The following is a 57,671-nucleotide window of genomic DNA, read 5'->3' as shown; positions in this document are numbered from 1 at the left end:
CCGCTACATGCAAGTACTGTCACCCGAGCTGTGCCGCAAACTCGACGGCAAGGCCATCAACATTCACCACTCCTTGCTCCCCGGTTTTAAAGGCGCCAAGCCGTATCACCAGGCCTACGAGAAAGGCGTGAAACTGGTGGGCGCCACCGCGCACTACATCAATAACGACCTGGACGAAGGCCCGATCATCGCCCAGGGCGTGGAGGTGGTTGACCACAGTCACTACCCCGAAGACTTGATCGCCAAGGGCCGCGACATCGAAGCCCAGACCCTGGCGCGGGGTGTTGGGTATCACATTGAACGGCGCGTTTTTTTGAATGGGGGGAGGACGGTGGTGTTGTAGCTCCAGCCTATGTTTCGCGAATAGTACTGATCGTGGTGCTGGCAGTCGCAGCGGAGTTTGGCGCTCGTGATGTCCGCACAAAATCGGGCGGGGGAGGTGGAATAAAGTCGGGAGGCGGCGACGATGACTTTGATTGGGGGCGGCTGCTCGGAGCGGGCGGCGCAGGTGGAATGAAGACGGGCGGCGACGCAGATCTCGAACGGCTGCGACTGGCCAGAACGCTTGATTCGGGGGCAGGAACGGGAGCCGGTTGTGTCGGTAATCCTCGCCCCCATGGATCATGATTGACCCCTGGTGTGCCTGGATGCGGTGTTAGCGGCGCGGGTGGCACTGGCCGTTGGTTAAACAGCGCAATTGGCGCATTGATCGCCCTCGGCCTCCTTCTTCGAACCACATCAAGGGTGATGACGTGGATCTTTAACGGCCTAAGTGTGAGATGCCCATCAGGATCAACATGATTGATCGGGTCCCCTTTGCAATAGGCGTACGCATTAGTGCCACCTTTGCCAAACGGGCTCCAACTGTCCGGGCTGTTGAAGCGCATCAATACCGGATTGAATGCCCGATACCCCAGGCCCAGTAAATAGTGCCCGGTGATGGTGTCGACTCGTTCGCCATTAAATCCCAGCACACTCTGTTGATTCATCGGTATGGGCCGATGCCCGTACGCGGAGTAGGGATAGGACTGTAGCCCGTCGGTATTGAGGCTCAACAGAACGCAAGAATGCTGGTCAGTCATCAGCAGTGTCGAGGGCGTGTCATCACCCCGCTTGAACTGGGCCAATGGTTGACTCGGTGACTCAAAAAAACAGCGGTGAGCCGGCCCTTCTAGCTCGGTGGCGATCCGTTGACGATTATAAAAGCGACGCCGCCCATCGACCCCGGACAGTCTGTCCAGTGGGTCGTAGTGATAGACCATTGATAGCGCTGCAACGCAAGGTTTCATGTTTAAGACCCCCTTCTAGGATCTGTGCCGAAGTAACGGTCCCAGTAGGGTAGTTGTGCATCCGGTAAATTAACCCCCCGGCCTTCATTCGCCAATCGAATAGAAATAATGCGGTGTCTGATTTGGTGCAGGCTTTGAACGTGCCTAATGCCCTGTAGCAGGGCTCTAAAATCCTGGCTGTCATCAGGCCCTAAGCTGCCAACCGGTGACACATTGAATAATTTAATACCCAAGTCATTGGGAGTGGACGCTGATGTTTCCCTACCCGTTGATATCAACCCTTGCTGAGCCTTGTGCATTTCTCTTGAAATAGCTTTGTTGTTTCTATTCAAACGAGCACGCTGTTCGATCAGGGTGCGCTCACTAAGACGTTTAAACGTCAGGTCAGCGTCTTGGGCATCGGTTTTGTAATGCCTTACGAGAGGCGCGTACTGTTGGGTTTGTTTATTTTGAATGGCGATCAAACGGTTTGTTTTTATTTCAGGAGGCGCCATGACGTTTATGCTGCGAAGAAAGCGCTTTATCCAATGCCCCGACGGGTCTGAGTTGTTAATTGGATCAGTGCAGTAGGCATACATGTTTATGCCTCCTTTTCCAAAGGGGCTCCAACTGTCCGGGCTATTAAAGCGCATTAATACCGGATTAAACGCCCGGTAACCTTGGCCCAATAAATAATGCCCTGTTATTGGCTCTGGTCGTTCGCCGTTAAACCCCCAACCTGTGAGCGCGGTGCCAATGGCGTGATAACCAAATGGCAAGTAAGCCCTCGTCTGCTGATGCCCCTCTGGGCTGACGCCATTGAGCACCGAGGCATGCTGATCGGTTGCCAGCAAGGTGGTGCCACGAGCAGCACCCTGTTGTTGCACTGCCAAGGGGTGTGAGTGCGTTTCAAAAAAACGGCTTTGCAGAGTGCCTTCAATTTCAGTGGCGATGCGGGTGTTGTTGTAAAAACGTTGAAGGCCGTTGCTGTCGGCCAGGCGATCCAAGGGGTCGTATTGGTAGACGCTGGTGTTGGGGTTGAATCGTGTGCTCATGCTGACCTCATGAAGGCTCACTAATGGGAAGCATGAGTCAGTATCAAAGTGCCGGTACGTTTTGCCTAGCTAGCAGATCTGTTAGGTAACGAGGTCGTGTACGACGTATTTGCCTATGCCGATGTCGCACAGTGGTGCTTTGACGGCAGCAGCAAGCTCTAAGCTGCAAGCGACACGTTAAAACTGCTTCACCTCCAACAACAAGGGTGAATACGATGGCTGACAATCGCGGTGTGGTGTACCTGGGCAATGGCCAGGTTGAAGTGCAGAACATTCCTTTTCCCAAGATGCAAAACCCTCAAGGCAAGCCGATCCATCACGGGGTGATCCTGCGGGTGGTGTCGACCAATATTTGTGGGTCTGACCAGCATATGGTGCGCGGTCGCACCACGGCGCAAGTGGGGCTGGTGCTGGGCCACGAGATCACCGGCGAGGTGATCGAAGCCGGGCGTGACGTTGAGCATTTGAAAGTCGGCGATCTGGTGTCGGTGCCGTTCAACGTGGCGTGCGGGCGTTGCCGCAGTTGCAAAGAGCAAAACACCGGCGTGTGCCTGACCGTCAACCCGGCCCGTCCCGGCGGTGCGTATGGCTATGTGGACATGGGCGATTGGGTCGGCGGCCAGGCGGAATATGTATTGGTGCCGTATGCCGATTTCAACCTGCTTAAACTGCCAAACCGCGACGCCGCCATGGAGAAAATCCGCGACCTGACCTGCCTCTCCGACATCCTGCCCACCGGCTACCACGGCGCGGTCACGGCGGGCGTTGGCCCCGGCAGCACGGTGTACATTGCCGGTGCTGGCCCGGTGGGCCTGGCCGCGGCGGCGTCAGCGCGCTTGCTGGGCGCGGCGGTGGTGATTGTCGGTGACGTCAACCCGATCCGTCTGGCGCATGCCAAGGCGCAGGGCTTTGAGATTGCCGACCTGTCCAAGGACACCCCGCTGCATGAGCAAATTGCCGAGTTGCTGGGCGAGCCGGAAGTCGACTGCGCGGTCGATGCCGTGGGCTTTGAAGCCCGTGGCCACGGCCATGACGGCGTCAAGCACGAAGCCCCGGCCACGGTGCTTAACTCACTGATGGGCGTGGTGCGGGTGGCGGGCAAAATCGGCATTCCGGGCTTGTACGTCACCGAAGACCCGGGCGCTGTCGATGCGGCCGCCAAAATGGGCAGCCTGAGCATCCGCTTTGGTCTGGGCTGGGCTAAATCCCACACCTTCCACACCGGGCAAACCCCGGTCATGAAATACAACCGCCAACTGATGCAGGCGATCATGTGGGACCGCATCAAGATTGCCGACATTGTGGGTGTTGAGGTCATCAGCCTCAATGACGCACCGCGTGGGTATGGCGAGTTTGATGCGGGCGTGCCGAAGAAGTTTGTGATTGATCCGCATACGTTGTTTAGCTGATCCTTAATTTGCTGTGAGGAAGCACTTACCTGTTCAGATAAGTGCTTTCTCGAACAAGCTAAGTTTTAGCGATTTTATTAAAGGTGCATTAATGGGGGGCGATGGGCAGAGCTTACTTCAACGTCTACCGCTTATTACATGTCTACGAAGAAAATCTCTGTTTCTCCTTATAGTGTCTGGAGAGAGTCTCTGTATTGGTTCAAATGAATCATTTGATTGATGTGCAATTGTTTGAACAGGTGTTGCGTTGCTATTTTTCGGGCGGTGTATATTCTGGCTTTCCCAGTAGCTGGGAGGTCGGTTTTTTTTGGCTTTGCCCGGTGTTGTTATAGGCGCTATTGTTATACCTGTATTGTCGTAAGCAGGAGCGGTTTTTCGGTAGGGTGGTGGAGATAAGTATTCTGTACTTGTAATGTTTCGTGTTCTAAAATTTCCGGCTGAATAAGGTGGCGGGGCAATGTCGCTGGCGACTTGGAGTCCGTGGGTAGTCGATATAGTCTCAGTCGCGGGAGTATATTTTTTAAGTACGTCAGCACTCACTTTTGTAACAAGTTTTTTTTTAGAAGATACACGTGAAGTAAATATGTTTTTTAAACCCTTCCATATATTGGGGAAATGACCTGTCGGGTCAACCTTGTTCAACGGGTCATTATCGCAATACGCATAAGCATTAATCCCTCCCTCCCCAAACGGGCTCCAACTGTCAGGGCTGTTAAAACGCATCAATACCGGATTAAACGACCGATACCCCTGGCCCAATAAATAATGCCCCGTCAGCGGTTCTGGTCGTTCGCCGTTAAACCCTGCGCCATTGAGTGAGGTGCCAATGGGGTGATGGCCAAAGGGCGAGTAAGCCTGCGCGTGCAGGGTACCCTCAGGGCTAACGCCATTGAGTACAGAGGTTTGCTGATCGGTCGCCAATAAGGTGGTGCCGGGCAAGCTGCCATGCTGCTGCAATGCGAGGGGTTGGGAGTCGGTCTCAAAAAACCGGCTTTTACGTTCGCCCTCAACCTCAGTGGCGATGCGGGTGTCGTTGTAAAAACGTTGAATGCTGTTGCTGGCTGCCAGCCGGTCCAATGGATCGTAGAGGTAGGTGCTGGCGACGGTTTTGCGCTGTTTGCTCATGGTGAACTCCCGGGAAAAGCGCGGACGAAGGGTTAGCTTCCCCCCTGGAGTCATGGGCTGTATAGCTAGCAGAACTGCTAGGTCGTAAGCGTTTAGACCTGCAAGCGCTGGCCCAGTACGTCGAGCAGGTCACAGCCGTCGCGCAGCAAAATGGCGCAAGGCTGGGTGAGGTATTTGAGGTCTACGCCGTCGGCGGCGCTCAGGTCTAAACGGTTGAGGCTTTCGAACAGTTGGGTCACGGCCAGAATGCGCGCCGCCGCATTGGCATGCAGCACGTCAGGCGGGCTTTGGCGGTCAATCAGCAAGCTGGGGATCAGGCAGTCTATTGCGGTCAGCGGGATGTATTGGTTCATAAAGTGCACTCTGGTGTGTTGAATATCGCTGCCACCTATTCGTCGCCAAACGAATAGGTGGCAGCTGCACGCAGGTTGGCGAACCGGAAACACACCACCCGGCAGACCCGAAGGTCTCCCGCGCACAGCTGCCATAACACAGCCTTGCGGGTGCAAAAAAGCCTGCAAAAAAAAACAGGATTTTTCGCATGGTGGTTTACAGGTCGCCAAACCCGGTCGCCATTGGGACGACCGGCGGACTATAAGCCCCCGACTCCAACCCGTGCAAACCTAAAACCTTGTAGGAGCGAGCTTGCTCGCGATCTTTTGAGGGTTAAAAGACAGCCAGCACAACCACTGCCGCCGCCACCACACAGGCGATAGCGACAAGGTTCAGCCCGCTCAACAACGGTCGCTTGGCCGCCACTTGAGGTTCAATGCGCGCCACAATCGCTTGCCACACACGATCGGGCACCGGGTCCTGGCCCACGCAGCCGTTCCATGCCCCGGCGCAGCCAGACTTTGACCGAACCCAGTGGCGCGACCAATTGCTCGGCTAATTCTTTGGCGCTGCATGCCATCCAGTTGCTCAAGGCAAGGCGGCTGTTGCAGGCTGCCCTGTTGTTGCAATGCTAGTGAGGTAAGGCGTTAATGCATTAATGGCTAAGCCGTATTTCTTATTTTAGAGCCATAGGTGACGGGGTTATATTCAGTGTTTAGAAAAGAGGGTAGATATTTTGACAGGCCTCGATTTTTATCAATTGAAAAGATGGTGTCATATTTAGAAGTTTGGCCATTTTTTAGTGGGGGCAATATTTTATCTGGGTCGACTGCTGTGACAGTGCCTATGTACGATTTTACAGGGCGGCCCGCTTCGGCTGACAGGTGTGCTGCGAATGAATTAGCATTGCCGTTTCCAGAGAAGCACATGATTGTACGTAGGCTGGAATAATCGTCCATTGAATAGCCGTTATTTACCGCAAGGGTGTGAAGGGATGAGGCATCAATAGCCTGATGATCATTGAAAAACATCCGGGTGTTTTGGGTGGAGTTGTCGCCGTGGCCAATAAAGTTAAGTCTTCTTTGTTTATGATAGGTGTCTTCGAACGTGACAATTCCTTCAGAAAGTCGTGTAACGTTTTTAGCTTTTTTAACTGCGCTGCCTTTAAATTTTGACACGGTCCTTATGTAGATACGCGAAAAAAAGTTAAGCAGAGCAGACGTGTAATGGCCTGAAGGATCGACCTGATTGACAGGGTCGCCAGTACAATACGCATACGCGTTAATCCCCCCCTCCCCAAACGGGCTCCAACTGTCCGGGCTATTAAAGCGCATCAATACCGGATTAAACGCCCGATACCCTTGGCCCAATAAATAATGCCCGGTCACAGGCTCTGGTCGTTCGCCGTTAAACCCTGCGCCATTGAGTGAGGTGCCGATGGGGTGATGGCCAAAGGGCGAGTAAGCCTGCGCGTGCAGGGCGCCCTCAGGGCTAACGCCATTGAGCACAGAGGTTTGCTGATCGGTCGCCAATAAGGTGGTGCCGGGCAGGCTGCCATGCTGCTGCAACGCGAGGGGGTGGGAGTCGGTCTCAAAAAACCGGCTTTTACGTTCGCCCTCGATCTCAGTGGCGATGCGGGTGTCGTTGTAAAAACGTTGAATGCTGTTGCTGGCGGCCAGCCGGTCCAATGGATCGTACAGGTAGGTGCTGGCGACGATTTTGCGCTGTTTGCTCATGCTGAACTCCCGGGAAAAGCGCGGACGAAGGTTGAGCTTCTCCCTGGAGTTTCACGCTGTATAGCTAGCAGAACTGCTAGGTCGTGAGCGTTTAGACCTGCAAGCGCTGGCCCAGTACGTCGAGCAGGTCACAGCCGTCGCGCAGCAAAATGGCGCAAGGCTGGGTGAGGTGTTTGAGGTCTACGCCATCGGCAGCGCTCAGGTCTAAACGGTTGATGCTTTCGAACAGTTGGGCACGGCCAGAATGCGCGCCGCCGCATTGGCATGCAGCACGTCAGGCGGGCTTTGGCGGTCAATCAGCAAGCTGGGGATGAGGCAGTCTATTGCGGTCAGCGGGATGTATTGATTCATGGCTTAGTCTCGTTGAAGTAAATGAGACTGCCGCCTACCTGTCGCCAAACAAATAGGTGGCAACTGCACGCGGGTTGGCGAACCGGCAACGAGACACCCGGCAGACCCGAAGATCTCCCGCGCACAGCTGCCATAGAGCAACTCTGCGGGTACGGATCATCCTGCAAAAAAACAGACGTTCCGCACTCATTGATCGGGTCGCCAAACCCGGCCGCCATTGGGACGACCGGCGGACTATAAGCCCCCGACTCCAACCCGTGCAAACCTAAAACCTTGTAGGAGCGAGCTTGCTCGCGATCTTTTGAGGGTTAAAAGACAGCCAGCACAACCACTGCCGCCGCCACCACACAGGCGATAGCGACAAGGTTCAGCCCGCTCAACAACGGTCGCTTGGCCGCCACTTGAGGTTCAATGCGCGCCACAATCGCTTGCCACACACGGTCGGGCACCGGGTCCTGGCCCACGGAGTCGGTCAGGCGGGCGAGGCTGGTTTGCCAGGCGGCGAGTTCTTCGCGCAACCCGGCGTCATCGACCAGCAGTTGTTCAAAGCGTTTGCTGGCGGCAGGCGGCATCAACCCGATGGCGTAATCGCCTGCCAGGGCACGGCGCAGGGTGGGGGTTTGATAATTCATGCTTCAAGGCCTCCACGCAGCCGTTCCATGCCCCGGCGCAGCCAGACTTTGACCGAACCCAGTGGCGCGGCCAATTGCTCGGCTAACTCTTTGGCGCTGCGGCCCTGAAAATAGGCAGTGGTAATGGTTTGACGCTGCATGCCATCGAGTTGCTCAAGGCAAGGCGGCTGTTGCAGGGCGCCCTCGGGCAGCTCGCGGTGCATGCGCAATTGCTCGATGGCCTGGTCGTGGGTGATGGCGATCATCCAGGCCACAGGGGCTGATAAATGGGGGTCGTATTGCGCGGCGTTTTGCCAGATGCGCACGAAGCTTTCTTGCACCACTTCTTCGGCCAGATCACGCTGGCTGATGCACTGCAAAGCCACGTTTTGCAGACGCGGGGCGACGCTACGATACAACGTTTCAAAGGCTCGGCGGTTGCCCAATGCACATTGGGCCAACAGCTTTTTGAGGTACTCGGCGTCGGAGATTAAGATGACCGTTATCCCATATATCAGGGGATGGCAATGTGCCATTCACGTGGAAAGATTAGTCCAAAATTCGTGGCTGTTCCATGCATTGGCCGATCATTTTTTTCTGATGTGCCGACTTGATTTTTGGCGGTTTTATCATCCTGTCTTGATAAGTGCCGGCCCGCTGTAGAGCGATGCCCGCGTCGTTCCTGTTTTGAATTAAGATTGCGCCCTGTTTGCTGAATGCTGGCTGTAGGGAACATCCGCAGCGGTGTTGAGTCTGAGTATTAGTTTTGCTGCTCCTTGGCGGGCAGCTTTTTGGTTGAAGAGGTCGATGCGATGAAAAAGTTGAGCGCAGTAGCACTGGCAACATTGATGAGCGTAGCGGTAACCCCGGTGTTTGCAGCAGGGTTTGACCTGGGCGCGGCAACCCAGCTCTTGGGCCAGGTACAAGGCGGCAACAGCGCCAGCTCTGACAAGTCGGTGCAGGCCTTGCAACTGCTGACCAAAGCCCAGCAGATGGGCGTCAAGCCAGAGCAAGCGGCGGGTGGCGTGGGGGCGATGTTGAGCCTGGCAAAAAACCAGCTGACAGCCAATGATTACGCAGCTCTGACCCAGCAAGTGCCGGGCATTAACAAGGTCACCGGCGCCGGTGCCCTGACTCAACTGAGTCAGTTCAGCGCGAAAAACCCGCAGCTTCAGGCCCTGGTGGGCCAGATCAACCCGGTGAGCAATGATGCCAAAGTGGCGGTCAGCAACGTGACCAACCAATCGCAATTGAACAGCGCGTTCCAGGCGCTGGGCATGAAAAGCAGCATGGTCCAGGAATTCGCCCCTGTGATCACTCAGTACCTGGGCCAGCAGGGGGTTGCCAGCCCGCTGCTGACCACCCTGGGTACGCTGTGGGGCATCTAAGGATTAGCCGCGCTCAGCGCGCAATGTGCTGATGCGCTGGTCTTTTTTGATCCAGAGCTGGTTGACCCAGCTCTGGATCTGCTCGCGAAACACCGGATCGTTCTCGTAATCACCCTGGCACAGGGCCGGATCCAGTTCGCGGGTCTGGATATCAACAATCACTTTGGGCACTTGCCCACTGATCAACGCCCAAAACCCCGGAATTTTTGCCTGTGGATACACCACGGTGACGTCGAGCACGGCGTCCAGCTGTGGGCCCATTGCCGCCAGTACAAACGCCACGCCACCCGCCTTGGGTTTGAGCAGGTAGGTGTAGGGCGATTGTTGCTGGGCGCGTTTGGCCGGGGTAAAGCGGGTGCCTTCCAGGTAGTTGACGACCGTTACCGGCTGGCGCTTGAACAGCTCGCAGGCGGCTTGGGTGATCTTGAGGTCCTGGCCCTTTAACTCAGGGTGTTTGGCCAAAAAGGCTTTGGAATAGCGCTTCATGAAGGGGTAGTCGAGCGCCCACCAGGCCAGGCCCAGAAACGGCACCCAGATCAGTTCTTTTTTAAGGAAGAACTTGAAGAACGGCGTGCGGCGGTTCAAGCCTTGCATCAACGCCGGGATATCGACCCACGATTGGTGGTTGCTGATCACCAGGTACGAGGTGGTGCGGCTGAGGTTGTCGGCGCCGCGAATGTCCCAGCGGGTGGGCAGGCACAGGGCGAAAATGCGTTTGTCGATCTCGGACCAGGTTTCGGCGATCCACATCACGGCCCACGAGTTGTAATCGCGCAGCCGGCCCGGTGAAATCAGCTTGAGCAGCGCGAACAGCATGAGCGGGCCGAACAGAATGAGGGTGTTGCACAGCAACAGCAATGTGACCAAACAGCCGGTGAGCAGGCGGCGCATAAGTAACTCTTGAACATTTAAGGACCCGCCATGATAAGCAGCGTGTTGCAGAACGCCAAATCAGAGTGCTAACAAATGTTTCGAGCGCTATAGGCTATTTTCCTCTGTGGGAGCGGGCTTGCTCGCGATAGCATCATCACGTTGCTTCAGGCGGACCGGGTTGCCTGAATCGCGAGCAAGCCCGCTCCCACATGAACCAATGGTAAATAAAGGGTCTAACCCGCACCCCTAAAAGGAAATGACCGCCATGAAGTCTGTTTTAGCCTTGCTGTCTGTATTGGCGTTGCCGGTGATGGCCGCCGAACCGACCCTGTACGGGCGTTATGAGTACATCAAGCTGCCGGAAATCGGTGAGACGCTGAAGGCCAAGATGGACACTGGCGCCTTGACGGCGTCGCTGTCGGCCAAAAACATTCAGACCTTCACCCGTGACGGTGAAGAGTGGGTGCGTTTCCAACTGGCCACCCCGGACGCGGGCAGCAAGGTGTATGAGCACAAAGTGTCACGCATCAGCAAAATCAAAAACCGCGCCGACGAAGACGAAGACAAAGATGAAGTCAACGTGGCCAAGCGCCCGGTGGTGGATCTGGAGATGTGCCTGGGCAATGTCAAACGCACCGTAGAGGTGAACCTCACCGACCGCAGCAACTTCAACTACCCGCTGTTGATCGGGGCCAAAGCGCTGCGTGAGTTCGGCGCGGCGGTGAACCCGGCGCGACGCTATACGGCGGATCAGCCTGGGTGTTAACGGGGTTGATACTCCCGCACGTGTGATGAGCGCGCGCGGGAGTACTGTGAGTGGTGGTATTAATAAAGGTTAGCGAGCGCTTCGAATATTTAAAATGGCATTTACGTGAGTCCTGATGTCGTAGGCCAATTCTAGGGCGTAATCATTGTCGCTAGGTGTGGGGATTTTCTGGTTGAAAGGTCTGTTGTAAGAGCTACCTGTCGCGTCAACGAATTTTTTGTATGCATCGTCCAGCGCTGTTGGGTCTATCGAGTTACCCGTTCTTAACACACTAAGGTCTGATCTGAGCTGACGGTCTGCTACTCGAACACGCTGCTGTTTAATAATTGATTCGTCGATTGTTGTTGCGATTTTTTTCATCGTTTTTGCATTGAGGTCCGGGTGCGTGATTTGAAGTTCCTTGATCACCTTGTTTATCCCGAAATCCCGTGTTTTTGAGCGTTCACCGAGAATTGTTTTCAGCTTAAGGGTTTCATTTTTTGAGGTAACTTTGACAAAAATGCCCTTATCAATTGTTGTTGAATAGTTGCGTCCAAATTGATTGCCTATGCCTTTAAACAACGACCGCCAAAAGTGCCCTGTGGGGTCGGTTCTATTCACCGGGTCGCCTGCGCAATACGCATACGCATTAATCCCCCCGTCACCAAACGGGCTCCAACTGTCCGGGCTATTGAAGCGCATCAAGACCGGATTGAATGCCCGATAACCATTACCCAATAAATAGTGTCCGGTTGTTTTGTCGTCGCGTTCACCATTAAATCCCAGTACCCGTTGTTCATCGGCGGGGCTATAACCGGCTGCGGTGTAGGCGACGGGGGTGTGTTGTTCGCCCGTGAGTGTGGCCAGGGTTGAGCGTTTGTCGTCGTGGGCGATCAAGGCGGTTTCAACACCGCGGGGGGTGGTGGTCAGTTGCGCTAACACTGCGTTGTCGGTTTCAAACACGCGATACGCCGTATTACCTTTAATTTCGGTGGCCACCCGGTCGTTGTTGTAAAACACCTGTGTTTTGTCACCCTCTGAGCCACCACTTTTTACATGGCGGTCCAGCGGGTCATAGGCGTACTGGTGCAGCAGCACTTTCTTTTTTGCAGACATGGTCTTAACCCTTTATCACTTCCTCTATGAAGCCATTAGAGATAGCGGGTTAAAACCGTGAGCGGTACTGACAGAACGGCTAGGTTTGTGTGCCGTTGGTCGCCAAGCCATTGGGTAGCGCACGGGTCAGCGCTTGAGCAGCCCGCGCACGCTGATCCACACCGGGATGCCCAGGCCGATCCAGCTCAGGGCGTCCCATGCGCCTTCGCCCAGCAGGGCCGCGAACAAGCCTGTGGCGCTGACCAGGCCAACCGCCAGTGGCACGCTAAAGACTTTCCAGAAGTTGGACTGGCGCGGTTTCATCGGGTGCTCTCCTTGCGGGCCTTGCGCCGTACCCACCACAAGTACAGGCCGCTGCCGAGCACAATAATGGTCAGCAGATCGAGGGCCGCCCAGAGTATTTTCATTGGCATGCCGCCGTAGTCACCAAAGTGCAGGGGCTGGGACATGCCCATGGCGTTCATGTACCAGGGGCGGTCGCCGACGGCGGTGACGTCCAGCGTACTGGCGTCGATCAACACCGGTGTCAGCAGGTGCGAGGTGAGGTGGGTGCTGCCTTTCATAAAGACGGCGTAGTGGTGTTCGCTGGAGAAGCGCGTGCCGGGGAAGGCGATAAAGTCCGGTTGCATGCCGGGTGCGGCCTGGTGGGCGATCTCCAGCAGGTGAGTGGCCGGGGCGTGCCGGGTGAGGGGCGGGGCATTGCGGTAGGGTTCAACCATGGCGCTGAGGCTGTCGTTGCGCCAGGCGTCGATGATCAGGTCGGCGCACGCGCTGATCACCCCGGTCACGCCCACCACCAAGGCCCAGGTCAGAGTCACCACGCCGATCAGGTTGTGCAGGTCGAGCCAGCGCAGGCGGCGGGATTTGTCGGTGCGCACGCTGGCAAATTCATTGCGCCGCATAAACGGCAGGTACAGCACGGTGCCGGAGATGATCGCCAGTACAAACAGGGTGCCCATAAAGGCCAGCAGCAGCTTGCCGGGCAGGCCCGCGAACATGTCTACGTGCAGGCGCAGCATGACCATCATGAAGCCGCCATTGGCTGATGGCACTTCAATGGGCTGGCCGGTGCGGGTGTCGAGCATAAAGGTGTGGGACGAGTTGGGCTCGGTGCCAGCGGTGGCGGCCATGATGGCGTAGACCGCGTTGGGCTCGTCTTCTTCCCAGCCGAAATACTGCATGACCTCGCCGGGCCGATGCGCCTCGGCGGCCTGCACCAGTTGCTGCAAATCGAGCTGTGGCGTGCCTTCGGGCAGTGCCTGGACTTGCGGCGTATTGCCCAGCAGGTGATCGATTTCATGGCTGAAAATCAACGGCAAACCGGTGAGTGCCAGCATCAGCAAAAAGGCGGTGCAGATCAGGCTGGTCCAGGTGTGGATAAAGGACCAGCGGCGAATGGTTTTGCTTTTCATGAAGGTCCCAAATGTAAAAACACCCTTGTCCCTGTAGGAGCGAGCTTGCCTCGCGATCTTTTAAAAGCTCGCGCCTACAGAAGCCGGTTTAGCGGGTTACCACTTGTAGTCAACACTGGCCATGATGTTGCGGCGGTCACCGTAGTAGCAGTAGAAACCGTCGCACGTTGACAGGTATTGCTTGTCGAAAACGTTATTGGCATTGACCGACACGGTGGCGCCTTTAAGGGCTTTGCTGACCTTGCCGAGGTCGTAATGCACGGCCGCGTCATACACGGTGTAGGCGTCTGTATGACCGTAAGCGGCGTCAGCCACGTAGCCTTTGCTGCCAATGGCGATATTGTCGGTTTCGCCGATGTAACGCGCCCCGAAACCAATGCCGAAGCCTTCCAGTGCGCCTTTGTGCCAGGTGTAGTCAGCCCAGATGGAGGCCTGATGCTCGGGTGTCAGCGGCAGCGGGCGGTTTTTGTCCAGCGGGTCTGAAACTTTGGTCATTTTGGTGTTGGCGTAGGTGTAGGCGGCGGTCAGTTTGAGGTTGTCGTTGACGTTGCCCACGGCCTCCAGTTCCAGGCCTCGCACGTTGGCTTCACCCAAGGGGCGGCTCACGCCAAGGGTGTCGCTGAGCACGATGTTTTTGCGGGTCAGGTCATACACGGCGGCAGTGAAGAGCATCTCGCTGCCCGGTGGCTGGTATTTAAGGCCCAATTCGTATTGCTTGCCTGTACCGGGCTTGAACGCTTTGCCGCCAAAGCCCCCCGGTTCGGCCTGGAACGACTCGGCATAGGACACGTAAGGGGTGAACCCGGAGTCGAACACGTAGCTCAGCGCCGCATTGCCGGTAAAGGCGCTGTCGTCGCGTTTGTCGCGGGCATCGTTCTGGTTGTAGAAGGTGGTGTCGGTGTGCAGCCAGTCTTGACGCCCGCCCAGGGTCAGACGCCAGTTATCCAGCGCCATCTGGTCTTGCAGGTACAGGCCGGTGTCGCGGGTTTTCTGGTTGTAATCGTTGTAGGCGGTGTAGTTGACGTGGCTGAAGTCTTGCCCGTAGATCGGGTTGTTGATGTTACTGACCGGGGCAACGCCGTATTGCCATTTGTAGCTGGTATCGACGCGCTGATGATCAAGGCCGATCAGCAGCGTGTGCTTGAGCGCGCCGGTGGTGAAGTCGGCTTGCAGGTTGTTGTCTACGGCGAACTGGCTGATGTCTTCGTCCACGATGTTGGCCCCGCGCTGGACGGTGCCGTCATCGGCCACCGAACCAAAGTAACCGCCGGCGGTGATGCTCTGAAAGGACAAGTCACTTTTGGTGTAACGCAGGTTTTGGCGGAACTGCCACACATCGTTCAGGCGATGTTCAAAGGCATAGCCGAGCGCGTAGTAAGTTTTGTCGTAGAACTCCCAGTCCGGATCACCGAGGTTCTTGTGGGGCTTGACCTTGCCTGCCGGGGTGGACACCAGCGTGCCCTGAATCGGCAAGAACTGGCTGGTGGTGCCGGTGTCATCGCGGTTGAACTGGCTGAGGAAGGTCAGCGTGGTGTCCGGGTCGATGTTCCACGTCAGGCTCGGGGCGATGTTGTAGCGCTTGTCATCGGTGTGCTCGATGGTGGTGTTGCTGTCACGCACCACGCCGCTGACGCGATACAGAAAACGCCCTTCGTCGTCTATCGGTCCCGTGCTGTCAAAGCTGATTTGCTTGCGCTGGTAGCTGCCGATTTGCAGTTGTACTTCGTGGCTGGCGGTGTCTTCGGGGCGACGGCTGACCATGTCCAGCAAGCCGCCTGCCGGGGTTTGCCCGTACACCGATGAAGCCGGACCGCGCAGCAAGGCGACGCGCTCCAGGTTCCAGGTGTCCAGCTTGGGCATGGTGTACGAGCCTTTGGGCAACGGCAGGCCATCGAGGAATTGAGTGGGTTCAAAGCCGCGCACTTTCAGCCATTCCGAACGGCTGTCGCTGCCATAGCTGCTGGCGGTCACGCCGGGCATGTAACGCACGGCGTCGTCGAGGTTTTGCGCCGCGCGATCTTGCATCTGGCTGCGCGTGGCGACCGAGATTGAGCGTGGGGCTTCTGCCAGCGCGGTGTCAGTTTTAGTGCCCGCCGCTGAGCGCTGCGCCAGGTAGCCGGTGACTGGCCCCCAAGCACTTTCGTATCCGCCCTGAGCGGAAATCGTGGTGGCTTCCAGGGCCACGGCGCCCTGCGTGATTGCGATCAGGGTGTAGCTGCCTGCGCTGCCCGGCACCAACTGCAACCCCGTGCCGCGCAACGCTTCACGCAGCGCCGTGGTGGGTTCGAAGGTGCCCTGCACGGGTGCCGAGGTTTTGCCGGCCAGCAATGCCGGGTCCATGGCCAGGGTCAGGCTGGCCTGGCTGGCAATCTGGTTGAGCGTCGCGGCCAACGGCCCGGCGGGCAGGTTGTAGCTGCGCGAGGTGGTATTTTGTTCGGCGGCTATTAACGCGGTGCTGGCCAGCGGTGTGCCGAGGGCAATGGCCAGGGTCAACAGGCTGGGGCGCAAAAACGTATCGAAGGTGCGGGACATTCGGCGGATTCCTGAATGGAAATTGTTCTCAATGACTAGGAGCCGAACGAGCAGCGAAAAGTGATAGGGCTAATTGAAAATAATCTGCATTTATTTTTCTGGCGCCGGGGCGACGGTGATCCACCACGGGGTGAGCTGTTTGACCTTGACCGGCAGGATCGGCGGCAGGGCATTGAGCGCCAGCTCGAGGTTGTCCAGCGGGAAGCTGCCGGTGATGCGCAGGTCGGCCACGCGCGGATCAACGCCCAGATGCCCGCGGTGGTAGCGATTGAGTTCGCCGACCATGTCGGCCAGGCGCACGTTGTCGAGCACCAGCATGCCGCGTGTCCAGGCGTCGGCCCCGGCGGTGACGGTGAGCATTTGGCCGAGGTGGTCGCGGTGCATGAGCACTTGCTGGCCTGCGCTGAAGATGACGTCCTCAACGCTGTTTTCGGGGTGCGCCGCCACGCGTGATTGCAGCACGCTCAGGCGTGTGCCGTCGTCTTCGCGCTTGACCATAAACCGCGTGCCCAAGGCCCGCAGGGTGCCGTCGCGGGTTTGCACGACAAAGGGTCGCGGGTCGCCGTGGCCGGTCTGCACCATGATCTCGCCGGCTTGCAGGATGATGCGCCGGGTGTCGCCATCAAACTGAACATCTACCGCGCTGTGGGTGTTGAGGTTGATCACGGTGCCATCGGCCAGTTGCAACTGGCGTTGCTCGCCGGTGGCGGTGCGTTGGTCGGCCATCCAGTAATCCAACGGCAGGTAGTTTTTGCCCGCGAACAGGGCCAGCCCGCACACCAGCGCAATGCTCGCCAGGCCGCTGCCGAGTTTGCGCACCCGCTGATGCACGCCGCTGCGGGCGTTACGCAAGGCATTGCGTGCGGCCAGGCTGGTGCTGCTGAAGCGGTGGTCGAGCATGCCCAGTTGTTGCCAGGCGCGGGCGTGCTCTTCGCTGGCGGCGTACCACTTGTCGAATTCGGCCTGTTGCACCGGGCTGCCATTGCCACAGTCCAGGCACAGTTGCCAGGCAATGGCCGCGTCGAGCACGCGGGCTGACACCGGTTTGGAACTGATCGCGCTCACGTCGGCTCGCCATACAGCGCGATGTAGCACTGGCGCATGCCTTGGGCCAAGTACTGACGCACACGCGGCACCGACACGCCCAGGCGCTGCGCGATGTCGGCATGGGGCAGGCCATCGAGGCGGCTGTATAAGAATGCCGCACGGGCCTTGCTCGACAACTTGCCGAGCAGGCGGTCGATGGCTTTGAGGTCTTCGAGGATCAGGTGTTGTTCTTCGGGCGAGGGCTGCTCGGCCTCGGGCAGTAGCGTCAATTCGTTGAGGTACGCCTGCTCCAGGGCGGCGCGGCGAAAGTAGTCAAACAGCAGGCCCTTGGCGATGGCCGCGAGAAACGCCCGGGGCTCACGCGGGGCGCTGAGTTCGCTGCGACCCAGCAGGCGCACGAAGGTGTCCTGGCTCAAGTCCTCGGCGCGTTGCGGGCACGCCACATTGCGCCGTAACCACGCCAGCAGCCAAACGCGATGGTCGCGGTAAAGCGAGCCAACCAGTTCGTGCTGAGGGTTTTGGAGTGAGGACAACGGCTGCACCGAGGGCAAGTTTTAACTAACGATAATTATTCGCGATTGTGTCAGAGGGGAACGGGCGGCGCAATTGACGCTCATCGGCTAACCGTAGGAGCGAGCTTGCCTCGCGATCTTTTAAATGTTCAAAAGATCGCGAGACAAGCTCGCTCCTACAGAGGGATGGGGGCGCTCTTAAAAGCTGTGAATGATCTTGCGCCGTTGCCACTGGTTGAGGCGCTGTTGCAGGGCCTGGGGGCTGTCGATGCCTTGGGCGCGGGCGCGGCTGAACAGGATGAGCGTCAGCTCCGCCGTGGCCAGGGCGTCGGCGCTGGCGTTGTGGCGGTCTTCGACATACAGGTTGAAGTGCTTGATCCAGTGATCCAGCCCGGCCTCGCGGCCCTGATGCTGCGTGCAGAGCATGGGCGCCAGGGCTGCCACGTCCATAAAGGCATGTTGCAAGCGGTAACCCAGGCTGTCTTTGAGCGCACGGGTGAGCATGTGCTGGTCGAACGGGGCGTGAAAGGCCAGCAGCGGGCTGTCACCGACAAACGCCATAAAGTCCAGCAGGGCGTCGGCCGGGTCGCTGCCGGCAGCAATCGCACTGGGCCCCAAGCCATGCAGCAAGACGCTGGGGCTCAGCGGGTTGTCAGTGCGCAACATGGTCCGTTCAAAGGTTTGGCTGAAGTCTATGGCGCCGTCTTCAATGACCATCGCGCCAATCGATAACACTTGGTCGCGATTGAGGTTCAGGCCGCTGGTTTCCAGGTCAACCACCACCCAGCGCTGGGCGCGCAGCGCGTGATCGCCCAGGCCGGCAGACTCGGGCAGGCGCAACAGGCGTTGCTGCTGGGCAAGGCTTAGGATCGGGGCTTTACGCGGCAGCAGCCAGGAAAACAGCTTCATAGCTGATACCGCAGGGCCAGGCTGCTTTGCAGGCGCTGCGCCTGACGCAGGGCTTCACGCAGGATGCGCCGATCCAGTTGGTTCAACTGGTCGGGGTCGACTCGGTTGGAGTACGGGCGGTTTTGCCGGGTCTGCAACTGATGCTGTTGCATGCGGGTCTGCTGAATAAAGTGATACGCCTCTTCGTAGGCCGCGCCGTCCAGCGGCTCGATCACGCCCAGGGTGGTGAGCTGGCGCAGGCGTTCAAGGGTGTTGATGGCCTCTACACCATGGGCCAGCGCCAACAGGCGGGCACCGTCAACGAACGGGCCGAGGCCCTGCACCTTGAGGTCGAGGGTGGCTTTGTCGCCGCCTTTGCGCTCCAGCACAAACTCGCGAAAACGGCCCACGGGCGGGCGATGGCGCAGGGCGTTGTCGGCCATCATGCGCTGGAACAAGCGGTTGTCGGCGACTTGCGTGAGGATCGTGCGGCGCAGGTGCTGGCAACCCTGTTCGTCGCCCCACACGGCGCGCAGGTCGAAGTAGATGCTGGAGGCCAACAGGTTTTGCGGGGTGGCCTCGCGAATAAATGCGCTGAAGCGCCGGGCCCATTCGGCGCGGGACAAACACAGCTCGGGGTTGCCGGCCATGATGTTGCCTTTGCACAGGGTGAAGCCGCAGGCCGCCAGGTGCTGGTTGATCTGCTGCGCGATGGGCAGCAGACGCTGGCGGATATCGGCGGCTTGGGCGGCGTCTTTGGCCTCGAACAAGATGCCGTTGTCCTGGTCGGTGTGCAGGGTTTGCTCGCGTCGGCCTTCGCTGCCGAAACACAGCCAGGTGAACGGCACGCCGGGGTCGCCACGCTCGGCCAGTACCAGCTCAATCACGCGGCACACGGTGTGGTCGTTGAGCAGGGTGATGATGTGGGTGATTTGGGTGGATGAAGCGCCGTGGGCCAGCATGCGCTCTACCAACTGGCTGATTTCGCCGCGCAGGTTGATCAGGGTGTCCAGCCGTGGCGCATGGCGGATGGTGCGGGCCAGGTGCACCAGATCGACCCGTTGCAGCGAGAACAAGTCGCGCTCGGAGACCACGCCGCACAGGCGCTGTTCCTTGACCAGACACACGTGGGCGATGTGCCGTTCGGTCATGGCAATGGCGGCGTCGAAGGCACTGTGATCGGGTGACAGGTAAAACGGCCCGGCGGTCATGTGCGCGTCGATGGCCTGATCAAAATCTTCAATGCCGTTGGCCACCACCTGACGCAAATCGCGCAGGGTGAAAATGCCCAGCGGCGCCTTGTGTTCGTTAACGATCACGATGCTGCCCACTTGTTGCTCATGCATCAGGCGCACGGCTTCGCGCAGGGCGGTCTGCGGGCTACAGGTGACCGGGTGGCGCATGGCCAATTCGCCCAGGCGGGTGTTGAGCGAGTATTGGGTGCCGAGGGTTTCGACTGCTTTTTGCTGCACTTGCCGGTTGACCTTGTCGAGCAGGCTGCTGACCCCGCGCAAGGCGAAATCGCGGAACTCTTCGGACAGGGCAAACACTTTGATAAACGCGGCTTTGTTCAGTTGCAGGCAGAAGGTGTCTTCAGCGGCCAAGTGTTCTGTGCGAGTGGCCCGTTCACCCAGCAGGGCGGCGAGAGGGAAACACTCGCCAGCGGTGATTTCAAAGGTGGTTTCGACCACGCTGGCGCCCTGGTGCGTGCGCTCGCCGATGACGCGGCCTTGTTTGACGATATAGAAATGCTCGACCGGGCCGTCTTCGGGCCGAATGATGCTGTCACCGGGACCATAGAAACGCAGTTGGCACTGTTCAACCAGGAAGGCCAGGTGAGTGTTTTCCATTTGGTTAAAGGGCGGGAACCGCTGCAAGAACTGCATGGTGCCGTGGATGTTTTGCAACACCGCCGTTCGACCTGCCTGGAGAAACGCATCCGATTTGCTCATTACCGATACCGCATGATTAGCCGTTGTTGTTATCACGGGGCGTGGCCCCTGCTGGCCTTCATGCTCGGTTGTCTGCACGCGGGTGCCCATTGGACGTAAGTCTAGGAAACCTGTCTGGTGGCTGTGTTTTTCGACAACGTGCGGGCTTTTTACATTTTTCAGACCGGCCCTACTTGGAAATAGGCTTAGCTAGGTGCACATTGATCGCATTGCGGGATAACTGACTGAACCGCTTGGTTTTTAACCGGGGGCAGTTTTTGAGACGGGTATGAGCGAACACGACATTCTGACCGACGCCGAACGTGAACTCTTGAGCGAGGTGATGCAAGCCCCTGCTCCGGCAGAGCAGTGCGTGTTGATCGTCGAAGATGACCCGCTTGCCCGCGAGTTGCTGGCAGAGCTGCTGTCGCTGCACGGGATTGACTGCGCGACCGCCAGCAATGGCACGCAGGCGCTGGCGCTGCTGGATTCAGCCTTGCCGATTGGCCTGATGCTGACCGATTTGCGCATGGAGCCCCACGACGGTTTGCACCTGATCCGCCAGGTACGCGAGTCGGAACGCGCTGAGCTGCCGATCATCATCATGTCGGGGGATGCAGAGGTACGGGACGCGATTGAAGCGATGCACTTGAACGTGCTGGACTTTCTGCTCAAGCCCATCGACCCGCCCAAGCTGCTGGATTTGATCAAAAAAGAACTGAATCTGTAGGAGCGAGCTTGCCTCGCGATCTTTTGATCTTCTAAAAGATCGCGAGGCAAGCTCGCTCCTACAGGGGGGTACGAGGTTTTACAGGCCGTTTTTAGCCTTGAACTCACGACGACGACGGTGCAACACCGGCTCGGTGTAGCCGTTTGGCTGTTTAGTGCCTTCGATCACCAACTCGACCGCCGCCTGGAAGGCGATGTTGCTGTCGAAGTTCGGTGCCAATGGACGGTACAGCGCGTCGTTGGCGTTCTGGCGGTCAACCACCGGGGCCATGCGCTTGAGGCTTTCAAGCACTTGGGTCTCGCTGACGATGCCGTGACGCAGCCAGTTGGCGATGTGCTGGCTGGAAATACGCAGCGTCGCACGGTCTTCCATCAGGCCGACGTCATGAATGTCCGGCACTTTCGAACAGCCCACGCCCTGATCGATCCAGCGCACCACGTAACCCAGAATGCCTTGTGAGTTGTTATCCAGTTCGTTCTGGATCTGCTCAGGCGTCCACTGCGGGTTCACGGCCAGCGGGATGGTCAGGATGTCGTCCACCGAGGCCGGGGCGCGCTTGGCCAGTTCGGCCTGACGCGCGAACACGTCGACCTTGTGGTAATGCAGCGCGTGCAAGGCAGCGGCGGTCGGCGATGGCACCCAAGCGGTGTTGGCCCCGGCCAGCGGGTGAGCTATTTTCTGTTCCAGCATCGCCGCCATCAGGTCGGGCATTGCCCACATGCCTTTGCCGATTTGCGCACGGCCTTGCAGGCCGGTGCTCAAACCCACGTCGACGTTGTTGTTTTCGTAGGCCGAAATCCACTTCTCGGCTTTCATGTCAGCCTTGCGCACCATCGGCCCGGCTTCCATGGAGGTGTGGATCTCGTCGCCGGTACGGTCCAGGAAGCCGGTGTTGATGAACACCACGCGCTCGCTGGCGGCTTTAATGCACGCCTTGAGGTTGACGGTGGTGCGGCGCTCTTCGTCCATGATCCCGACTTTGAGCGTGTTGCGTGGCAGCTTGAGCACGTCTTCGATGCGCCCGAACAGCTCGTTGGTGAAGGCGGCTTCGTCAGGCCCGTGCATTTTCGGTTTGACGATGTACACCGAACCGGTGCGGCTGTTTTTGCGCGAGGCCTGGCCGTTGAGGCTGTGGATGGCCGCCAGGCTAGTCAGCAGGCCGTCGAGGATGCCTTCAGGGACTTCGTTGCCGTCCTTGTCGAGGATCGCGTCGATGGTCATCAGGTGGCCCACGTTACGCACGAACAACAGCGAACGGCCATGCAGGCTGACGGTGCCGCCATTGGGCGCGGTGTACTCGCGGTCCGGGTTCATGGTGCGGGTGAAGGTTTCGCCGCCCTTGGTCACTTGCTCGCTCAGGTTGCCCTTCATCAGGCCGAGCCAGTTGCGGTAGATCACCACTTTGTCATCGGCGTCGACCGCGGCAACCGAGTCTTCGCAGTCCATGATGGTGGTCAGCGCAGCTTCCATCAGCACGTCTTTGACGCCTGCCGCATCGGTTTTACCGACCGGGCTGGTGGCGTCGATCTGGATCTCGAAGTGCAGGCCGTTGTGTTTGAGCAGCACAGCGGTCGGTGCCGCGGCCGAGCCGTGGTAGCCGATCAGTTGCGCGGTGTCGCGCAGGCCGCTGCTGGCGCCGTCTTTGAGGGTGACCTGCAAGGCGCCGTCAACGATGGCGTAAGCCGTGGTGTCAACGTGCGAACCGCTGGCCAGCGGCGCGGCTTCGTCAAGAAAGGCGCGGGCGAAGGCAATGACCTTGTCGCCACGGACCTTGTTGTAGCCTTTGCCCTTTTCGGCGCCATCGGCTTCGCTGATGGCATCGGTGCCGTACAACGCGTCGTACAGCGAACCCCAGCGGGCGTTCGAGGCGTTGAGGGCAAAGCGCGCATTCATCACCGGCACCACCAACTGTGGGCCAGCCATGCGGGCGATTTCGTCATCGACGTTTTGCGTCGTTGCCTGGAAATCTGCGGCTTCTGGCTGCAGATACCCAATGTCTTGTAGGAAGGCTTTGTAAGCCACGGCGTCATGGGCCTTACCGGCCTGCGCCTGGTGCCAGGCGTCGATGCGCGCCTGCAAATCATCGCGTTTGGCGAGCAGTGCTTTGTTCTTGGGGGCCAGGTCATGAATGACCTTATCGGCACCGGCCCAGAACTGGTCGGCGTTGAGGCCGGTACCGGGGATGGCTTCGTTGTTGACGAAGTCGAACAGGACTTTGGCGACCTGCAGGCCACCGACGTGAACGTGTTCAGTCATTGCTTGCCTCACTCATTTTTATTTAAAGCCTGGAGCGCTTCTCAAAACACCGCCGCAGCGGGGTCATACGGGGTAAAGCAGACGCATTGACCGACCTTGTTGCCAATTATGTAGTGGTCGCCGAGGCATACTACATGATCATTTGCCGATGTGAAAATCAGACTAACTACGTCGTTCTGCGACTTTTATTAAGCTATCGGTCACGTAGAAGAACAGGATGTTCTCAAGAAAAGTGCAGGTTGTTCCAGATAATTCTAAAAACAGTACACAATTTTATAAGCAGGCCCATAAAAACCCCGTGGGAGCGGGCGTGCTCCCACGGGGTTCAGGTCAGGCTTTTTTGCGCAGGCTCAGCCAGGCGTCAATGCTGTACACCACAAGGCCCGCCCAAATGAACATAAAGGCGATCAGGGTGCTCTCGGACAAGTGTTCGCCAAACACCCACACGGCAAGAATCAGCACCAGGGTGGGCGCGACGTACTGCATAAAGCCGATGGTGGTGTAGGGCAGGTGGCGCGTGGCCGCGTTGAAGCACACCAGCGGGATTAATGTGGCCGGGCCTGCGGCCACCAGCAACCAGGCTTGTGAGGTGGCCCAGAAATCGGCGTGGGCACTGTTGGCCTCGGGGTGCATCAGCAGCCAGCCGATGGCGATGGGCACCAGAATCCAGGTTTCGACCACCAGCCCCGGCAAGGCCTTGACCGGCGCCTGCTTGCGGATCAGCCCGTAAAAGCCAAAGGTCAGCGCCAGCACCAGCGACACCCACGGCAGGCTGCCGGCTTGCCACACTTGCTCGGCCACACCGATGGCGGCCAGGCCCACGGCAATCCATTGCAGGCGGCGCAGGCGCTCACCCAGCAGCAACATCCCGAGCAGCACGTTGACCAGCGGGTTGATGTAGTAACCCAGGCTGGCTTCGAGCATGCGGTCGTTGTTCACCGCCCACACATAGGTCAGCCAGTTGATGGCGATCAACAGGCCGCTGCCGCTGAGCACGGCGAGGCGTTTGGGGTTGTCGCGCAGCTCTTGCCACCAGCCGGGGTGCTTCCATACCAGCAACAGCAGCGAGCCAAACAGCGCTGACCAGAGCACGCGGCTGACGATGATTTCGGCGGCGGGCACGCTTTCCAGCAGTTTGAAATAGAGTGGGAACAGGCCCCAGATGATATAGGCGCTGAGGCCCAGAATGTACCCGCGACGCGGGTTGGCGGCTTGCATGCAGGATCCTTGGTTAAGCAAATGACGGATGCTATAGGAGCGAGCTTGCCTCGCGATCTTTTGATCTTTTAAAAAGATCGCGAGGCAAGCTCGCTCCTACAAAGGGCACCCATTTAAAACAGTTTCAGCGGCTCTTCATTGAGCGCCGAGAGTTGTTCGCGCAACGCCAGCACCTGGTCGCCCCAATACCGCTCGCTGCCAAACCACGGAAAGCTGTGCGGGAACGCCGGGTCGTCCCAGCGGCGGGCCAGCCAGGCACTGTAGTGCATCAGGCGCAAGGCGCGAAGGGGTTCGATCAGGGCCAGTTCACGGGGGTTGAAGTCGTGGAACTCGCTGTAGCCATCCATCAGTTCGGACAGTTGGCCGAGGCATTCCTGGCGATCACCGGCCAGCATCATCCACAGGTCTTGCACCGCCGGGCCCATGCGGCAGTCGTCGAGGTCGACAATATGAAACACCTCGTCGCGGCACATCATGTTGCCGGGGTGGCAGTCGCCGTGCATGCGAATGTTGCTGTGCGGGGTGGCGGCGTACACGTCTTCGACACGCTTGAGCAGATCGCGGGCCACCGACTCGTAAGCCGGTAACAGGCTACGCGGGATGAAATTGCCTTCGAGCAAGGTGGTCAGCGAGTCATGGCCAAAATTCTTCACGCCCAGGGCTTCGCGGTGTTCAAAGGGCTTGGTGGCACCCACCGCATGCAGGCGCCCAAGCAGTTGGCCGAGGCGGTACAGCTGGTCAAGGTTGCCCGGCTCGGGGGCACGGCCACCGCGTCGCGGGAACAAGGTAAAGCGAAAGCCCTGGTGTTCGAACAGGCTTTGGCCGTTATGAATGATCGGCGCCACCACCGGCACTTCGCAGTCGGCCAGTTCGAAGGTAAAGCGGTGTTCTTCGAGGATCGCTTCGTTGGTCCAGCGCTGCGGGCGGTAGAACTTCGCGATCAGCGGCTCCGAGCCTTCGATACCGACCTGGTACACGCGGTTTTCGTAACTGTTGAGGGCGAGCACGCGGGCGTCGCTGAGGAAACCGATGCTTTCGACGGCGTCGAGCACCAGATCAGGGGTAAGTGTTGCGAACGGATGAGACATGCTGACTCCTGCGCGCAGCAGGCTGCCGCGTCCGGCCAAGCATGTTAACGCAGACTGACCCCTGTAGGAGCGAGCTTGCCTCGCGATCTTTTAAAAGATCAAAAGATCGCGAGCAGCAAGGGTCCATCGCTATGCGCCGACGATCCCGCCGTCTTCGCGGCTGATGGCCATGACCGAGGAGCGCGGTTTGCCGTTGGGCAGATGCTCGGGGAAGGTCGAGCCGCCGTTTTCGCCAGGGTGCTGGATACCGACGAACAGGGTTTTTTGATCCGGCGAGAAGCTGATGCCGGTCACTTCACAGCCCACCGGGCCGACCATGAAACGACGGATTTCACCGCTGTCGGGGTCGGCGCAGAGCATTTGGTTATTGCCCATGCCGGCGAAGTCGCCTTTGTTGCTGTAGTCGCCGTCGGTCAGGATCCACAGGCGCCCGGCGTCGTCAAAACCCAGGCCGTCGGGGCTGTTGAACATGTTCTGCGGGGTGATGTTGGCTGAACCCCCTTTGGGCTGTTTTGGGTGCACCACCGGGTTGCCCGCGACCACAAACAGGTCCCAGTCGAAGCTGTCGGCACCGTGGTCATCGTTGTGGGCTTTCCAGCGCAGGATCTGCCCGTAAACGTTCTTTTCACGGGGGTTGGGGCCGCCGACGGGTTGGCCGTCTTCGCCGCGTTTGGCGTTGTTGGTCAGGGTGCAATACACCTGGCCGTCTTTGGGGCTGACCACGATCCACTCCGGGCGGTCCATGCGCGTGGCGTTGACCACGCTGCCCGCGAGCCGGGCGTGGATCAGCACTTCGGCCTGGTTGGCGAAACCCTGGCTGGCGTCGATGCCGTTTTGGCCGTGGCGCAGTGCGATCCACTGGCCTTGGCCTTTGGGGTGATCGGGGTGCTTGTCACCCGCATCAAAGCGCGCCACATACAGCGTGCCGTGGTCCAGCAGGTCGCGGTTGGCCTTGGGGTTTTGGGTATCGATGCGGTCGCGGCTAATGAATTTGTAGATGAACTCACCGCGTTCGTCGTCGCCCATGTACACCACGGCGCGGCCATCACGGGTCTGTGCCAATGCGGCGTTTTCGTGTTTGAAGCGGCCCAGCGCGGTGCGTTTGACCGGCAACGATTTCGGGTCGAACGGGTCGATTTCGACCACCCAGCCATGGCGGTTGAGCTCGTTGGGGTTAGTCGCCAGGTCGAAGCGCGGGTCGTGCAGGTGCCAGTTGATTTCGCGGCTGGCGAGTGTGGCGCCGTAGCGCTTTTGCGCGGCGTCGAAGGTCTGCTGGGGGTCTGAGCTGCCAAAGCAGTCGGTGAAGTTTTCTTCGCAGGTGAGGTAGGTGCCCCACGGTGTTTTGCCGTTGGCGCAGTTCTGGAAGGTGCCCAGTACCCGGGCGCCATTGATGTCGGCCTGGGTGCGCAACAAGGCGTGCCCTTCGGCCGGGCCGCTGAGGCGGATCGGCGTGTTGCCGTGGATGCGCCGGTTAAAGGGCGAGTCCTGGACGAACTGCCAGCCGTCGCCTTTGCGCTGCACTTCAATGACCGACACGCCTTCGCTGGCCTGGGCTTTGTGCACCTCTTCGGCCGATGTCGGCAAGCCGCCGTGGGGGTACAGGTAGCGGTAATTGGTGTATTCGTTGTTGATCGCCAGCAGGGCGCGGTTGGGGTCGTCGGGGAAGGCGAACAGGCTCATGCCGTCGTTGTTGTCGCCAAACTGCACCTCCTGAGCGTCGGCGCTGCCATTGCCGCTGGGGTCAAAGGCCGGGCCGTTGGTGTGCAGGGGCTGGCCCCAACTGATCAACACCGAGGCGCGGTAGCCGGGTGGCAGGCTGAGGCTGTCGCTGGTGGCGGCATTGATGCTGGCAAAGCCCAGCAAGGGGCTTGCGGCCGAGCTGACCCCGGCGGCCAGTGCGCTGCGGCTGAGCAGGTTGCCGCCCAGAAACATCGCCGCGCCGCATAGGGCGCCTGCGCTGATAAACCCGCGTCGACTCAAGCCGACAATGCGCTCAAGGTCGGTGGGGTGTTGATCATCCAGGAGGTTCATAGTGCGCAGGCCTTTTAAGGTTTTTGCGCAACCTTAAGCAGCGGTTATGACAGTGGTGTTGCAGAAAACGTGTGGGAGCGGGCTTGCTCGCGATGGCATCGGTGCGGTCAAAGGGTCGACCGAGGTGTCTGCATCGCGAGCAAGCCCGCTCCCACAAGGCCGTTAGAGGGGTGTGCCGAGCAACACCAGAGTCGGTGAAAACTGCACATTGACCTCGCTGCCCACAGCCAACTGGAGTGTTTCGAGGTGTTGCGGTTCGCTCAAGGCGCACAAGGTTTGGCCGCTGGGCAGGCTGATGCGCACTTCGCTGGGGCTGTCGTCGGCGTCGAGGATTTGTTCGATGCGCCCGCGCAGCAGGTTGTGCCCGGCCACCAATGGCTGGTCGGGCGCCGTCAGTTGCAGCCAGCCCGCCTTGATCAACGCCACCACCGGGGTGTCGAGGTTCAGTTCCAGGCGCTGGGTGCTGTCATGGGTGATTTGCGCGTGCAGCGTCAGGCCGCCGGGCAGTTGCAGTTCAATCAGGTCGTTGTGGCCATGGCTGTGGATGGCCTTGACGCTGCCGTGCAACTGGTTGCGGGCGCTGGTTCTGAGCATCAAGCGGCCCAGCAGGTCGAGGTCGCTGGCGTCTTCGGCGGCGTCCAGCACTTGGCTTTGCAGGGCTTGCAGGCGTTGATAGAGGCGCATCACCCGTTCCCCGGCCACCGACAGGCGTGCACCGCCGCCGCCTTTGCCGCCCACGCTGCGTTCAACCAGCGGGGTTTGTGCCAGGTTGTTCAGCTCGTCGATGCTGTCCCACGCCGCTTTGTAGCTGATGCCCGCGCTTTTGGCGGCGCGGGTGATCGAGCCTTGCTCGGCGATGTGCTGCAACAAGGCAATGCGCTGCGGGCGGCGGGCGATGTGCTGGGTCAGCAAAGTCGGTAGTTGCATGGGGGCGTCATTCGCAAAGCTGGGTGAGCCCCGGAAAGTGCCTGCTCAGCCCGGTGGCGTCAAGGCGGCGCGTCGGGCCTGGGCGTGCGCGCCAGGCAATACACATCCACCTGCCGCGCGCCGGCCTGACGCAGCAGGCGCGCCAGACTTTGCGCGGTGGCGCCGGTAGTCAGCACGTCGTCCACCAGCGCCAGGTGCAGGCCGCGCACGTCAACCTGCGGGGCCAGGCTGAAGGCGTGGAGCAAGTTGCGCTTGCGGGCCTTGGCATCGAGCGCCTGTTGCGCGGCGGTGTCTTGGTGGCGCAGCAGCCAGTCGTCGTGACACGGGATACCCAAGTTGCGGCTCAGCCACTGGGCGAGCATGGCGGCCTGGTTGTAGCCGCGCTGGCGCAGGCGCTGAGTAGACAGCGGCACCGGCAGTAAACAGTCGGGTTGGGGGTCGCCGGTGTTGAACCGATCACGCAGCGATTGGCCGAGAATATCGGCCAACAAGCGGCCATACGGCCAGCGGCTGTTGTGCTTGAAACGGATGATCAAGCTGTCGACGGGAAAGCCGTATACCCACGGCGCATACACCGATTCGTAGGCCGGCGGGTGCTTGATGCACAGGCCGCAGGTGAGCCCGGCCATCGGCAGCGGCAATGCGCAACGCTCGCAACGGTCACCCAGCCAGGGCAGCTCCAGCTCGCAGGCCGCGCAGAGTGGCAGCGGGGTGTCGGTGCGTTCATCGCACACTAAACACGTTTGGTTAATTAATAACCACTTGTCAACCACGCTAAACAAGCGTGGTTGACAAGTCATGTAGCATCCTCAAACATATCGCGCATCCGTGCCGTGCCTGAGGCGGTTGCTTCAGGTTCAAGTCCCAGCATAAACAAGAGAATCGCCGATGAGCGCCAGCACCCATGCCAACTTGCGACATGATTGGTCTTTAGCCGAAGTTCGAGCGTTGTTTGTCCAGCCGTTCAATGACCTGCTTTTTCAGGCGCAGACCGTGCACCGCGCGCATTTCGACGCCAATCGGGTGCAAGTTTCGACGCTGCTTTCGATCAAAACCGGGGCGTGCCCGGAAGATTGCAAATATTGTCCGCAGTCCGGTCACTACAACACCGGGCTGGAAAAAGAGAAGTTGATGCAGGTGCAGGCGGTGCTTGAAGAGGCGGCGCGGGCCAAAGCCATCGGCTCGACGCGTTTCTGCATGGGCGCCGCCTGGAAGCACCCGTCGGCCAAAGACATGCCCTACGTGCTGGAAATGGTCAAAGGCGTGAAGGCCATGGGCCTGGAAACCTGCATGACCCTGGGCAAGCTTGATCAGGAGCAAACGGCGGCGCTGGCGCACGCGGGGCTGGATTACTACAACCACAACCTCGACACCTCGCCCGACTTCTACACCAGCATCATCACCACCCGTACCTACAGCGAACGCCTGCAAACGTTGAGCTATGTGCGCGATGCGGGGATGAAGATCTGTTCCGGCGGGATTCTGGGCATGGGCGAGTCGCTGGACGACCGCGCCAATCTGTTGATCCAACTGGCCAACCTGCCCGAGCACCCGGAGTCGGTGCCGATCAACATGCTGGTGAAAGTGGCGGGTACGCCGCTGGCCAATGCCGAGGACATCGACCCGTTCGACTTCATCCGCATGCTGGCCGTGGCGCGTATCTTGATGCCACAAAGCCATGTTCGGCTGTCGGCCGGGCGTGAGGCCATGAACGAGCAAATGCAGGCGCTGGCGTTCTTTGCCGGGGCCAACTCGATTTTCTACGGCGACAAATTGCTGACCACCGCCAACCCGCAGGCGGACAAAGACATGCAACTGTTTGCGCGCCTGGGCATCTTGCCCGAAGCCCGCCAGGAACACGCCGATGAAGTGCATCAGGCGGCGATCGAGCAAGCGCTGATCGAGCAAAAATCCAGCGAGCAGTTCTATAACGCTGCGGTGTAAGCCTCTTAACTGTAGGAGCGAGCTTGCCTCGCGATCTTTTAAACGATCAAAAGATCGCGAGGCGAGCTCGCTCCTACAGGTCTTGTGCAATCTATTTCCGAGGCCAGCATGTCTTTTGATTTAAGCGCCCGTCTGGCTGCGCGTCGTGCCGACAATCTTTACCGTCAACGGCCATTGCTTGAGAGCCCGCAAGGGCCGCAGGTGGTGGTCGATGGCCAGCCGCTGTTGGCCTTCTGTAATAACGACTACTTGGGCTTGGCCAATCACCCGCAGGTGATCGAAGCCTGGCAGGCCGGTGCGTCGCGTTGGGGCGTGGGCGGCGGGGCGTCGCATTTGGTCATCGGCCACAGCGGCCCGCATCACGCGCTGGAAGAAGCCCTGGCCGAGTTCACCGGGCGCCCGCGTGCGCTGCTGTTCAGCAATGGCTACATGGCCAATCTGGGGGCGGTCACCGCCTTGGTCGGGCAGGGCGATACGGTGCTCGAAGACCGTCTCAATCACGCCTCGTTGCTGGATGCCGGTTTGCTCAGCGGCGCGCGCTTCAACCGCTATTTGCACAACGACGCGGCCAGCCTGGCCAAGCGTCTGGAGAAAGCCTGCGGCAACACTTTGGTGGTCACCGACGGCGTGTTCAGCATGGACGGCGATGTGGCCGACTTGCCGAGCCTGGCCCGTGAGGCCAAGGCCAAAGGCGCCTGGCTGATGGTCGACGATGCCCACGGCTTTGGCCCGCTGGGTGCGCAGGGCGGCGGGATTGCCGAGCATTTTGGCTTGGGCGTGGACGACGTGCCGGTGCTGGTGGGCACGCTGGGCAAAGCCTTCGGCACCAGCGGTGCGTTTGTGGCGGGCAGCGAAGAGCTGATCGAGAGCTTGATCCAGTTCGCCCGGCCTTATATCTACACCACCAGCCAGCCGCCCGCGCTGGCCTGCGCCACCCTCAAAAGCCTTGAGCTGTTGCGCAGCGAGCACTGGCGTCGTGAGCACCTGAACACCCTGATTAGCCAGTTCCGCAGGGGCGCCGAGCAGATCGGTTTGCAGTTGATGGACAGCTTTACGCCGATCCAGCCGATCGTGATTGGCGACAGTGGCCGGGCGTTGCGTTTGTCAGCGATGTTGCGTGAGCGCGGTTTGCTGGTGACGGCGATCCGCCCGCCGACGGTACCGGCGGGCAGTGCGCGGTTGCGTGTGACCTTGTCGGCGGCCCACACAGAGGCTCAGGTGCAGCTATTGTTAAGCGCACTGGATGACTGTTGGCGAAAGCTGGAGCCCGACCATGCGTGATCGTCTGATTTTGCTGCCCGGCTGGGGCTTGGGGATTTCCCCGCTGGAACCTTTGGCCGCAGCATTACGCGGTCTGGATGAGCATTTGCGAGTCGAGGTCGAACCGCTGCCGGTGCTGGAGTCAGCGCAACTGGACGACTGGCTCGACGAGCTGGACGCCAACCTGCCCGACAACGCCTGGCTGGGCGGCTGGTCTCTGGGCGGGATGCTCGCCAGTGAGTTGGCAGCCCGCCGTGGCGATCGTTGCTGCGGGCTGATCACTTTGGCCAGCAACCCGAGTTTTGTTACCCGTGAGGACTGGCCATCGGCAATGCCCAACGCCACCTTCGAGGCGTTTTTATCAGGCTTCGCTGAAGCGCCGCACAGCACCTTCAAGCGCTTTGCTCTGCTGTGTAGCCAAGGCGCGGCAGACCCGCGCGCCATGACGCAATTGCTCTTGGGCGCAGCCCCCAAAGTGCAGCCGGCACCCTTGTTGGCCGGGCTGGAACTGCTGGGCCAACTGGATGTGCGCCCGGCCCTGCAAGCCTTCAACGGGCCACAACTGCACCTGTTTGCCGGGACCGACGGGCTGGTGCCTGTGGCGGCGGCCGAGGCGTTGCTGGCGCTGTTGCCCGATGTCGAAGTGGGTCTGATTGAACAGGCCTGTCATGCCTTTTTACTGGAAGCGCCCCACGAGCTGGCGGCCGCGATTCAGGCTTTTTTACATGAGCTGGACGATGACTGATCTCAGTGTTGCAACGTGTGCAGGCCACCTGCCGGACAAGCGCCAGGTGGCGGTGTCGTTTTCGCGTGCGGCGGCCAGTTACGACAGCGTGGCCGAGCTGCAACGTGACGTCGGGCATGCGTTGCTGGCGCGTTTACCGGCTGGTCTGGCGCCGCAGCGCTGGCTGGATCTGGGCAGCGGCACGGGCTATTTCAGCCGGGCCCTGGCGCAGCAATTTCCCCACAGTGAAGGGCTGGCGCTGGACATCGCCCAAGGCATGCTGGCGTTCGCCCGGCCCTTGGGCGGCGCCGCGCATTTTATCGCCGGGGATGCTGAAAGCTTGCCGCTGCAAGCCAAAAGTTGCGACCTGATTTTTTCCAGCCTGGCGTTGCAGTGGTGCGGTGATTTTGCGCGGGTGCTCAGCGAAGCCCATCGAGTGCTCAAACCCGGTGGCGTCATGGCCTTTGCCAGCTTGTGCGTGGGCACGTTAAGTGAGCTGCGTGACAGTTGGCGGGCCGTGGACGGGCAAGTCCATGTGAACCGTTTTCGTGAGTTTGCCGCCTATCAGCAGTTGTGCGCTGACAGCTCGATGCGCGTGCTCAACTTGCAGAGTCAGCCCCATGTGCTGCACTACGCGCAGGTGCGTCAACTGACCCATGAATTGAAAGCATTGGGTGCGCATAATCTGAACCCGGGTCGCCCTGAAGGGTTGACCGGCAGAGCGCGGCTGCAGGCTTTGGTTAGCGCTTATGAGCAATTTCGTCAGCCGCAAGGGCTACCGGCAACTTATCAGGTGGTCTACGGCATCCTGGAGAAAACGCGATGAGCCCAGCGTACTTCATTACGGGAACCGACACTGATGTCGGCAAAACCACGATTGCCGCCGGTTTGTTGTATGCCGCGCGCGAAAACGGATTGAGCACCGTGGCTGGCAAGCCGGTGGCCTCGGGCTGTGAGATCACCCCGCAAGGGCTGCGCAATGCCGATGCGCTGGCATTGATGGCCGAGAGTTCTGTGAAATTGACCTATGACGAGGTCAACCCGGTGGCCTTTGAGCCGCCCATCGCCCCGCACATTGCGGCGCGTGAAGCTGGCCAAGTGGTCAGTGTGCAGACCTTGCTGGCGCCCATGCGCCATGTGCTGGCCCAGCAGGCCGACTTCACCTTGATTGAAGGGGCGGGAGGCTGGCGAGTCCCGCTGTCGGGGCAAGACAGTTTGTCGGACCTGGCGCAGGCCCTCGACCTACCGGTGATTCTGGTGGTCGGCGTGCGCCTGGGGTGCATCAGCCATGCCTTGTTGACCGCCGAAGCCATCGCCCGCGACGGCCTGCAACTGGCCGGTTGGGTGGCTAATATCATTGGCCCGAAAACGGCGCGCCTTGAAGAAAATCTCGCCACCCTGGCCGAGCGCCTGCCGGCCCCTTGCCTGGGCCGTGTGCCCAAACTTAAAACGGCCTCGGCGCAAGCGGTGGCTGAGCACTTGCAGTTGGACCTGCTGGACTGAGCCCTAAACTGCGGGCTTGTCTTGCGATTTTTTAAAGATCAAAAGATCGCGAGGCGAGCTCCTACAGGATTCCATGCACTTCCCTTCTCTGTGATCTGTTCGTACCAAGACGAACGGAGGCTTCGCGCTGCTTGACAACAAATGGGCGTAAACGTATGTTTCAAACACCTGTTTGACCGCAATAACAAATCTACGCGGTTGTTCATCCCCGGATTCATCAGCAGAGGTTTATCGCTATGCCTGATTACAAGGCCCCCTTGCGTGATATTCGCTTCGTTCGTGACGAACTGCTCGGTTACGAAGCGCACTATCAGAGCCTGCCGGCTTGCCAGGACGCTACGCCAGATATGGTTGACGCCATTCTTGAAGAAGGCGCCAAGTTTTGTGAGCAGGTGCTGGCACCGCTGAACCGCGTGGGTGACATCGAAGGCTGCACCTGGAGTGAATCCGGGGTTAAAACGCCGACAGGCTTTAAAGAAGCCTACAAACAATTCGTTGAAGGCGGCTGGCCAAGCCTGGCGCACGACGTCGACCACGGCGGCCAAGGCCTGCCGGAGTCCTTGGGCCTGGCGGTGAGTGAAATGGTCGGTGCGGCCAACTGGTCGTGGGGCATGTACCCGGGCCTGTCGCACGGCGCGATGAACACCATCTCCGAGCACGGCACTCCGGAGCAGCAAAATACCTACCTGACAAAGCTGGTAACCGGCGAATGGACCGGCACCATGTGCCTGACCGAATCGCACTGCGGTACCGACCTTGGCCTGCTGCGCACCAAGGCTGAACCTCAGGCAGATGGTTCGTACAAGATTTCCGGCACCAAGATCTTCATCTCGGCCGGTGAACACGACATGGCCGACAACATCGTCCACATCGTACTGGCCCGCCTGCCGGATGCACCTGCTGGCACCAAAGGTATCTCGCTGTTCATCGTGCCCAAGTTCAAGGCTAACGCCGACGGCACTCTGGGTGAGCGCAACGCCGTGTCCTGTGGCTCGCTTGAGCACAAAATGGGCATCCACGGTAACGCCACCTGCGTGATGAACTTTGACGGCGCCACCGGCTTCTTGATCGGCCCGCCGAACAAAGGCCTGAACTGCATGTTCACCTTCATGAACACCGCACGTCTGGGCACTGCACTGCAAGGCCTGTCCCACGCAGAAATCGCCTTCCAGGGCGGCTTGAAATATGCCCGTGACCGTCTGCAAATGCGTTCGCTGACCGGCCCTAAAGCCCCTGAAAAAGCGGCTGACCCGATCATCGTTCACCCGGACGTGCGTCGCATGCTGCTGACCACCAAAGCGTTTGCTGAAGGCAACCGCGCCATGGTGTATTTCACCGCCAAGCAAGTCGACATCGTGAAATACGGCGTTGATGAAGAAGAGAAGAAAAAAGCCGACGCGCTGCTGGCGTTCATGACGCCGATTGCTAAAGCGTTCATGACCGAAGTGGGCTTCGAAGCCGCCAACCACGGCGTGCAAATCTACGGCGGCCACGGCTTTATCGCTGAGTGGGGCATGGAGCAGAACGTTCGCGACAGCCGCATTTCGATGCTGTACGAAGGCACCACCGGTATCCAGGCACTCGACCTGCTGGGCCGTAAAGTGCTGATGACTCAAGGCGAAGCGCTTAAGGGCTTCACCAAGATCGTCCACAAGTTCTGCCAGAACAACGAAGGCAACGAAGCAGTTAAAGAGTTCGTCGCCCCGTTGGCTGCACTGAACAAAGAGTGGGGCGAGCTGACCATGAAGGTCGGTATGGCGGCCATGAAAGACCGTGAAGAAGTGGGTGCGGCCTCGGTCGACTACCTGATGTATTCCGGTTATGCGTGCCTGGCGTACTTCTGGGCTGACATGGCGCGTCTGGCGGCTGCAAAACTGGCCGAGGGCACTTCTGAAGAAGCCTTCTATAAAGCCAAGCTGCAGACTGCGCGCTTCTACTTCCAGCGCATCCTGCCGCGTACCCGCACACACGTTGCGGCCATGTTGTCGGGTGCTGCCAACCTGATGGACATGAAAGAAGAAGACTTCGATCTGGGCTACTAAGCCCCGGTGAGTCACCTTAAAAAGCCGCTTCTCCTTCGGGAAAGCGGCTTTTTTGGTTTTCCCCTGTAGGAGCGAGCTGCCTCGCGATCTTTTAAAGATCAAAAGATCGCGAGGCAAGCTCGCTCCTACAAAATAGTGACCGAATTATAAATATTAGTCACTGCTTGACCCTATGTATCACTCGCGTCGTTAAGCTAGACTGCGTCCCACATTAATCGTCGTTTACAGATTACGAGGTTTGCCATGGCTGATTACAAAGCGCCGCTGCGTGATATGCGCTTCGTCCTCAATGAAGTGTTCGAAGTTGCTGCTCTCTGGGCGCAACTGCCTGCATTGGCCGAGTCCGTTGATGCTGAAACGGTCGAAGCCATTCTCGAAGAAGCCGGCAAGGTGACTGCCAAGAGCGTCGCCCCGTTGAGTCGCGACGCTGACGAGGAAGGCTGCCACTGGAATGACTCCGTGGTGACCACGCCGGCCGGTTTTGTCGATGCCTATAAAACCTACGCCGAAGGCGGTTGGGTGGGCGTGGGCGGCAACCCGGAGTTCGGCGGCATGGGCATGCCTAAGGCGGTGTCGGCCCAGGTCGAAGAAATGATCAACTCCTCCAGCCTGGCCTTTGGCCTGTACCCGATGCTCACCTCTGGCGCCTGCGTGTCGATCAACGCTCACGCCAGCGAAGAACTCAAAGCCACTTACCTGCCCAATATGTACTCGGGCGAGTGGGCCGGTTCCATGTGCTTGACCGAGCCCCACGCCGGGACCGATCTGGGGATGATTCGCACCAAGGCCGAGCCGCAAGCTGACGGTTCGTTCAAGGTCAGCGGGACCAAGATTTTTATCACCGGTGGCGAACACGACCTCACCGAAAACATCATTCATTTAGTACTGGCCAAGCTGCCGGACGCACCCGCGGGGCCTAAAGGCATTTCGCTGTTCCTGGTGCCCAAGGTGCTGGTCAATGCCGATGGCAGCCTGGGTGAGCGCAACCCGGTGTTCTGCGGTTCGATCGAACACAAGATGGGCATCAAGGCGTCGTCGACCTGCGTGATGAACTTCGATGAGGCCGTGGGTTATCTGGTGGGTGAGCCTAACCGTGGCCTAGCGGCGATGTTCACCATGATGAACTACGAGCGTCTGGGCGTGGGTATCCAGGGCCTGGCCTCGGGCGAGCGCTCGTACCAGAACGCCGTGGAATATGCCCGTGACCGCCTGCAAGGGCGCGCGGCAACCGGCGCACAGGCCAAAGACAAAGCGGCTGACCCGATCATCGTGCACGCCGACGTGCGCCGCATGCTGCTGACCATGAAGGCGTCCAACGAAGGCGGCCGTGCGTTCTCGACTTACGTGGCCAATCAGTTGGACATCGCCAAGTTCAGCGAAGACCCGACCGCCCGCGCTCGCGCTGATGGTTTGGTGGCCTTGCTGACGCCGGTGGCCAAGGCTTTCCTGACTGACCTAGGGCTGGAGACCACGGTGCACGGCCAGCAAGTGTTTGGCGGCCATGGCTACATTCGCGAGTGGGGCCAGGAGCAACTGGTGCGCGATGTGCGCATCACGCAGATCTACGAAGGCACCAACGGCATTCAGGCGCTGGACCTGATGGGGCGCAAGATCGTCGGTAATCGCGGGGCTGACTACCGCGTGTTTGCTGACGAGATCCGCCAGTTCATCGCGCAGGCCCCGGCTGGCCTCAACGAGTTCACCCAGCCGTTGGCTGCTGCGCTGGACAACCTTGATCAGTTGACCACCTGGGTACTGGACCGCGCGCAACACAACCCGAATGAAATCGGCGCGGCGTCGGTGGAGTACCTGCACGTGTTCGGCTACACCGCGTATGCCTATATGTGGGCGCTGATGGCCCGTGCGGCGCAGGGAAAAGAGGCGGATGATGCGTTCTACGCCAGCAAGCTGGGCACTGCACGCTTTTATTTCGCGCGTTTATTGCCGCGTATTCATTCGTTGAGTGCTTCGGTCAAGGCGGGCAGTGAGTCGCTGTATTTGCTCGATGAAGCCCTGTTTTAAGGTGTTTAGTCATTTGTAAGCTTTTGCTTACATTACGTACTGCCAATCGCCCATATCGCGAAATTGGATCCATGGGTAATCTTGGTTTCAAGGACGTAGAGCAGGAAGCTCAAAGCAACAACACGGACACGTAGGATTCCGCCAGGATGGTGGAGCGAAAAGGATGTCAGGGAAACAGTCTGCAAAACCCCGCTTAGGCGGGGTTTTCTTTTTTGTGCGCCTGAAATTCCGATTTCTTGTAGTCGCTGCCGAGGCACGAGGCTGCGATGGGCGTTGCGCCGCTCTCAAGAAAACGGGTTGCTCCGCAACCCTTCGCAGCCTTCGGCAGCGACTACGAATGAATCACGTCTTCAAGCAGGCTGCGCAATAGCCCCAGCGTGGCTTGCTGGCGCTGGACGTCGCGGCACACCAGGCCGACCTTCAGCGGCACGCGAGGCTCGCTCAGGGGCTTCCAGAGCAGCGCCTGATGGTCATTCTCATGGCGCGAGCGCCCCGGCAGCACGGTCGCCAACTTGGTGTGCAGCAAGCTGTCGAGTATCCCGGCCATGGTGTTCAACTCGGCCTGCACCTGCGGGCGACGGCCCAGGCTGGCCAGTTGGTTTTGCCAGATCTGGCGCACCTGAAACTCTTCCCCGAGCAACAACATCGGCAACTCGGCGGCCTGTGCCAGTGACACTTTCTTGAATTCACGCAGCGGGTGATCCGCCGGGATGACCAGTTGCAGTTCATCTTCGTATAGCGGCGTGCCATGCAACCCCGGCTGGCGCGGCGGCAGGTAACTGATGCCGATGTCGAGTGAGCCATTGAGCAGGCGCCGCTCGATTTCCATGCCGGTCAATTCGTAAATCTGTACCACCAGATGCGGCTGTGCCTGGCGCACGCGCTCGAGCATTTGCGGCACCAGGCTGGTGTGCACGGTTTGCAGCACGCCAATGGCAATGGTGCGCAGTGCATGGCCCTGAAAGTTGCTCAACGCTTCACGCGCACGCTGCAAACCGTCGAGCAGCGGCAACGCGTGGTTGTACAGCGTGTGGGCGGCCAGGGTGGGCAGCAGGCGTTTGCTGCTGCGCTCGAAGAGGGTGACATCGAGGTTGTGTTCGAGCTGGCGGATCTGCTGTGACAGCGCCGGTTGGGAGATCGACAGACGCTCGGCAGCGCGGCCCACATGGCCTTCTTCGTACACCGCGACGAAATAACGCAGTTGCTTGAAATCCATAAGTAATACTTATCGAAAATGCTTAAAAAACGAAATAGCTCAAAGGCTTGTGGGCGCCTAGTCTACGCCCGTTCCACTGGGGCTATCGAGCTAAAACGCGCGATAAACCGTACCGGTGGCGCGCTTATTTACATAGGCAAGGCTAAAAACCCGTCAGAGGTTTTAGCGCCCGGGCCGTGCCGGGGCGGTTGCAAATCGAATCTGCTTATGAACACAAGGCCTGCGTGCATGAACCTGTTTAACTTGCGTCGCCCCCAAGCCCATCTTGCTCAACCCGTGGCGGAGCCTGCCCCCGCGCATGAGAGCACCCCCGAAGCCCGCTTTTGCCTGATGCCCAGCGTAGAACGCCCGGCGCAGGTGTTTGTGCGTGGCCAGGGTTCCTGGATGTGGGACAGCGACAGCCGTGCGTACCTCGATTTCACCCAGGGGGGGGCCGTGAACAGCCTGGGCCACAGCCCGGCGGTGCTGGTCAAGGCCATGACGGAACAAGCCCAGTCATTGATGAACCCCGGCGCAGGCTTTTATAACCGCGCGATGCTGACCCTGGCCGAGCGCTTGTGCCAGAGCACGGGCAGCGATCAGGTGCACTTTTTAAACACCGGGGCCGAGGCCAACGAAGGCGCGATCAAGCTGGCGCGCAAGTGGGGCCAACTGCACCGCAACGGCGCCCACCGGATCATCACCGCAACGCGCAGCTGCCACGGTCGCAGCTTCGGCGCGATGTCGGCTTCGGGCAGCGGCACCTTCGACAACCGCTTTGAGCCGCAGCTGCCGGGCTTTATCAACGTACCGTTTAACGACTTGCCTGCGCTGCACGCGGCGGTGGATGCACAGACCGTGGCCATCATGCTGGAGCCGGTGCAGAGCGATGCGGGGGTGATTCCGGCGACCGAGCATTACCTCAAGGGCGTCGAGCGCCTGTGCCGCGAGCTGGGTATTTTGCTGATTCTGGATGAAGTCCAGACCGGCATGGGCCGCTGCGGGTCGTTGCTGGCAGAGCAGAACTACGGCGTGCGCGCCGACATCGTAGCCCTGGGCAAAGGCCTGGGCGGCGGCGTGCCGTTGGCCGCATTGCTGGCCCGTGGCAAGGCATGCTGCCTGGAGCCCGGCGAGTTGGGCGGCACCCACCACGGCAACGCGTTGATGACGGCGGCCGGTGTGGCGGTGCTCGACACGATTCTGGAAAAAGATTTTCTGGCGCAAGTGCGCGACGCGGGTCAGTACCTGCGCGAAGGGCTGGGGCGACTGGCCAATAGTTATGCACAGGGTGAATTGCGCGGTCAGGGTTTGTTTTGGGGCCTGACCTTGTCGGATGACTCGGCTGAGGACGTGGTTAAAGCTGCGCTGTACGAAGGGCTGTTGATCACCGCCCCGCAGCCCAACTGCCTGCGCTTTACCCCGGCGTTGTGCGTCAGCAAAGGCAACATAGACGAGATGTTGCTGCGTCTGGCCCGGGCCTTTGCTCGCGTGCGTACGGCTCAGTTGCACTGCCGTCGTGCGGTTGCGACGTAACGCCTTTTAAAGAACCGTCTCGCGGTATAACGCGTCGCCCTGTGCCTGTTTCGTTCGGCGCGGGGCGTTTTTTTGTCTGTGGATAAGTCTGCGCTGAACCTTTTGTCGGGCCGATGAGTCGATTAAGGGTAAGGGCCGTGTGAGCCCGTTAAGGACTGGGAGCCTAGCGTATGGAATTTCTGAAGATCATCATTGCCATTTTGCTGCCGCCATTGGGCGTGTTCATGCAGGTGGGGTTTGGCGGGGCATTCTGGTTGAACATCTTGCTGACCCTGTGCGGCTACATCCCGGGGATGGTGCACGCGGTGTACATCATCGCCAAGCGTTCGAATTGACCCGTCATCTGTAGGAGCGAGCTTGTCTCGCGAGCTTTTAAAGATCAAAAGATCGCGAGGCGAGCTCGCTCCTACAGGGATTTTGGGGTTCAGGGGTTTAGCAATTCGCTGTAGAACTGCCATTCGTGCTCGAGCGCGTGGGCCTGGTTGCTGGCTTTGCGAAAGCCGTGGCGTTCTTGCGGGTAGTAATACGCTTTGGCCGGGATGCCGTTGTCTTCCAGGGCCTTGAGCATGTCGCGGGTTTGCTGTGGCACGACCACGGCGTCCAGTTCACCTTGAAAGAAGATCACTGGCACGCGGATTTGCCCGGCGTGCAGCAATGGCGTGCGCGCCGCGTAACGCTCGGCATCGCGCACAGGGTCGCCGATCAGCCAGTCGAGGTAGTCGCCTTCAAACTTGTGGGTGCTTCGCGTCAGCGCAATCGGGTCGCTGACGCCATACAGGCTGGCTCCGCCACGGAATACATCTTTGAACGCCAGCGCACACAGGGTGGTGTAGCCGCCCGCGCTGCCGCCGCGAATAAAGGCTTTTTCGCCATCAATCAGCCCTTGCCCGGCCAGGTAGCTGACCACCGCGCAGGCATCTTCAACGTCCACTTCGCCCCATTTCAGGTGCAAGGCTTGGCGATAGTCGCGGCCATAGCCGGTGCTGCCCCGGTAGTTGAGGTCGGCCACGGCAAAGCCGCGCTGGGTCCAGTACTGAATGCGCGGGTCGAGCATCGGGTAGCAGGCGGATGTCGGGCCGCCGTGCACGAAAACCACCAAGGGCGGTTTAACCTCGCCGTGCATCGCCGGGTAGAAGAAGCCGTGGGCTTCGCCGTTGCCGGACGGGTAGCGCAAGGTCTGCGGGCGGCTGATTTGTTCGGCGGGCAAGGGCGCTATGCCACCGGCCAGCATGCGGACCTGTTGGTCGCTGCGGCGAATGCGCAGGATCGCCGACGGGCTGACGGGGGAGGCGGCGATGCAATAGAGGTAGGCATCATCCAGCGCCAGGCAGCGAAACCGGCTGTAGTCGCCGGTGAAGTCTTCGACGCTGCCGTCAGCCGCGTGAATGCCCAAGCGTCCGAAACCGGCTTCGGTCCAGGTCGCCAAGTAGCTTTGTTCGCCCAGCGGCAGCCAGGTCCGGCCGCCCAACTGCCAAGGTGCCGGGGCGTGATCGGCCGCTGCGCTTTGCGCGGGCACCAGGCCTTCGCCCGACTCGGACCACGGCTGCCAGAAGCCGCCACGGTCTGTCAGGCAGTACAGACGGTTGTGTTCGTCAAAGCGCGGCTGTTGCAGAGACTCTTCGCTCAGGTCCCCGGCAATGCAGTGCGCGGGGTTCCATTGGCCCTGATGATGGCCTTCGGCGAGCATCAGGCGGGTGGAGGTCCAGGGTTGATGCGGGCGGCTCCACTCAATCCAGGCCAGGCGCTGGCCGTCCGGGCTGAGCGTGGGGGCAGCGTAAAAGTCGGCGCCTTCGGCCAGCACCTGGCGCTGGCGCGTGGTCAGGTCGATGCTGACCAGCCGATGCTGCGCGGCGTCTTCTTCTACCGCCAAAACGCGGCCGTGGGCAAACTGCACGTCGCCGTAGCGGCAGGTGCCGTGGGTCAGCGCTTGCGGTGCGCTGCCGTCCAGGGCCTGTTGGTACAGTTGCTGATCGGTTTCGTTGACGAACACCACGCCGTCATCGCTAAGGCAAAAAGAACCCCCGCCGTATTCATACACCCGGCTGCTCACGCTGAAGGTGGCGGGAGTCAGGCAATGCGCCTGCTCATCGCGCCAGTGCCAAATGCGGCAGGTGCCTTCTTGTGGGCGGTATTCGTTCCAGAACAGGCCGTGGGGGCCGACCCGCAGTTCGGCGAAATCGACACCGGCGGCAACGGCGAGGGCGGCGCTGAAAGGTTCAGCCTTTTGCGATGAGGCGTGAGTTTCGTTCATTTCTGAAGGCCAATTGTTCGATGGTCTGGGTGGCGTGCTCGGCTTCTTCGCGCGCCTTGAGAATCAGGTCGTGTTGCGGCGATTTACTGCACACCGGGTCCGCGTTGCTGGCGTCTCCGGTGAGCATAAAGGCTTGGCAACGGCAGCCGCCGAAGTCCTTTTCTTTCTCGTCGCACGAGCGGCAAGGCTCGGGCATCCAGTCATAGCCTCGAAAACGATTGAAGCCGAACGAGTCGTACCAGATGTGTTGCATGCTGTGGTCACGCACGTTAGGGAACTCGACCGGCATTTGTCTAGCCCCGTGGCACGGCAAGGCGGTGCCGTCCGGGGTCACGGTGAGGAAGATGCTGCCCCAGCCATTCATGCAGGCTTTTGGCCGCTCTTCGTAGTAGTCCGGGGTGACGAAGATCAGCTTGCACGGGTGGCCTTGTGCTTCGAGCTTGGCGCGGTATTCGTTGGTGATGCGTTCAGCGCGTACCAATTGCTCTTTGGTCGGTAGCAGGCCAACCCGGTTGAGCTGCGCCCAGCCGTAGAACTGGCAGGTCGCCAGCTCGACAAAGTCGGCTTCGAGGGCGATACACAGTTCGATGATGCGGTCGATTTTGTCGATGTTGTGCCGATGGGTGACGAAGTTCAGCACCATCGGGTAGCCGTGGGCTTTGACCGCGCGGGCCATTTCGAGCTTTTGCGCGAAGGCTTTTTTCGAGCCCGCGAGCAGGTTGTTCACTTGCTCGTCGCTGGCCTGGAAGCTGATCTGGATGTGGTCCAGCCCGGCCTTTTTGAAGTCGCTGATTTTTTGCTCAGTGAGACCGATGCCGGAGGTGATCAGGTTGGTGTAAAAACCCAGTTTGCGGGCCTCGCCGATCAGCTCGGCCAAGTCCTGACGCACCAGCGGCTCGCCGCCTGAAAAACCCAACTGTGCTGCACCCATTTCCCGCGCTTCACGAAACACTTTGACCCATTGCTCGGTGCTCAGCTCTTTGCCTTGCTGGGCGAAGTCCAGCGGGTTGGAGCAATACGGGCATTGCAGCGGGCAGCGATACGTCAGCTCGGCGAGCAGCCACAGCGGCAGGCCGACCTCGGGTTTGGGCGGCAGCGCCAGCGGTCTGTCAGACAAGTTCGATCCAGTGCTGTGCACGTGCGACCTCCATAAATTGCTCGATGTCATCACCCAGCTCCGGCACGCCGGGGAACTGCGCGTCCAGTGCGGCGATGATCGCCGCCACGTCGCGCTCGCCGTCGATCAGGCCACCGATCAGGGCGGCACTCTCGTTGAGTTTGATCATGCCTTCGGGGTAGAGCAGCACATGGCCTTTTTGTGCGGGTTCGTACTGAAAACGATAGCCCTGGCGCCAGGTCGGGGTTTTGCTGCGATCGAAGCTCATAGGGCGATTCCTTTGTGCCAGACACGTTGGTCGGTCACGCTGTGATAGGGCGGGCGGTCCAGCTCGTAGGCCATGGTCATGGCGTCGAGCATGCTCCACAAAATGTCCAGTTTGAACTGGAGAATCTCAAGCATGCGTTGCTGACCGGCGTAGGTGGTGTAGTGCTGCAAGGTGATCGCCAGGCCATGCTCAACGTCGCGGCGGGCCTGACCCAGGCGGGTGCGGAAGTATTCATAACCGGCCGGGTCGATCCACGGGTAATGCTGCGGCCAGCTGTCGAGGCGCGACTGGTGGATCTGTGGGGCAAACATTTCGGTCAGCGAGCTGCTGGCGGCTTCTTCCCACGTGGCGCGACGGGCGAAGTTGACGTAGGCGTCGACCGCAAAGCGCACGCCGGGCAGAACCAACTCCTGGGAGCGCAGTTGGTCGGGGTCCAGACCCACGGCCTGGCCCAGGCGCAGCCAAGCTTCGATGCCACCGTCTTCGCCGGGGGCGCCGTCGTGGTCGAGCAGGCGCTGAATCCACTCGCGGCGGACTTCGCGGTCCGGGCAGTTGGCCAGGATGGCGGCGTCTTTGAGCGGGATGTTGACCTGGTAATAGAAGCGGTTGGCGACCCAGCCCTGGATCTGTTCGCGGGTCGCGCGGCCTTCATACATCGCCACCTGATACGGGTGATAGATGTGGTAATACGCGCCTTTGGCCCGCAGCGCGGCTTCGAACTCGGCAGTGGAGAGTGGGGCTTGGGTCATGGTGCCTCCAGAAGGTGAACCTCTGTAGGAGCGAGCTTGCCTCGCGATCTTTTGATCGTTTAAAAGCTCGCGAGGCAAGCTCGCTCCTACAGGTTTTGGGTGTATTACAACTCGATGCTCATGCCGTCAAAGGCCACTTCAACGCCCCGGCGGGCCAGTTCGGCGCGCTCGGCGGAGTCTTCGTCGAGGATCGGGTTGGTGTTGTTGATGTGGATCAGCACCTTGCGCTGCTCGGGCAGTTGTTCCAGCACTTCGAGCATGCCGCCGGGGCCGTTCTGCGCCAGGTGGCCCATTTCACGGCCGGTGCGGGTGCCCACGCCACGGCGTTGCATTTCGTCGTCGTCCCACATCGTGCCGTCCACCAGCAGGCAATCGCTGCCGGCCATGATGTCCAGCAACGGCGCGTCGACCTTGCCCAGCCCCGGCGCGTAGAACAGTTTGCCGCCGGTGCGCAGGTCTTCAACGATCAGGCCGATGTTGTCGCCCGGGTGCGGGTCGAAGCGGTGCGGCGAGTAAGGCGGCGCAGCACTGCGCAACGGCAGCGGGCTGAAACGCAGGTTCGGGCAGGCCGGGATGGTGAACGAGCCGTGCAGCTCGATGCGGTTCCAGTTCAGGCCGCCGTTCCAGTGCTTGAGCATGTTGAACAGCGGGAAGCCGGTGCTCAGGTCTTCGTGGACCATGTCGGTGCACCACACCTCGTGCGGGCAGCCTTCGCGCAGGCTGAGCAGGCCGGTGGTGTGGTCGATCTGGCTGTCCATCAAAATAATGGCGCTGATGCCGGTGTCACGCAGGGCGCGGCCCGGTTGCATCGGGGCGAAGCTCTGGAGTTGCGCGCGGATGTCGGGCGAGGTGTTGCACAGCACCCAGTTGACGCCATCGTCAGAGATCGCAATCGAGGATTGGGTGCGTGCTTTGGCGTTCAGGCTGCCATCGCGAAAACCCGCGCAGTTCACGCAGTTACAGTTCCACTGTGGAAAACCACCGCCGGCGGCGGAACCTAAAATCTGGACAAACATGGCGTGTTCTCTTGCAAATCTGAAAATAAAAACGCCCCGGCGAGCCGAGGCGTTGGGTTGCTCTGCTCAACTCTTGATAACCAAGAGCCGGGACAGATCAACGGCTTGCGAAGTACATGGTCACTTCAAAGCCAATACGCAGGTCGGTGTAAGCAGGTTTAGTCCACGACATAGGGTGTCTCCTTCAGCGGTTGGTGGGGTGTCTCTGGGTTAGTCCCTCTCCCGAAGGAGTGGTTCTGACAACTTGGACGGCTATGTTACTAAAATTGTCTGTTGCTGAGCGCTCTATGTCGGAGAAAGCTCATTACGCGGTTGGTAAAAATCAGCTTTGTCCGAGAAAAAACGTTTCAGTTGCGGGCTGGGTAGCCAGACACAGCCAAGCGCATTCAGGCTGATTAATCTGCTGAGCTGCCTGCAGTGTAGTCTGAGGATCCAGCCTTATAAGCGCGGTATAGAGCGCTTTCAAGTCGTCCGACGGGTGGCCCCCCCTTTTTGCTTGCCACAGCAGTTCGCTCGCTTGAGCCCCGCTCAATGACTCGGGCAAAAACTGCTGCGCCAAGGCGTCTCGCGCCTGGATGAAGGTTGTTTCATCCAGTGCCGTGATGAGCGTCGGCAATTGAGCCAGGAATGCGCGGATGTGCTCGAAGATGTCTGCCACGGGGGCGTGAGGCGATTGCACGCCGAACAGCAGGCCGGTTTGCCCATTGATCTGGCGCAGCCCGCTGAACACCGCGTAGCCCAATTGCTGCTCAACCCGCAGTTGTTGATAGAACGGCGTGCTTGCCAACTGGGCGAGCAAACGCCACGCGGCCTCGGCCGCCAGATCACCGGCGGGTGCCGGGCAAAACAGCAGCACGGCGTGTTCACTGGAATTGCAGGGTTCTGTGACCCAGCGCCGTTGGGTCGAGTGCGCGGCCACTGGCAAGTGTGCGTCCGGCGTGCCGGGGGCTTTGTTCAAGGCGGCGCTGATCAAGGGCTGCGTGGCCGCAGGCAGGCCGAGCGCGAGGCCGTCCCAGCGCGCCGCCGCCCAGCCTTGGCTGGCATCGCTCAACGTGGCTTCGGTGGCAGGCTGGCTGCATTGCGGCAGGCGTTTGAGTAGCTGGCGAATCGGCATCAACGGCGCCGCTGGCGAGGTGCCCGGCGGTGCGTCCGGTGTTTCGAGGGCTCGCAAAGCGTGCTCCAGAATGGCGGGCATCGGCGTGTGCAAGCCCTGCATTTTCAGCTGCCAGTCATGGCCTGAAGCACTGCATGACAGTTCGACCCCGGCCTCGCGGGCATCCTGTTGCAGCGGGTGCAGGCGGTTCTCCAGTGCGAGCAGCAGGCTGTCGGCAGGGCTGGCCGGCAAGCGCCAACGCAGATAAACCGCGGCCTCGTGGCCGGTGGCGGGCAGGTCTGCGCTGAAGCTCATGGCCGAATGATCACGGCGGCTGCGCAAGCGGTCTTGGGCAAAGGTGCGCAAGCCCCGGTGAGCGCTGGTCTGGCCACGGATCAATCCCGCATTGGCTGGCTTTTCGGGGGCGCTCAAAAACGGGTTGGGCGGTGGCAACTGCCAGGCGTGTCCAGTGGCCGGTTGCGCCGCGGGCAGCATCTGTTGCAGTAGGCCTGCGAGCGCTGCTACGGCTTGATCTGACAACCCAGGCACACGTTGCTCACAATCAGCGCGGGCCAGTTCCAGCGCGCTGCTGACCTCCAGCTGACGCTGGCGCAGCCATTGGAATTCGTTGCGCAGGGCGGGATGGTTTTGCTGCGTGTTGAAATAGGCCAGCCAGTCGTAAAACGCTTCACGGACTGGCGTGGCGTTTTGCGTCATGTTGCCCGCGGCGCTGAAGGCGATGTGCAGCAGCGCCTGGCCTTCGAACTGGTACAGCGTTTCGGCTTTCAGGCCGGTGCACAGTTGCTGCTCGCGCAGGTAGGCGATAAGGCCTCCCGGCTTGTCGGCATTGATCCAGCGGCACAAAAAGTCCAGCGCCGTGCTGGAGGCCTCGGGCAGTTGTTCGAAGGCGAACAGCAGGTTCAGGTGTTGGTCGTCGAGTTGCTGGTACACGGTTTCGCCGTTTGGCAGCAAGGCCGGTGGGCGGTTTTGCGCCTTCACTGGGCCGGTGGCGAAGGGCTCGGTATAGCGCTCGGCCAGGGCTAGCAGTTCGTCTTCGGGTACCGGGCCGACCAGGCTCAGGCTGATGTTGCCGGCGTGATAAAACGTTCGGTAAAAATCATGCAGGGCGTGCTGAAATGCAGGGCGCTGGATCGGCAGGCTGTAGCGATTACCGGCGTGAAAAGCCCGCAGCGGGTGGGACGGGTTCAGCGGCTGGAGCAATTCGAACTGGCGCCGGGCCGATGGCTCACGGGCCCAGGCGATAAATTCTGCGTGCAGTACTTCACGTTCGCGCAGTTGCTCTGCCGGGTTCATGCGTGGCTGAGCGAGCATGTCGCACAAACGCGCCAGGCCGCCTTCGAACGCTGCCACCGGCAGTTCAAAAAAGAAGTCGGTGTGGCGCTCGCTGGTGCGGGCGTTGACCTGGCCGCCGTGGCGTTGCACATAGGCCATCAGGTTGTCGGCGGCGGGGTAGCGCTCGGTGCCGAGGAACAACAGGTGTTCGAGAAAGTGCGCGAGCCCCGGCCAGGCGGCTGGCACGTCGTGGCTGCCTGCGTGAACCCGTAAAAACGCCGCACAGCGCTTGAGGCGCGGCGCGTGGCGCAGTGAAAGAGTCAGGCCGTCAGTGAGGGTCAAACGGCGGGCTTGGGAAGGGTTCAGCGCAGACATGGGCATTTCCGGAACAGAGATGCCCACATGCTAGCGGATTACGGGCGATCAGCGCTTGCTCAGCGCGGTGTAAAGTTCGGGGCGGCGATCAGCCAGGTAGAAGTTGCCGGTGCGGGCATCCTCCAGTTGTTGGCTTTCGAGGGTGGCGGTAATCAGGATTTCGTCCTGCTCGGCTACGGCGATTTGCTGGCCGTTGGGGGCGCTAATGCTGCTTTGCCCGCAGTAATGAACATTGCCTTCGTGCCCGCAATAGTTGGCGTAGGCCACATAGCACTGGTTTTCGAAGGCCCGGCTACGCACGGTAACCTCGGCGATAAAGTCGTACGGCGCCATATTGGCGGTGGGGACGACGATCAGCTCGGCCCCGGCGAGGGCCAGACGGCGGGTGTTTTCGGGGAATTCGAGGTCGTAGCAAATCAGCAGGCCGAGTTGCCAGCCATTCAGTTCGAACACCGGAAAGGCGTCCGGGCCGGGGCTGAACATGTCGCGATCGAGTTGGCCGAACAGATGGGTTTTGCGGTAGTTGCACAGGCTTTTGCCGTGGCTGTCGATCACCTGCACGCTGTTGTAGATGTGCCCGTCAAGGTCGCGCTCGGGGTAGCCGTAGGCAATCGCGATGCCGGTGGTTTGCGCCAGTTCGGCAATTTGTAGTGCGGCGTCGCCGTCAGAGGGCTGGGCCAGATCGGCCACCGCTTTGGCGCCAATGTTGTAGCCCGTGAGGAACATTTCGGGCAGGACCAGCAAGTCAATGCCTTGGGCTTGCGAAGCGATGGAAGCCAGGCGCTGGAGGTTGCCTGCCACATCGAGTGGCAAGGGTTGGCATTGGTAAAGGGCGATGCGCATGGTGGCTCTCCTTATTCACTATCCCTGAGGGAGCGGGCTTGCTCGCGATGCAGGCGACGCGGACTAGCTCAGTGACCGCGTTGATGCCATCGCGAGCAAGCCCGCTCCCACAGTCGGATTTATGTAGCGGTCAGTCCGGCAAGGCAATCGGGCCGATGTCGTGGAAGACATCGCCTGGGCCCGGGTTGTCGGCGTGGGTGCTGCCGCCGAAGTGGGTCATGATGCCCCAGACCGCGTTCAACGACGTTTGCACCGCGCCTTCAACCCAGGCCGGTGTCCATGAGACATCATCGCCGGCAATAAAAATCCCGCGCTGTTCGCTGGGCAGGTCTTGCTGCATGAAATGCGCGTACATGCGCTGGTTGTATCGGTAGTGACCCGGCAGCGCACCTTTGAAGGCGCCGAGGAAATGCGGGTCGGCTTCCCATGACACGGTGATCGGATCGCCGATGATGCGGCTGGCGATGTCGACCTTCGGGTAGATCTTTTTCAGCGAGTCGAGGGCCAGCTTGACGCGTTTTTCCACAGGGTGCGGGAGCATTTTCAGCGCATCGCTCATCCATGAGTACGACAGGCAAATCACCCCCGGCTTGTCGTCACCGTTGTCGAACAGGTAGGTGCCACGGGTCAGGCGGTCGGTGAGGGTCATGCTCATCAGGTCGCGGCCGGTGTCCGGGTCTTTGTCTTTCCAGAACGGGCGGTCGACCATGACGAAGGTTTTTGACGACTGCATGTAACGGGTACGGTCCAGCGCCATCCATACTTTTTGTGAGAACAGCGATTCTTCGCAGTCGATTTGCGTGGTCAGCAACCAGCTTTGGCACGTCACCAACACCGCTTCGTGGGTGCGGGTGACGCTGAGGTTGTCGGTGACCGAGAACTGCCCGTCAGCGGCACGGGAAATAGCCTTGACCCCGGTGCGCGGCGCGCCGCGATGCAGCGAGCGCAGGCTGGTACCTTCAGGCCAATGGGCGCATCGCTGCGGCACATGGCTCCAGATGCCCAGTGGCACTTGCTCGACGCCGCCTACCACGAGGTGCTGGTGGTCGTCGCAGTTGGTCATTACCACGCGGAAAATTTCCAGCATCGAGTTGGGGAAGTCCGAGTCCCAGCCGCCGGTGCCAAACCCGACCTGACCAAACACTTCGCGGTGCTGGAAAGACAACTTGGCGAAGGCTTTGGAGGTGGCGACAAAGTCATAGAAGGTGCGGTCGTCCCACAACGGAACCAGGGTATTCCACAGCTCTTTCAGGCGCGGGACGTCGCGGTCGCGGATGGCTTGTTGAATATCGCCAAAGCGCGAGCCTTCCTCCAGCGCGTCTGCCCAGGCATCGGCCACTTCCTGGAACAGGGCGGGCAGATCCGCCAGCTTTTGTGCGTAAAAGGTCTGGCCTTCGAGGTCGATGACGGTGCTGCCGGACGCGGGTGTCAGCGGGTTGGGGAACGGTTTGGTTTCCAGCCCCAGCTTGTCGACGTAATGGTAAAACGCGGTGGAAGACACCGGAAAACGCATGCCGCCCAGCTCGGCAATCACCCCTTCGCTGCCCTCGAAGGCTTGCGAACGCAGGCGCCCGCCCATCTTCGACGCTTCATAAACCACGGGCTTGAGGCCCAGCTTCATCAACTCGTAAGCGGCCACCATGCCCGCCATCCCGGCGCCGACAATCGCCACCTCAGCGCCCAGCTTATTGGCCGGAATACTGCCCAGCCCGGCCGGGTGTTCGATCCAGTCATCAAAGGCAAAGGGGAAGTCGGGGCCGAAAATAGTGATCGGTTTTTTGCCGTCGGCAGGGTGGCGATTGTTCTTGTTCATGGCTGACCTTACTGGGCGACTCGCGTTACACGTGAGTATAGGAAAAGACAGTCGCCAGTTTAGGGAGCGCGGAACACGGTAATAAGACGCAAAGTGTCGTCGTTATGACATTTGTTTAGTCAATATGACGAATCTGGCTGACAGAGTGATGTGTGGCGCAGGCATAACGCCTTAGCCGCGATCAACCTTGCTGCTGAGAATGATCGAGGTGGTGGTTTTTTCGACACCGTCGACGCTGCCGATCTGATCGAGCAACTGGTCCAGTTGCTCGGGGGATTCGCTGCGCAGCCAGGCCACGTAATCGAACTCGCCACTCACAGCGCACAACTGTTGCACCTGGGCCATGCTGCTCAGACGCCGCACCACCTCCTTGCCGGAGCGCGGCTGCACGGTAATCCCGACATAGGCTTGCAGCCCGCCATCCACCAGACGCTGGCTCAAACGCACGCCATAGCCGGTGATGACCCTGGTTTTCTCCAGCCGCGCCAGGCGCGACGTCACCGTGGTGCGCGCAATCCCCAACTGCCGCGCCAGCATCGCCACACTCTCACGCGCATTAAGCTGCAAGGCCGCGATTAATTGGCGGTCAATGTCATCCAGTGCAGGCGGGTGGGTATCAGGCACAGGAAGGCTCCGGTGTGGGCAGGGTGGGGCAGGTAGGGTAAGGGACAGGCCGGGTCTTCTCAACCGGCAAAATCTGGCCCGGCAGTGTTGAAATTGATGAGCGTTGATCTACGCTTGCCCGAAGATGCGGGGCGTTACATGAAGTGTGACAATCTGACTATTATCATAAAAAATAATAGGTCTATCTAAAACAAGTTAAAAAACCAATCTATTTCGATACTTTGTAAAGCTTGGATAAAAGTTAGTTGCGCCAGTGCTACGTTAAAGAAGTTGTTTAGTAGTTGTTATTTAAGTAGGTCAGTCATTAATAGCCACTCTGCAGTCATGGATTATGCAGAGTGGCTTTATTATTAAGTGCGGACCTTAAGGTGGATAGGTGAGTGCGCAACTTTATAGGGTTGCGGCACTGGAAGTTTGAGAGTGCTGAATTAGTTAGAGCCGTCTAAGAGGGTAAGGGAATGTCCGACATCACATTGGCAGGCGATGGGTCTACAAGCAGTGACCCGGTGAAAAAAGCTAGCTCGCCCAGTTCGTCCAGCTCTTCTAACGCCAAGCCGGCGCGACTGGATGCTGAGGGTATCAAGAAAGAAATAAGCCAACTCAACAGTTCGCCAGATGGCCTTAGTTCGGCAACGGCCAAGAGCCTGCTTGAAAAGTATGGGCCGAACGCCATTGAGGCCAAAGAAGACAGTCGCTGGAAAAAGCTGCTTGGTTATTTCTGGGGGCCTATTCCATGGATGATTGAAATTGCGGCACTTATCTCGTTGGCGCGTCAGGACTGGCCAGACTTTATCGTGATTACCGGCCTGCTGCTTTATAACGCGGCTGTTGGTTTTTGGCAGGACAACAAAGCCGCCAGTGCACTGGCGGCGCTGAAGAAAGGTTTGGCACTTAAAGCCCACGCCAAGCGTGACGGGAAGTTGCAAACCATCGATGCGGCCGAACTGGTGCCGGGGGATGTGGTGACAGTGTCCGGTGGGGAGATTTTGCCCGCCGACTTGCTGTTGATCGACGGCGCTTATTTGTCGGTGGATCAGGCGGCGTTAACGGGTGAGTCTTTACCTGTATCGAAGATGGTCGGTGACAGCGGTTACTCCGGCTCTATCGCGCGGCAAGGTTCGATGACCGGTATTGTCACTTCAACCGGTAACAATACGTTCTTTGGGCGCACAGCCAAGTTGGTGGCCAGTGCGGGTGCCAAGTCTCACGCTGAACAAGCGGTACTGCGTATCGGGGATTTCCTGATTATCCTCGCGGCCATTCTGGCGCTGATTCTGGTCGGCACGCAGTTATACAAAGACATTGTTGTGCAAGGGCATTGGGCGTGGTCTGAGGCCGGTGATATTGCGCAGTTTGTGTTGGTATTGCTGATCGCTTCGGTACCGGTGGCCATGCCAGCGGTGATGTCCGTCACCATGGCGCTGGGGGCGTTGGCGTTATCCAAACAAAAGGCCATTGTTTCGCGGTTGTCGGCCATTGAGGAGTTGGCCGGGGTTGATGTGTTGTGCTCCGATAAAACCGGGACGCTGACGCAAAACCACCTGACGGTTGATAGCGCGATTCCTTTTGACCCTAAAACAACCCCCGACGAAGTGATTCTAGGCGCGGCGTTGGCGTGCCAGCCGGAAAGTACGGATGCCATTGACCAAGCTGTTTTAAGTGCGCTGAAAGATAAAAAATCGCTGGATGGCTTTAAACAAGTCAGTTTCACGCCTTTTGACCCGGTCAATAAAAAGACCCTGGCGGTGGTGCAAGACGCTTCGCAAAAACAGACGTCCTATGCGAAAGGGGCGCCGCAAGTGATTGCCACGTTGTGCGGTATCAGTGAAACCTCCAGCGACGATCCGCGCTCCACGGCTTATTTCGGCAAAGTCAGCGAACTGGCCAGCCATGGCACGCGCGCACTCGGTGTTGCCCGCTCGGATGATGGCGGCAAAACTTGGGACCTCCTGGGCTTGCTGGCCTTGCTCGATCCGCCGCGCCCTGACGCTAAAGAAACCATTGCCCAGGCACGTGCGCTGGGGCTGTCGGTGAAGATGGTCACGGGCGATGACGTGGCGATTGGTTCCGAAATCTCCCGGCAACTGGGGCTTGGGACGCACTTGCTGGTTGCTGATCAGGTGTTCCCTAAAGATACGGACAACAACCATATTCCGATTGATGCGGCCCGTGCAGTTGAGGCCGCCGACGGGTTTGGGCGCGTGTTCCCGGAGAACAAATACCAGATCGTTAAAGCGCTGCAAGAGCGTAATCACATTGTTGCAATGACAGGGGATGGTGTTAACGACGCCCCGGCCTTGAAACAAGCTGAATGCGGTATTGCGGTGTCGGGTGCAACGGACGCGGCAAGATCGGCCGCCGCGCTGATTTTGACCGCCCCGGGGTTATCCACGATTGTGAATGCCATTGAAGAAGCGCGGGCTATCTTCGAGCGTATTACCTCGTATGTGTACTACCGGATTGCGATGACGATTTGCATCATGTTTGTGGTGGTGCTGTCTTATTTGGTGTTCGGCGTGCGTCCGTTGACCGCCATCATGATTGTGGTACTGGCGTTGCTGGATGATATTCCGATCATGACCATCGCCTATGACAACGTCAAAATAGCCAAGAAACCGGTGCGGTGGGATATGCATCGAATCATCATATTCTCTTCTCTGATGGGGTTGATGGCACTGGCGCAGAGTTTTGGCCTTGTTCTGATCTCGATGTACTGGATGAACAACGCAGAACTGATGCATGTGTTTGCACTCGACCTGAGTCATCTACAGACCATGTTGTTCTTGCAGTTGGCAGCGGGCGGTCACTTGTTGCTGTTTGTGGTGCGTAACCGTAATAGCGTGTTCAAACCACCGTTCCCGTCGTTGCCGCTGTTGTTGGCGGTTATCGGTACGCAGATTGTCGCGGTGTTTATTTGTGCCTTCGGTATTTTCGTGCCGGCTATTTCGTGGGAACTGATCGGCGTAGTCTGGGTGTACGTCCTTGTCTGGATGGTGATCATCGATATCGTGAAGTTGATCTACTTCTCCGTCGTCGACAAGCGTGAAAAACAAAGCGAAAACCTGACTAAAGCCATCGCATGACTAGGGAAGCCAGACTATGAGCCTTATTAGTAAGTTGATTGTTAAGCCAGGGTCAAAAATTCGCCTTGCTGACGTGGACCCTGACTTTCATGGTCCTTATAAATCGGAAAAGGATGCGCAAAAGCATCTTGATCAACAGTCCGCCAGCATCTCTGACCTGCAAAAGAAGCTCTATGCCGAGCGTAAACATTCCTTGCTGATTGTTTTGCAGGGCATTGATGCGGCCGGTAAAGATGGCACTTGCTGGCATGTGTTGCGTTCGATGAACCCGCAAGGCACCAATGTGCAGGGTTTCAAGCAGCCGACCCCCGAAGAAAGCAGCCATGATTTTCTTTGGCGGGTGCATCCCCATGTACCGGCTGACGGTAACGTGGCTATCTTTAACCGTTCGCACTATGAAGACGTGCTTGTGCAGCGCGTGCACAAAATGGCGCCCGGCAAGGTTATTGAAAAGCGCTACGACCTGATCAATGCGTTTGAAAGCACCGTGCATTCGAATAACACGACGATCTTGAAGTTCTTCTTGTACATCTCGCCTGAAGAGCAACTCAGACGCTTTGAAGAGCGTCTGGATGATCCAATGCGGCAGTGGAAAATCAGCGAGGGTGACTATTCAGAGCGCGCCCTGTGGGACGACTACATCAAGGCGTATGAGGCGATGTTGAACAAATGTTCGACTGATCATGCGCCCTGGTACGTCATCCCGGCCAACCACAAGTGGTTCCGCAACCTGGCTGTCGGGAGCATTGTTGAGAAGACGCTCAAAGACATGAAGATGCAGTTGCCCAAACCCACGGTTGATCTCAAAGAAATCGGAAGGAAGTACCACCAGGCCAAGAAAGAAAAACTCTAAATCATTAGAGCGCCGCCCTGAAGTTTTGAACGTTCAGGGCGGCGATGGCCAGGTCTGACATCTCATAGCGTTTCCTGTTGGTTGATCAGAGCAGGAGGCGCTATTGGCATTTAGCGGTTCACCTTATATCGGCCTGTGACGGGCTTCATTGCATTAGGCGTCGTTATGTACACAACCCTGCTCATTTTCTTCATGGTTTATTTGGTAATGGGTGTCGGTAAGCTGCCGGCATTTAACGTGGACAGAACGGGCGCTGCAGTCGTTGGCGCCCTGGCCATGATCGTAGCAGGAAGCCTTAGCCCGCAAGCCGCGTGGGATGCCATCGACTACCGCACCCTTGGGCTGCTGTTTGGCTTGATGGTGGTGTCGGGGGCGTTCACGGTCTCGGGATTTTATGCCTGGGCTGCGGAGAAAGTCGCAACGCTAAAAATTACCCCGGTCGCGCTGCTGGCAGTGTTTATTGCCGTCAGTGCCGGGCTTTCCTCATTGTTGACCAATGACGTGGTGGTGTTGTCGATGACGCCGCTGCTGGTCAGCGTAGCGCTGGCACGGGGGCTTAACCCGGTGCCGTTTCTGCTGGCGTTTTGTTTTGCAGCCAACGCCGGTGCCGCGGGCACCCTGATCGGCAGCCCGCAAAACATGATTGCGGCCCAAGCGCTTGATCTCTCGTTTAACGAATTCATGATTGCTGCAGGGGTGCCGGCGCTTTTATCGCTGCCCATCATCTGGTGCATCATCGCGTGGCAATACCGTGGCAAATGGACGCTGGAGCGTAAGACCGATAAAGCGGTTGTTCACCCTCCCGTACAGCTCGATAAAGTCGAAACGACCAAAGCCATCATCGTCGCTAGCGCCGTGATCATCGCCCTGGTGGCCGACATATGGCCGCGTGAACTGGTGGCCCTGGCCGGCGCGGGCATCCTGCTGGTCAACCGCAGCCTGGCTTCCAAAGACGTGCTCAAGCAAGTTGACGGCAACCTGTTGCTGCTGATTATCGGCTTGTTTATTTGCAACCAGGCACTCGCCAATACCGGACTGCCGCAATCGCTGTTTGACTGGCTGCGCCATGTGGGCATCGACGTTAACGACCCTATTTCGCTGTTTGTGGCCGGATCATTGCTCAGTGATGTGGTCGGCAACAACCCGGCGGTCATGCTGCTTTCCCCTTATTTGCACCCTGACGGCAATGCACAGTCGTTAGGTGCTGCGATAGCGTTGGGTACCGGGTTTTCGAGCAACCTTATTATTTTCGGCAGCCTGGCCGGGATCATCGTCGTGGAACAGGCGGCGGGGTGCGGTATCAAGATCTCGTTCGGGTCATTCGCAAAGTCCGGGGTGCCGGTGACCTTGGTGACCTTGCTGATGGCGGGGTTGTGGATTGCGTTTTTGTGAGGGGAGGGGCTCGGCAGCGGCTACAGAGGTTTAGTGTTCGCTGGCTGTAGGAGCGAGCTTGTCTCGCGATCTTTTCAGCATGGTTTACGGCTGCTG

At 59.4% G+C, this 57,671-nt stretch carries 50 protein-coding genes and 2 pseudogenes (1 of these 52 cut by a window edge); 17 read left to right on the top strand and 35 right to left on the bottom strand.

The genetic code is table 11. The annotated features are described in order from the left end of the window. Positions 1-343: the end of a formyltetrahydrofolate deformylase gene (gene purU / locus TU84_RS20530; RefSeq protein ID WP_048372323.1), read on the top strand. 515 nt of this gene lie to the left of the window's left edge; 343 of the gene's 858 nt are visible here — the last part of the coding sequence; the start codon falls outside the window, past its left edge; it ends in the stop codon at positions 341-343. Between the two features lie 7 nt (positions 344-350). Here purU and TU84_RS26790 read toward each other — a convergent pair whose 3' ends face one another. Together TU84_RS26790 and TU84_RS25745 are read right to left on the bottom strand one after the other, a co-directional pair. After that, positions 351-1,082, bottom strand: a complete 732-nt coding sequence (locus TU84_RS26790) for an RHS repeat-associated core domain-containing protein (RefSeq protein ID WP_409348749.1) — start codon at positions 1,080-1,082, stop codon at positions 351-353. Between the two features lie 209 nt (positions 1,083-1,291). After that, complete coding sequence (locus TU84_RS25745; RefSeq protein ID WP_082148778.1) at positions 1,292-2,323, bottom strand: RHS repeat-associated core domain-containing protein; 1,032 nt, start codon at positions 2,321-2,323, stop codon at positions 1,292-1,294. Between the two features lie 215 nt (positions 2,324-2,538). Between TU84_RS25745 and fdhA the strand changes: the two genes are divergently transcribed. Next, positions 2,539-3,732 (top strand): formaldehyde dehydrogenase, glutathione-independent, encoded by a 1,194-nt coding sequence (gene fdhA, locus TU84_RS20515; protein ID WP_048372319.1) that lies wholly within the window; start codon positions 2,539-2,541, stop codon positions 3,730-3,732. Between the two features lie 117 nt (positions 3,733-3,849). Here the strand turns inward: fdhA and TU84_RS25740 are convergent, their stop codons facing one another. From TU84_RS25740 to TU84_RS20485, 7 genes and pseudogenes are all read right to left on the bottom strand, one after another. Then, on the bottom strand, positions 3,850-4,857 hold the full coding sequence (locus TU84_RS25740; protein WP_241486423.1) for an RHS repeat-associated core domain-containing protein: 1,008 nt from the start codon (positions 4,855-4,857) through the stop codon (positions 3,850-3,852). 92 nt (positions 4,858-4,949) lie between these two features. After that, positions 4,950-5,210, bottom strand: a complete 261-nt coding sequence (locus tag TU84_RS20505) for a hypothetical protein (RefSeq protein ID WP_048372315.1) — start codon at positions 5,208-5,210, stop codon at positions 4,950-4,952. Positions 5,211-5,523: 313 nt separating this feature from the next. Further along, on the bottom strand, positions 5,524-5,679 hold the full coding sequence (locus tag TU84_RS26215; RefSeq protein WP_162207695.1) for a hypothetical protein: 156 nt from the start codon (positions 5,677-5,679) through the stop codon (positions 5,524-5,526). Positions 5,680-5,852: 173 nt separating this feature from the next. Then, positions 5,853-6,926, bottom strand: coding sequence for an RHS repeat-associated core domain-containing protein (locus tag TU84_RS25735; RefSeq protein ID WP_082148776.1), 1,074 nt, complete (start codon positions 6,924-6,926; stop codon positions 5,853-5,855). 91 nt (positions 6,927-7,017) lie between these two features. Then, positions 7,018-7,277 (bottom strand): annotated as a pseudogene (locus TU84_RS20495) (short-chain dehydrogenase). 323 nt (positions 7,278-7,600) lie between these two features. Next, positions 7,601-7,909, bottom strand: a pseudogene (locus TU84_RS20490) (anti-sigma factor); the annotation flags it as partial. Beyond that, a complete protein-coding gene (locus tag TU84_RS20485; RefSeq protein WP_082148775.1) occupies positions 7,906-8,424 on the bottom strand; it encodes a sigma factor in 519 nt (172 codons plus the stop codon). The gene TU84_RS20485 and the pseudogene TU84_RS20490, both read right to left, overlap by 4 nt. Before the next feature lie 276 nt (positions 8,425-8,700). On the opposite strand from TU84_RS20485, the gene TU84_RS20480 reads away from it, so the two are divergent. Beyond that, a complete protein-coding gene (locus TU84_RS20480; protein WP_048372375.1) occupies positions 8,701-9,276 on the top strand; it encodes a DUF2780 domain-containing protein in 576 nt (191 codons plus the stop codon). Positions 9,277-9,279: 3 nt separating this feature from the next. On the opposite strand, the gene TU84_RS20475 is transcribed toward TU84_RS20480, so the two are convergent. Continuing rightward, positions 9,280-10,167, bottom strand: coding sequence for an acyltransferase (locus TU84_RS20475; protein WP_048372313.1), 888 nt, complete (start codon positions 10,165-10,167; stop codon positions 9,280-9,282). Positions 10,168-10,414: 247 nt separating this feature from the next. On the opposite strand from TU84_RS20475, the gene rloA2 reads away from it, so the two are divergent. Further along, complete coding sequence (gene rloA2, locus TU84_RS20470) at positions 10,415-10,915, top strand: retropepsin-like aspartic peptidase RloA2 (RefSeq protein ID WP_048372311.1); 501 nt, start codon at positions 10,415-10,417, stop codon at positions 10,913-10,915. Positions 10,916-10,984: 69 nt separating this feature from the next. Here the strand turns inward: rloA2 and TU84_RS26365 are convergent, their stop codons facing one another. From TU84_RS26365 to TU84_RS20435, 8 genes are all read right to left on the bottom strand, one after another. Further along, positions 10,985-12,010, bottom strand: a complete 1,026-nt coding sequence (locus TU84_RS26365) for an RHS repeat-associated core domain-containing protein (protein WP_053225283.1) — start codon at positions 12,008-12,010, stop codon at positions 10,985-10,987. Between the two features lie 126 nt (positions 12,011-12,136). Further along, complete coding sequence (locus TU84_RS26320) at positions 12,137-12,313, bottom strand: hypothetical protein (protein WP_088500405.1); 177 nt, start codon at positions 12,311-12,313, stop codon at positions 12,137-12,139. Beyond that, a complete protein-coding gene (locus TU84_RS20460) occupies positions 12,310-13,422 on the bottom strand; it encodes a PepSY-associated TM helix domain-containing protein (RefSeq protein WP_048372309.1) in 1,113 nt (370 codons plus the stop codon). Before TU84_RS20460 ends, TU84_RS26320 begins: the two co-directional genes overlap by 4 nt. A gap of 96 nt (positions 13,423-13,518) precedes the next feature. Continuing rightward, positions 13,519-15,954, bottom strand: a complete 2,436-nt coding sequence (locus TU84_RS20455; protein ID WP_048372307.1) for a TonB-dependent siderophore receptor — start codon at positions 15,952-15,954, stop codon at positions 13,519-13,521. Positions 15,955-16,044: 90 nt separating this feature from the next. After that, entirely contained in the window at positions 16,045-17,019 is a 975-nt protein-coding gene (locus TU84_RS20450; protein WP_048372305.1) for a FecR family protein, read from the bottom strand. After that, positions 17,016-17,534, bottom strand: coding sequence for an RNA polymerase sigma factor (locus tag TU84_RS20445; RefSeq protein WP_048372373.1), 519 nt, complete (start codon positions 17,532-17,534; stop codon positions 17,016-17,018). The genes TU84_RS20450 and TU84_RS20445 overlap by 4 nt, the downstream gene beginning before the upstream one ends. A gap of 177 nt (positions 17,535-17,711) precedes the next feature. After that, the gene (locus TU84_RS20440) at positions 17,712-18,422 is read right to left on the bottom strand and encodes a 3'-5' exonuclease (protein WP_048372304.1); all 711 of its coding nucleotides are present in this window, start codon (positions 18,420-18,422) and stop codon (positions 17,712-17,714) included. Next, entirely contained in the window at positions 18,419-20,353 is a 1,935-nt protein-coding gene (locus tag TU84_RS20435; RefSeq protein ID WP_048372303.1) for a putative nucleotidyltransferase substrate binding domain-containing protein, read from the bottom strand. The genes TU84_RS20440 and TU84_RS20435 overlap by 4 nt, the downstream gene beginning before the upstream one ends. 268 nt (positions 20,354-20,621) lie before the next feature. Between TU84_RS20435 and TU84_RS20430 the strand changes: the two genes are divergently transcribed. Then, positions 20,622-21,062, top strand: a complete 441-nt coding sequence (locus TU84_RS20430) for a response regulator (protein ID WP_048372301.1) — start codon at positions 20,622-20,624, stop codon at positions 21,060-21,062. Between the two features lie 78 nt (positions 21,063-21,140). Here TU84_RS20430 and TU84_RS20425 read toward each other — a convergent pair whose 3' ends face one another. The 6 genes from TU84_RS20425 to TU84_RS20400 form a co-directional block, all read right to left on the bottom strand. Next, entirely contained in the window at positions 21,141-23,318 is a 2,178-nt protein-coding gene (locus TU84_RS20425; protein ID WP_048372299.1) for a malate synthase G, read from the bottom strand. Positions 23,319-23,648: 330 nt separating this feature from the next. After that, positions 23,649-24,536: an EamA family transporter RarD gene (gene rarD, locus TU84_RS20420; protein ID WP_048372297.1), complete on the bottom strand. Its 888-nt coding sequence runs from the start codon at positions 24,534-24,536 to the stop codon at positions 23,649-23,651. Positions 24,537-24,649: 113 nt separating this feature from the next. Further along, complete coding sequence (locus TU84_RS20415) at positions 24,650-25,624, bottom strand: serine/threonine protein kinase (protein WP_048372296.1); 975 nt, start codon at positions 25,622-25,624, stop codon at positions 24,650-24,652. 129 nt (positions 25,625-25,753) lie between these two features. After that, on the bottom strand, positions 25,754-27,655 hold the full coding sequence (locus tag TU84_RS20410) for a PhoX family protein (RefSeq protein ID WP_048372294.1): 1,902 nt from the start codon (positions 27,653-27,655) through the stop codon (positions 25,754-25,756). Between the two features lie 162 nt (positions 27,656-27,817). Then, entirely contained in the window at positions 27,818-28,582 is a 765-nt protein-coding gene (locus TU84_RS20405; RefSeq protein WP_048372292.1) for a TOBE domain-containing protein, read from the bottom strand. A gap of 59 nt (positions 28,583-28,641) precedes the next feature. Further along, entirely contained in the window at positions 28,642-29,382 is a 741-nt protein-coding gene (locus TU84_RS20400; protein WP_048372290.1) for a ComF family protein, read from the bottom strand. 88 nt (positions 29,383-29,470) lie between these two features. Here TU84_RS20400 and bioB point away from each other — a divergent pair, with 88 nt between their 5' ends. The 7 genes from bioB (at position 29,471) to TU84_RS20365 (ending at position 38,077) form a co-directional block, all read left to right on the top strand. Then, entirely contained in the window at positions 29,471-30,526 is a 1,056-nt protein-coding gene (gene bioB / locus TU84_RS20395; RefSeq protein WP_048372289.1) for a biotin synthase BioB, read from the top strand. Between the two features lie 108 nt (positions 30,527-30,634). Then, entirely contained in the window at positions 30,635-31,807 is a 1,173-nt protein-coding gene (gene bioF / locus TU84_RS20390; protein WP_048372287.1) for an 8-amino-7-oxononanoate synthase, read from the top strand. Beyond that, positions 31,800-32,531 (top strand): alpha/beta fold hydrolase, encoded by a 732-nt coding sequence (locus TU84_RS20385; RefSeq protein WP_048372286.1) that lies wholly within the window; start codon positions 31,800-31,802, stop codon positions 32,529-32,531. Before bioF ends, TU84_RS20385 begins: the two co-directional genes overlap by 8 nt. After that, entirely contained in the window at positions 32,524-33,336 is an 813-nt protein-coding gene (gene bioC / locus TU84_RS20380; RefSeq protein WP_048372284.1) for a malonyl-ACP O-methyltransferase BioC, read from the top strand. The genes TU84_RS20385 and bioC overlap by 8 nt, the downstream gene beginning before the upstream one ends. After that, positions 33,333-34,013, top strand: coding sequence for a dethiobiotin synthase (gene bioD / locus TU84_RS20375; protein ID WP_048372282.1), 681 nt, complete (start codon positions 33,333-33,335; stop codon positions 34,011-34,013). Before bioC ends, bioD begins: the two co-directional genes overlap by 4 nt. A 236-nt stretch (positions 34,014-34,249) precedes the next feature. Next, positions 34,250-36,055, top strand: coding sequence for a phenylacyl-CoA dehydrogenase (locus tag TU84_RS20370; protein ID WP_048372280.1), 1,806 nt, complete (start codon positions 34,250-34,252; stop codon positions 36,053-36,055). Positions 36,056-36,298: 243 nt separating this feature from the next. Further along, entirely contained in the window at positions 36,299-38,077 is a 1,779-nt protein-coding gene (locus TU84_RS20365; protein WP_048372278.1) for an acyl-CoA dehydrogenase C-terminal domain-containing protein, read from the top strand. Positions 38,078-38,408: 331 nt separating this feature from the next. Here the strand turns inward: TU84_RS20365 and TU84_RS20360 are convergent, their stop codons facing one another. Then, a complete protein-coding gene (locus tag TU84_RS20360) occupies positions 38,409-39,293 on the bottom strand; it encodes a LysR family transcriptional regulator (protein WP_048372276.1) in 885 nt (294 codons plus the stop codon). A 228-nt stretch (positions 39,294-39,521) separates the two neighbouring features. On the opposite strand from TU84_RS20360, the gene TU84_RS20355 reads away from it, so the two are divergent. After that, positions 39,522-40,805, top strand: a complete 1,284-nt coding sequence (locus TU84_RS20355) for an aspartate aminotransferase family protein (RefSeq protein WP_048372274.1) — start codon at positions 39,522-39,524, stop codon at positions 40,803-40,805. A gap of 170 nt (positions 40,806-40,975) precedes the next feature. Further along, a complete protein-coding gene (locus tag TU84_RS25730; protein ID WP_048372272.1) occupies positions 40,976-41,140 on the top strand; it encodes a YqaE/Pmp3 family membrane protein in 165 nt (54 codons plus the stop codon). Positions 41,141-41,229: 89 nt separating this feature from the next. Here the strand turns inward: TU84_RS25730 and TU84_RS20345 are convergent, their stop codons facing one another. The 10 genes from TU84_RS20345 to TU84_RS20305 all read right to left on the bottom strand — a co-directional run bounded on the left by TU84_RS20345 (position 41,230) and on the right by TU84_RS20305 (position 52,247). Further along, positions 41,230-43,056 carry a S9 family peptidase gene (locus TU84_RS20345; RefSeq protein ID WP_048372270.1) on the bottom strand — a complete coding sequence of 609 codons (1,827 nt, stop codon included), beginning with the start codon at positions 43,054-43,056 and terminating at the stop codon, positions 41,230-41,232. Next, positions 43,022-44,194: a pyrroloquinoline quinone biosynthesis protein PqqE gene (pqqE, locus tag TU84_RS20340; protein WP_048372269.1), complete on the bottom strand. Its 1,173-nt coding sequence runs from the start codon at positions 44,192-44,194 to the stop codon at positions 43,022-43,024. Before pqqE ends, TU84_RS20345 begins: the two co-directional genes overlap by 35 nt. Next, positions 44,166-44,441, bottom strand: a complete 276-nt coding sequence (pqqD, locus tag TU84_RS20335; RefSeq protein ID WP_048372268.1) for a pyrroloquinoline quinone biosynthesis peptide chaperone PqqD — start codon at positions 44,439-44,441, stop codon at positions 44,166-44,168. The genes pqqE and pqqD overlap by 29 nt, the downstream gene beginning before the upstream one ends. Then, positions 44,438-45,190 (bottom strand): pyrroloquinoline-quinone synthase PqqC, encoded by a 753-nt coding sequence (gene pqqC, locus TU84_RS20330; protein ID WP_048372266.1) that lies wholly within the window; start codon positions 45,188-45,190, stop codon positions 44,438-44,440. Before pqqC ends, pqqD begins: the two co-directional genes overlap by 4 nt. Positions 45,191-45,294: 104 nt before the next feature. Beyond that, positions 45,295-46,206, bottom strand: a complete 912-nt coding sequence (gene pqqB, locus TU84_RS20325; RefSeq protein WP_048372265.1) for a pyrroloquinoline quinone biosynthesis protein PqqB — start codon at positions 46,204-46,206, stop codon at positions 45,295-45,297. A 97-nt stretch (positions 46,207-46,303) separates the two neighbouring features. Continuing rightward, entirely contained in the window at positions 46,304-46,378 is a 75-nt protein-coding gene (gene pqqA / locus TU84_RS25725; RefSeq protein ID WP_003422658.1) for a pyrroloquinoline quinone precursor peptide PqqA, read from the bottom strand. 150 nt (positions 46,379-46,528) lie between these two features. Continuing rightward, positions 46,529-48,967 (bottom strand): pyrroloquinoline quinone biosynthesis protein PqqF, encoded by a 2,439-nt coding sequence (gene pqqF / locus TU84_RS20320; protein WP_048372263.1) that lies wholly within the window; start codon positions 48,965-48,967, stop codon positions 46,529-46,531. Between the two features lie 48 nt (positions 48,968-49,015). Then, the gene (locus TU84_RS20315; protein ID WP_048372261.1) at positions 49,016-49,810 is read right to left on the bottom strand and encodes a carbon-nitrogen hydrolase family protein; all 795 of its coding nucleotides are present in this window, start codon (positions 49,808-49,810) and stop codon (positions 49,016-49,018) included. A gap of 130 nt (positions 49,811-49,940) precedes the next feature. After that, positions 49,941-51,623, bottom strand: a complete 1,683-nt coding sequence (locus TU84_RS20310; RefSeq protein ID WP_048372259.1) for a flavin monoamine oxidase family protein — start codon at positions 51,621-51,623, stop codon at positions 49,941-49,943. 171 nt (positions 51,624-51,794) lie between these two features. Next, positions 51,795-52,247 carry an Lrp/AsnC family transcriptional regulator gene (locus TU84_RS20305; protein WP_048372258.1) on the bottom strand — a complete coding sequence of 151 codons (453 nt, stop codon included), beginning with the start codon at positions 52,245-52,247 and terminating at the stop codon, positions 51,795-51,797. 458 nt (positions 52,248-52,705) lie between these two features. Here TU84_RS20305 and TU84_RS20300 point away from each other — a divergent pair, with 458 nt between their 5' ends. From TU84_RS20300 to TU84_RS20290, 3 genes are all read left to right on the top strand, one after another. Beyond that, a complete protein-coding gene (locus TU84_RS20300; RefSeq protein WP_053225282.1) occupies positions 52,706-55,330 on the top strand; it encodes a plasma-membrane proton-efflux P-type ATPase in 2,625 nt (874 codons plus the stop codon). A gap of 16 nt (positions 55,331-55,346) precedes the next feature. Further along, positions 55,347-56,183 carry a polyphosphate kinase 2 family protein gene (locus TU84_RS20295; RefSeq protein ID WP_048372256.1) on the top strand — a complete coding sequence of 279 codons (837 nt, stop codon included), beginning with the start codon at positions 55,347-55,349 and terminating at the stop codon, positions 56,181-56,183. A gap of 165 nt (positions 56,184-56,348) precedes the next feature. Next, positions 56,349-57,575 (top strand): ArsB/NhaD family transporter, encoded by a 1,227-nt coding sequence (locus tag TU84_RS20290; RefSeq protein ID WP_048372254.1) that lies wholly within the window; start codon positions 56,349-56,351, stop codon positions 57,573-57,575. Positions 57,576-57,671 lie beyond the last annotated feature (96 nt).

Source organism: Pseudomonas helleri (assembly GCF_001043025.1).
GTDB classification, from domain to species: Bacteria; Pseudomonadota; Gammaproteobacteria; order Pseudomonadales; family Pseudomonadaceae; genus Aquipseudomonas; species Aquipseudomonas helleri.
This window is presented reverse-complemented; position numbering and strand designations above follow the sequence as displayed.

Coding starts and splice junctions, on each gene's coding strand:
- TU84_RS25735 (WP_082148776.1), bottom strand. CDS start 6,926: ATGAGCAAACAGCGCAAAATCGTCGCCAGCACCTACCTGTACGATCCA.
- TU84_RS20430 (WP_048372301.1), top strand. CDS start 20,622: ATGAGCGAACACGACATTCTGACCGACGCCGAACGTGAACTCTTGAGC.
- fdhA (WP_048372319.1), top strand. CDS start 2,539: ATGGCTGACAATCGCGGTGTGGTGTACCTGGGCAATGGCCAGGTTGAA.
- TU84_RS20385 (WP_048372286.1), top strand. CDS start 31,800: ATGCGTGATCGTCTGATTTTGCTGCCCGGCTGGGGCTTGGGGATTTCC.
- TU84_RS20405 (WP_048372292.1), bottom strand. CDS start 28,582: ATGCAACTACCGACTTTGCTGACCCAGCACATCGCCCGCCGCCCGCAG.
- rarD (WP_048372297.1), bottom strand. CDS start 24,536: ATGCAAGCCGCCAACCCGCGTCGCGGGTACATTCTGGGCCTCAGCGCC.
- TU84_RS20440 (WP_048372304.1), bottom strand. CDS start 18,422: ATGAAGCTGTTTTCCTGGCTGCTGCCGCGTAAAGCCCCGATCCTAAGC.
- TU84_RS26790 (WP_409348749.1), bottom strand. CDS start 1,082: ATGACTGACCAGCATTCTTGCGTTCTGTTGAGCCTCAATACCGACGGG.
- TU84_RS20310 (WP_048372259.1), bottom strand. CDS start 51,623: ATGAACAAGAACAATCGCCACCCTGCCGACGGCAAAAAACCGATCACT.
- TU84_RS25730 (WP_048372272.1), top strand. CDS start 40,976: ATGGAATTTCTGAAGATCATCATTGCCATTTTGCTGCCGCCATTGGGC.
- TU84_RS20345 (WP_048372270.1), bottom strand. CDS start 43,056: ATGAACGAAACTCACGCCTCATCGCAAAAGGCTGAACCTTTCAGCGCC.
- rloA2 (WP_048372311.1), top strand. CDS start 10,415: ATGAAGTCTGTTTTAGCCTTGCTGTCTGTATTGGCGTTGCCGGTGATG.
- TU84_RS20505 (WP_048372315.1), bottom strand. CDS start 5,210: ATGAACCAATACATCCCGCTGACCGCAATAGACTGCCTGATCCCCAGC.
- TU84_RS20370 (WP_048372280.1), top strand. CDS start 34,250: ATGCCTGATTACAAGGCCCCCTTGCGTGATATTCGCTTCGTTCGTGAC.
- TU84_RS20355 (WP_048372274.1), top strand. CDS start 39,522: ATGAACCTGTTTAACTTGCGTCGCCCCCAAGCCCATCTTGCTCAACCC.
- TU84_RS20315 (WP_048372261.1), bottom strand. CDS start 49,810: ATGCGCATCGCCCTTTACCAATGCCAACCCTTGCCACTCGATGTGGCA.
- TU84_RS25740 (WP_241486423.1), bottom strand. CDS start 4,857: ATGAGCAAACAGCGCAAAACCGTCGCCAGCACCTACCTCTACGATCCA.
- TU84_RS20480 (WP_048372375.1), top strand. CDS start 8,701: ATGAAAAAGTTGAGCGCAGTAGCACTGGCAACATTGATGAGCGTAGCG.
- TU84_RS20365 (WP_048372278.1), top strand. CDS start 36,299: ATGGCTGATTACAAAGCGCCGCTGCGTGATATGCGCTTCGTCCTCAAT.
- bioB (WP_048372289.1), top strand. CDS start 29,471: ATGAGCGCCAGCACCCATGCCAACTTGCGACATGATTGGTCTTTAGCC.
- TU84_RS26365 (WP_053225283.1), bottom strand. CDS start 12,010: ATGTCTGCAAAAAAGAAAGTGCTGCTGCACCAGTACGCCTATGACCCG.
- TU84_RS20415 (WP_048372296.1), bottom strand. CDS start 25,624: ATGTCTCATCCGTTCGCAACACTTACCCCTGATCTGGTGCTCGACGCC.
- TU84_RS20400 (WP_048372290.1), bottom strand. CDS start 29,382: ATGACTTGTCAACCACGCTTGTTTAGCGTGGTTGACAAGTGGTTATTA.
- TU84_RS20300 (WP_053225282.1), top strand. CDS start 52,706: ATGTCCGACATCACATTGGCAGGCGATGGGTCTACAAGCAGTGACCCG.
- TU84_RS20410 (WP_048372294.1), bottom strand. CDS start 27,655: ATGAACCTCCTGGATGATCAACACCCCACCGACCTTGAGCGCATTGTC.
- pqqD (WP_048372268.1), bottom strand. CDS start 44,441: ATGAGCTTCGATCGCAGCAAAACCCCGACCTGGCGCCAGGGCTATCGT.
- TU84_RS20295 (WP_048372256.1), top strand. CDS start 55,347: ATGAGCCTTATTAGTAAGTTGATTGTTAAGCCAGGGTCAAAAATTCGC.
- pqqF (WP_048372263.1), bottom strand. CDS start 48,967: ATGTCTGCGCTGAACCCTTCCCAAGCCCGCCGTTTGACCCTCACTGAC.
- TU84_RS20485 (WP_082148775.1), bottom strand. CDS start 8,424: ATGGCACATTGCCATCCCCTGATATATGGGATAACGGTCATCTTAATC.
- TU84_RS20360 (WP_048372276.1), bottom strand. CDS start 39,293: ATGGATTTCAAGCAACTGCGTTATTTCGTCGCGGTGTACGAAGAAGGC.
- pqqC (WP_048372266.1), bottom strand. CDS start 45,190: ATGACCCAAGCCCCACTCTCCACTGCCGAGTTCGAAGCCGCGCTGCGG.
- TU84_RS20475 (WP_048372313.1), bottom strand. CDS start 10,167: ATGCGCCGCCTGCTCACCGGCTGTTTGGTCACATTGCTGTTGCTGTGC.
- pqqB (WP_048372265.1), bottom strand. CDS start 46,206: ATGTTTGTCCAGATTTTAGGTTCCGCCGCCGGCGGTGGTTTTCCACAG.
- TU84_RS20435 (WP_048372303.1), bottom strand. CDS start 20,353: ATGAGCAAATCGGATGCGTTTCTCCAGGCAGGTCGAACGGCGGTGTTG.
- TU84_RS20425 (WP_048372299.1), bottom strand. CDS start 23,318: ATGACTGAACACGTTCACGTCGGTGGCCTGCAGGTCGCCAAAGTCCTG.
- TU84_RS20460 (WP_048372309.1), bottom strand. CDS start 13,422: ATGAAAAGCAAAACCATTCGCCGCTGGTCCTTTATCCACACCTGGACC.
- TU84_RS25745 (WP_082148778.1), bottom strand. CDS start 2,323: ATGAGCACACGATTCAACCCCAACACCAGCGTCTACCAATACGACCCC.
- TU84_RS20290 (WP_048372254.1), top strand. CDS start 56,349: ATGTACACAACCCTGCTCATTTTCTTCATGGTTTATTTGGTAATGGGT.
- bioD (WP_048372282.1), top strand. CDS start 33,333: ATGAGCCCAGCGTACTTCATTACGGGAACCGACACTGATGTCGGCAAA.
- TU84_RS20455 (WP_048372307.1), bottom strand. CDS start 15,954: ATGTCCCGCACCTTCGATACGTTTTTGCGCCCCAGCCTGTTGACCCTG.
- bioF (WP_048372287.1), top strand. CDS start 30,635: ATGTCTTTTGATTTAAGCGCCCGTCTGGCTGCGCGTCGTGCCGACAAT.
- TU84_RS26320 (WP_088500405.1), bottom strand. CDS start 12,313: ATGAAACCGCGCCAGTCCAACTTCTGGAAAGTCTTTAGCGTGCCACTG.
- bioC (WP_048372284.1), top strand. CDS start 32,524: ATGACTGATCTCAGTGTTGCAACGTGTGCAGGCCACCTGCCGGACAAG.